Below are 56,024 nucleotides of genomic sequence, written 5' to 3' on the forward strand. Positions count from 1 at the left end.
AGACGGCCGCGCAACCGACGAAGATGGGCGCGACATGGCGGTGTTGCGTTGCGGCGTGACCTTGACGGAAACGATTGTTATTCCCGCTGCGGCTTCAAGCGCCAGAATTATTATCCATTATTGATTCATCAAGCAGCGATCAGTCTCTAGCTGATCGCCATCAATGACGCGGACGGTCACCGAATATTTCCGGCCATAATCAAAAGTGATACCGCATTTGTCTTCGGTGGTTTCGTGCCATACCCGTGTGCGGCCGCTATAGGACGGATCGTTCGAAGACTTTACATCGAAAATGGTGGCCATTCGATCATTCGTATTGAGACCATCCGGCGCAAGCGTCATCTCGGCATCAATGACATATCCATCTAATAGAATGACGCCGGCTTCCGGCGTCGAAGGGCAGGTGCATGTTGGAATTTTACGAATTTCCGGCGGGGCATAAGGGTCAAGCGCCTGTACGGCGGTAAGCAACAATACAATTACATTCATCTTTTACTCGTCGTCTGTTTTTGCGCGCGCGGCCAAATTATCGAGCGCCGGTCCATGCTGGCTGATGTTGAAACCGGCATTTGCGGCATCGGCAATAATGTCTTCACTTGGTCGCCCTTCAAAGGCGGCGAGATAGGAATATAAAATTGCCGAGCGCGTGCCCGAAGCGCAATAGCCTATTGCCTTGCCGCCATTAGTTTCATCTATAGCGCTTTTAAGGGCAGAAATATGGCTGAGCGACAGGCCGCGGCCGTCGATTGGGATATACACGTATTTTATGCCGGCTTTTTCCGCCTCCGCTTGGATATCCGCCGAGGGCGGTTGGCCCGCCATCTCTCCATCCGGGCGATTATTGACGATAAGGGCGAAACCCGCCTCGGCAGCAGACGATACCTCATCAAGAGAAATCTGCGGTGAGACAAAAAACGTGTCGGTCAATCGTTTGAATTTTTCCGGCAATGGGATCTCCTGAAAATATGGATTTGATGCCTATACCGACCCAATGGCCCCATAGGCAAATCCTGGCCATTCACTTATGGTTTTAATTGGCCATTTCAATCTGTCATGAAAAAAGAGGCATAAGCAATGTCAGTTAATCCCGGATCTATTTTCCATCTCGCGATCCCCGTCGATGACCTCGCGGCGGCGGAAGCCTTTTACGGCGATCAATTCGGATGTGAGCGGGGGCGACGGTCCGATCAATGGATCGATTTCAATTTTTTCGGCCATCAATTGGTGACGCATCTGGCCCCGGAAGAATGTGGTCGGGCGGTGACCAATTCCGTCGATGGCAAGAATGTTCCCGTGAAGCATTTTGGTGTTGTGCTCAGCCCCGCCGATTGGAAGGCGCTCGCTGCGCGGCTTGAGGCGGCGGGAACGGAATTTATTATCGAGCCGGGTATTCGGTTTAAAGGCGAGCCCGGAGAGCAAGGGACATTCTTTTTGCTCGACCCGGCCGGGAACGCGCTGGAATTCAAATGTTTCCAGAATATCGATCAACTCTTCGCTGCCTAAGGTGCGTTCGATCTAACGGAGGGCAAGATGCATATTCCCGAGGGATTTTCGCAAATCACGCCCTACATCTTTGCGCAAGACGCTTTGGCTTATATGGACCATTTGGTTCGCGCACTCGGCGGCATGGAAATAGGACGGACACTGAATGATAGCGGTGCCCTTGCGAATGGTCAGATTCGCATCGGCGATGAAACGATAATGGTTAGTGAGGCGGGACGTGGTTTCCCGCCATCGCGTACCGCGTTCTACTTATATGTTGAAGATGCCGATAAGGCCGTGGAGCAAGCCGTCAAAGGCGGTATGGTAAAAATCATGGATGTCGCCGATATGCCGTATGGGGATCGTCAGGGCGGTGTTAAAGATATCGCTGGCAATATCTGGTGGATATCACAACGGCTCACTGCCGCGCCCTATTATTGACGTGGTTACGGCGATGCGCCGGGTTCGTTCCTTCTAGAAATCGTCGTCTTGGTCACCAATTGAGCGAATGGCATGCCACAAGTTCCAAAGCACGAAAACTATCAGTGCGAACAAGATGAGAAACTGCCAAAATGTCATCACCCCCACTATATGGGGAGGCGCAATGGCCCGCGCAATCACATCATTGCACGGGCATACGCTTTAGCCGCTGGTTGCGTTGCCTGGTAAAAGCCTTGCCTATTCAGTGGCTTGAAACACGATATTACCAGACACAACGGTCATCACCGGTTTTGCAGTCAAAATTTCTTCTGCTGGTATCGTCATGATATCCTTTGAGAACGCTGTGAAATCCGCACGTTTCCCCGGTTCGATCGTTCCGATGACATTCTCCTGAAACGATGCATAGGCGGGCCAGAGTGTGAACATTTTCAACGCTTCCTCGCGGGTGACAGCTTGCTCCGGGTGCCAATCGTCATCGCTGTATCCGTCGAGCGATTGCCGCGCGACGGCCGCGTAGAATTCGATCAACGGGTCTCCGCGTTCAACCGGTGCGTCAGAGCCACCGGCGACCACAACGCCTGCATCTATCAGAGACCGCCAGGCATAGGCACCATCAAGCCGGTCCTCGCCGAGGCGGTCCTTTGCAAAAAACATATCGCCAATCGCATGTGATGGCTGCATGGATGCGATTACCCCGATCGACGCAAAGCGAGGAATATCATCTGTATGAAGAATTTGTGCGTGTTCAATGCGCCAACGCAGGTCGCTCTTGTCGGGGTGATCGGCGAAAGTATTTTCGTACCAATCCAGTACGAGGGTGTTGCCGCGATCACCAATCGCATGGGTGTTGACCTGCACGCCGGCATTGATTGCCGTATCAAAAATCGGTGCCGCCTCTTCTAGCTTCATCAACAAAAGGCCGGAGTTATCCGGACGGTCTGAATAGGGCTCGCTAAGCGCGGCACCGCGAGAGCCGAGGGCACCATCGATGTAAAGTTTGATTGCGCGGGTAATGATATGATTGTTCTTGCTGGTGCGCGGCGTTGTCGTAGTCAAATCCTCAAGTCCGCTCACATCGATAGAATTATAAACCCGGATCGCAAATTCGCCCTGATCTGACATTTGCTCAATCAGGCCGACATTTTGCGGATCGACTGACATATTATGAAGGCCCGTCCAGCCATACCCCGCATAGACGTCGGAGGCTTTCGCATAGGCCTCGCGCTTTTGCGCTTCGTCCGGCGTGTCGATCAGGGATTGAACAAGCGCCATCGCGTTATCGATCAAGATGCCGGTCGCCTGCCCATCGGCGTCGCGCTCGATTTTCCCGCCTTCCGGGTCTTCGGTCTGATCCGTAATGTTTGCGGCCTCAAGGGCGGCGGTGTTGGCCACCAGCGCATGACCATCGGCACGGATGAGGATAACCGGAATGTCGCCGCTCACCGGGTCTAGATCATTTCGGTTCGGCATACGGCCTTCGGGCCATCCGGTTTCAATCCAGCCCCGGCCGATAATGCTTTTCGGGTTATCGGCGTTTTCAACCGCCTGCTTCACGGCGGCGGTCAGTGCTGCGGCCGATTCGGTGCCTTCGAGATTTAGCGTGATCTCTCTCAGGCCAATTCCGAGCAAATGAGCATGGGCATCGGTAAATCCCGGAAAGAGCGCCGCGCCGTTTAGGTCAATGATCTCCGGATTGGGCCCTGCACTCTCAATAATGATGTCATGCGTGCCGACCGCAAGGATTTGGCCATTCGATATCGCGACGGCTTCGGCGGTAGGGGCGTTATCGACGCCAGTATAAATCGGCCCGCCCGTGAAGATCGTAATCTGCGAATCCGATGTGATGGGGGCTGATTTTTGGTCCGCATCACATGCAGTCAAAGTAAACCCAAATAGTGTCGCACATAGTGCGCGTAAAAGATGAGAATGCGGGCTCATACGGCCTCCTGATTGTTGGCGGTTCGCGATTTTGATTCGAGTGATACCGGCAATCGCTGAATATGCGAAACATATTAACCCTAGAAGATGTAAGTGCTTGTGGGAATTAACCATTTCGGCTGGGCGATAAAGGCGAAATCTGGGCAAAAAAAGGGCTATGAATTGGTTAAAATTCCCGCTATGCGGGAGTGACTATATTTTGCTTTCGGTACTGTTGCATTGCAGCAGTTTTTTCTGATTCTGCCCTCAAATTACGTTGACATTCTCGCCAACTATTGTGATTTTACGAATGCTGTTAAGTAATTGTTAACAGTGCGACGTCCGGCGTTCCCGGATTCATTTGTTAGTTTGAGTGGGGGAATACCACATGAAAACCCTTCGTTACCTAGCCGTAGCAGCCTTTGCAGCCGGCATGATGGCGGCGCCGGCGAGTGCGACGACTTTTATCTTTAAATCTGGCGGTGCGTTCAGAGATGATCCGACCAATGTCGGAAACATCGTCAACGATTGCGGTACTATCGGTACTGACCTTTGCACAGATAATGATGCAGAAGGTTTTGATTATTCGAAAGACGGCATCGAGTTCACAGCAATTGCTTACACGAACGGCGATCCAACAACGCTGATCCAAGACATCTACCCAGACAACTCAGGTCTCGGTGCGATTTCTGAAGACGATCAGACACAAGACCAAATCCAGTTCAGCGCACAAGAGTCAGTTGAGTTCACATTCACAAACGACGTTTGGCTTTCAAACATCGAATTCAACGCTGGTAATGACACAGATTGCTCGAACCCAGGTTCAGAAGGCCCATGCGGCGACTTCAACCTTTACATCGACAATGTGTTCTTTGCGACGATCACTGCGGTTGACCTCTTGGCAGACACATTCTTCGGTTCTGTGTTCCGCTTCGAGCCAGTTACAGATGGCGCTGGTTTCACAATCGCGCAGTTTGACGTAAGCGACGTTCCAGTTCCTGCAGCGCTTCCGCTGTTGATTTCTGGTCTTGCTGGCCTTGGCTTCGCGTCACGCCGTAAGAAATCTGCTTAATTGATTTAGCGTTCCTCGGAACGTAGATCTGAAAAAGCCGGCCTTTGGGCCGGCTTTTTTGTGTCTAAATTTTTCTGGGCAATTGGATTGACCATGAAGCCAGCGCTTATGCGCCGGCTTTTTGTGCATAGGTCCATGCCAGCGCTGCCAGCATCCGTGCCTGTGTGCCCATATTCTTCGCTTCCGGTGAGGACGCGTTGCCTTGGAGGGCTCGTGCGTAAACGCCTTGGACGATCGAGCCCAGTCGGAACATGTTGTAGGCCAGGCAAAAATTGAGATCGGCAATTTCTCCGCGCCCGGTGCGCTTAGAATAGCGCTCTACCGCATCTTCCATCGACGGCACGCCGAGTTCTTCGAGGTCGCGCCCCATCAAGCCGCCGCGTACTGATGGCGGGAAGTGCCAAAGCATCAGGAAATAGGTGAAATCCGCGAGCGGATGGCCGAGTGTTGAAAGCTCCCAATCCAAGACCGCAATCACTTTTGGTTCGATCGGGTGCATGATCGCATTATCAAACCGAAAATCACCGTGAACGACACTGGTCGCATCATCAGATGGGATGGCCGTGGGAAGCCATTTCATCAGGGCATCCATCTCTTCGATGGTTTCTGTTTCTGCCGCTTGATATTGTTTCGACCAGCGACCGATCTGTCGTTCGAAATAATTGCCGGGCTTGCCGTAATCGCCGAGGCCCGCTGCCTGATAGTCAATATTATGAAGATCGGCCAAAGTATCGACCAGCGCATTGAAAAGCGGTTTGCGCTCTTCCTTTTGAACTTCCGGTAAAGAAGCGTCCCAGAAAATTCGGCCTTCGAGAAAATCCATCACAAAAAATGGTGTGCCGATAACGTCCGCATCTTCGCAAAGGGCATAGGTTCTTGGAACCGGAAAGCCCTGACCGCCGAGTGCGGTCATGACTTTATATTCCCGCTCGACCGCATGGGCGGACGGCAAAAGTTTCCCCGGTGGTTTGCGACGCACGACATATTTCTTCGATGGCGTCGAAACGAGATAAGTCGGGTTCGATTGCCCGCCTTTGAATTTTTTGACGTCGATCGGGCCTTCAAAACCTTCGACATGCTTGGTCATGTATTCAGTAAGGGCGGTCTCGTCGAATTTCAGATGCTCGGGCGTTGCGCCGAGGCCGGAAAAATCAGGGTTCGAATCATCAGCCATTGGGCAGGCTCCTTATTATACAGCGCGAAAATGCTCGATCACCATCAATGCGCCGATAAGAATAAAGCCGGCACCGGCGATCAGTTTAAGGGGAAGGGCACTTACAAAGCGGTCAGCTGCGGCCCCAAGTAATACAGCCGCCGCAGTTGAAAGTGTGAGGGCGGCAGCAGCGGCGAGGAAAACCATCCATTTCGAATGACCACTGTCGCTTGCGAAAAGGACGGTCGCGAGTTGGGTTTTGTCGCCAAGCTCTGCGAGAAAAACGGTAATAAAGATGCTTAGAAATGCAGCCATTGAACTTAACTTTCTGATATGCTGTGAAATCTGAAAAATGCTTTTAACGTGCGCTCAGGTGATTCTGTATGCGGATAATGACCGATGTCATTCAATAGATAGGCCGTAGCCTTTGGTACCTGCTCGCAAAAATAATCATAAAGATGTTTCCCAGAAATGGGGTCTGTTCCGCCATTGATAAGGCAGAGCGGAAGATGTGTGTTTTTCAATGCGCCAACCCATCGCTCGCGATTTGCCTTCCGTTGCGGGATGTATTGTAAAAGCTTGTGAAAGACTTTTCGACCATTTTGCTCAGTTAGAAACGCCCAATGGGCATCTATTTCTGCCGCGCTTGGTTTCGTGTTTGGCCCGAAAATCCCGTTAAACGTATCGCGCAGTTTATCGCGACTGAGCATAGCACCCAAAAGCGGCCCCAGCGGCGACAGGCCCAGTTTCTGAATTGTCAGTGCTCTGTGTTGTTCGGGGAAAAGCCCGCCATTTAAAAAGCACATAGATTTGATGGCAAAGCTGAGCGCGCCTTCATTATGCCGGGCGAGAAGTTCTTGCCCGACACTGTTGCCGTAATCATGCGCGAAAATATGGGCTTCACTTACGCCAAGATGGCTGAGCAGTGCTTCTTGCAGATCGGCCTGGGAGACAATCGAATAATAGGTGCTTGTCGGTTTATCAGAAAGCCCAAAGCCCAGCATGTCCAATGCGGCAAGGTTAAAGTTTGCCGATAAACCGTCCCAGATTCCGGTCCAATCCCATGATGAAGTCGGGTAGCCGTGAATTAAAAGAAGCCACGGCTTTTGTTCTGACGGGTCGGCTGATGTCCAAAAGGCGATACGTGCGCCATTCACGTCGAAACTCTGTGCAAATTTGCGCCAAGTCTCGACATTTTTCATCAGCGTTTCTCCAATGCCCGCCAAGCAATGTCCTTGCGGTAGAACCCTTGCGGCCAATCGATGGCGGCAATGCCCGCATAGGCGCGTTCGACCGCTTCATCGATGGTTGCCCCCGTCGCCGAAATGTTGAGCACGCGCCCCCCATTGGCAACGATTTCACCATCATTAGACTTGGTTCCCGCGTGAAAAACAACGACGCCGGGCAGTTGATTTGCGGTGTCTATACCGCCAATGGGCGAGCCTTTTTCATAGCTTCCCGGATATCCATCCGCTGCCATGACGACGAGCGCTGCCGCGTCGTCGCTCCAGTCGAGGGTCACGCCATCTAATGCGCCGGTTGCTGCCTTATAAAGAAGGGGGAGAATATCACTCCGTAGGCGTCGCATTAAGATCTGACATTCCGGATCGCCAAACCGCGCATTAAACTCAACAAGCCGAGGCTTTTCGTTCTCGATCATTAAGCCCGCATATAACACACCGACATAGGGCGTGCCGCGTTTAGCCATTTCTGCGACAACCGGTTCAATAATCTCGCGCATGGTGCGGTCATAAACGGCCTGTGTGAATACCGGTGCCGGGCTGTAAGCACCCATGCCGCCGGTATTGGGGCCCTTATCACCATCGAACGCGCGTTTGTGATCTTGCGCATCGAGCAGCGGGACTATCGTTTTGCCGTCAGTGATGGCAAAGAAACTGGCTTCTTCGCCATGCATGAATTCTTCGATAACGATGGATGCACTGGCTGCCCCGAATTGCCCGGCGAGCATATCGTCAACGGCCGTTTCGGCGTCTGCCAGCGTTTCTGCAATAACAACGCCTTTGCCTGCCGCCAGCCCATCGGCTTTGATTACATAAGGAGCGGTTTGATCACGCAAGAATGCCTTTGCCGGTTCCGCATCCGTAAATTTGCCATAGGCCGCCGTCGGCGCGCCCGCAGCCTTGGAGACGTCTTTCATGAAACTTTTCGATGCTTCAAGTTGGGCGGCCGCGCGATCAGGACCAAAACATGCTATGCCTTTGTCTCGTAGAAGATCGCCCAAGCCGGCGGCCAATGGCGCTTCGGGTCCAACAACGACGAGGTCAATCTTGCTTTCTGCTGCAAAATCCGCAATCGCCTCAATATCACCATCTGATAGAGGCAAAGTTTCACCAAGATGATTGAGCCCAGGGTTCCCAGGTACCAAATATAACTTTGACAATTCGGGACTTTGCGCGATTTTCCATCCGAGCGCATGCTCCCTGCCGCCGCCACCAACTAACAGGACTTTCACTTGGTCAGTCTCCTTTTTTCTTACCCCGCGTTTAAGCGTCTAATGCGCTGCGATCAATGTCGCGCCGCATGACGAATGACGAGACCAAGCCGGATTCGCCGGTCGGACCCAAAAAAACCTCGCCTAAACCGAAAAAAGGCGTTCTGGGGAGAATTGCGTCCGGATTACCGGGGCGGCAAGCGGCCCGGCGGTTAATGCGTCCGTGGCGGCGTTTTAGCACGCGGGTCATGAATTTCCTGACCGCAAATGACCGGCGGCAACGGCGTTCGGCATTTGTTTTGGCGCTTTCGATCAATTTGATCGTGCTGACCTTGCTTTCGACCTTTGCGCGCGTCCGGATCTGGATACCAAATGCCCCGAGCGACACCATTAGCATTACGCTGGTCGAAACATTGCCTTTTGACCTGCCTTTGCGGGACCCCGAAATTTCACCAGAGCCAGAGCCGGAACCTGAACCAGAGGAACCCGAACCGGAGCCAGAGCCCGAGCCAGAAATAGTTGAGGAGCCGGAAATCGAACCGGAGCCAGAGCCGGAACCGATCCCCGAGCCCGAGGAACCGGAAATCACCGAGCCTGAGCCAGAGCCCGAGCCTGAACCAGAGCCTGAAACCGAATCGGAATTACCGGAGATCAATCTTGATCTTGATCCGCAATTGGCTCCGCCGGCCGATGCGCCGGAACCGCTCATCCCCGAACCTGCGCCAGCCGAAGAAGATGAACTGATCTCGCCGACGCCAGAGCCCGAACCACAGATTGCAGAGGAAGAAGCGCCGGAACCCTTGGTTTCCGAAGACCCGCAATCGGACCCGGAGGTCGGCCTAGATGAAATCCTTGGTGAGGATGAGGCTAGCGGCGATGATGAAGCGATAGACGAAGATCTGGCCGAACTCGAAGCGCCTGAGGAGGTCGTGGAAGAGCAGCCATCGGGTGACGATATGTTCGATGAAGAGCCTGTCTTTGGCCGCCGTACTTTTGTCCGTCCGCAAGTGGCCTTACCGCAGGTCGATTTCGGTGCACCCTTGCCTGAGGGCGAAGGGGCCATTGCGCCGGGTTCATCCGGGGTGGTCGCGATTTTCTGTCCCGAAGAATTTGACGACGAAGACAAAGCCGAAGAATGTGCGGGCCGCAGAGAAATCCGGTCGGGCTGGCGACCCGGTGCCAGCGGTGAGGATTGGAGCCGCGCAACTGAACTCCTGAAGCGGGATCGTGCGGCCGGAAAAACCGGTCCTGATCTCGACAAAGTGGTCGGCCCTGCAACCGCGCGTCAGTTGGAGGCGGATCGTTTGCAACGGGATCTTGAAGATCTGCGACGGCCCAGCGGCGATATTAATGGGCTTGCCGATAGTGCGGATGATAATCTCATGCGCGGGGTCGAGGGTAATCGCGCCGGCACTGGGCCGAAACCATTCGAGCCGTCCTGGACCTTGCCGGATAATCAGGGCGAGCTAAGCGAAAAAGAAATCGAAGAGTTAAAGCGCCAATTGGAAGAAGCTGAGAATAATTAAATTTTGCCTTAGTCCAAAAAAGCGGCTTGCGCATTGTACATTCAATTCCCAATTCGACTGCATTCGGTTGGAGAGTGGAAAATGTTAGAAAAAATTGGATTGGCCGCGCTTGTCGTTCTTATCGCGTCGGAGAGTTTTGCTTTTTCTGAAGCGGTCTTGTGGACCCTTACGGCCCTGATGCATCTCGGAAAGATTGCGATGGAAGGAACCTTCGTCGTGTCCGGCTTGGTCGGTATTGTGTGCGGGTATTGGATCCTGCGGAGCGCAATTGCCAATCGCGAGGAACCGGCACCTTCGGCGTAGTCTACCACGGTATGAAAAGGCGGGGATAAATTTCCCGCCAAATTTTTTTCATTAAATTTTATCCCCCTCGGTCAGCACGGCCCCATACTGCGTGACAATATTTAGTCACGAGGGATTTAAGTGCTGATCGGAAATCTATTCTGGGGACGCATCTGTACCAAATTCACGGCTGAGATAGCCGTGGATCAGCGCGCGCGTATCTGCGGGCGGTTCTGCCATGCCCTGTTTTGTAACCATCCAATCGAGAAGGTAATCCCAGCCTTCGGATGTTTGCTGCTGTTGCATGACAATCTGAAGCGTATGACAGGCGGCGCAATAAGCGGCGGTCTCTTCATGGCCGGGTGTGCGAGGCAGGCCCCAATAATCGTCACTCGGATCAAATTGCGCATTTGCGCTTTGGGTCATGGCTGTTTGATAGGGATTAAGCGCAGCATAGGCCGGCGCATAATTGATCGCCGCATCGGCGGTCTCTGCCATAATGGCAATGGGGTCCGCGCTTTCTTGCGCCAATGCTTCGGCGTCCATTTCTGGCGGCGACATCAGTTTCGTCAGTGTAAATACAATAGCGACCATGCCGATGATGATCGCAATTCGGGTCAGGTGATCACGCATGTCGATTACACCGCAAACATGGCAATACGATGCTGAAGGTTGTTCAGATATCCGCGCGGGTTCCAGCCCGGTTGTGTCGCCGGTTGCATGACGCCCGCGTCATCGGTGGCGCGCGCCCAGATTTCAAAATAGCCCGCTTCCGGCAAGGTCAAATCGGTGCGCCAGTGTTGCCACGCATAACGATTGACCGGCGCATCAAGGCTTACCTGTTGCCAGGTCGCGCCGAAATCAATCGAGACATCCATCGCTTTGACGGACCGATCACCGGCCCAGGCATGTCCGCGCACCTCAAACGGTTCGCCGGGCGCAACGCGAGACGCAGTGACCGGAGCCGTAATCACCGAACGGACCGGCATCGATTCGATGATCTTCATGTCCTCATCGGCAACTTCGACGCCCGGAGCCACCGGGAAACGCGGCACTCGATAGGATTGGCCCGTCATTTTCGGGCCATCATGGACCTGATCGCGCACCCAGATTCGCGTGAGCCATTTTTGCGAACAGGAGCCGGGCCAGCCCGGGGCAATCACCCGCAATGGGTGTCCATTCAAAAGCGGAATATCGCCGCCATTCATCGCAAAAGCGATAATGGTGTGCGGCTCAAGTGCTTTTTCGATGGGGATTCCGCGAGAGATCGGTGTTTTTTCCGGATCACCCGAAAGATGCGGATCGGCACCGTAATGCCCGGTGTAAACGGCTGTCTCTTTAAGACCGGCCCTTGCCAACACATCGGCCAGCCGTACGCCCGTCCATTCCGCGCAGGAAATCGCGCCGAAAGACCATTGATTACCGCGCGCCGCAGGCGTCATGAACCGGCGACCATTGCCGCCGCATTCGATCTGCAATTGCAATGTCACCGGATCAAAATCATTGCGCAAATCGTCAATCGAAAGGTCAAGCGGTGTTTCGACTTCGCCATCAATCACCAATCGCCAATTGGCGATGTCCGCGTCGGAAAAAGTCGGCGTCAGGCCGTTATTCCGCACAAACATGTGTTTGCCACTGGTGACCGCTTCATCAAGGAGTTGCGGCGGCGTCTCCGCATTGAGCGGTCGATCGCTCAAAACGGACAATCCGGGTTTACCATCGATCGATCCGTCCAACGCCTGCGCCACGGCCTCTGGCGAAAGGATCGGTTTCAACCCGTCCGGCAAATGGCGTCCAAAGGGAATAGGCAGACCGAACGCAGCGCTAAAGGCTGCCGCGCCGGTACCGGTCATGATGTCTCGTCGATTAATGGTTCGCATAGAAAAACTGCTCCTAAGTATAGAATTTATATTGAGCAGTTTTTCCGTTCTTGCGAAGCGGCGGCAGCAAAATGTGAGTGCGACTTAAAGCTGCGTCAGCTCCGGGGCCGATTTTTTCGGTCCGGCCCACGCCTGCTTGAACAATCGGTCCGCATATTTCGCGGCGTCTTTATCGCCCTGTGCTCGATAGGTTTCCGCAAGGCCGTAAAGCACCCACGCATTGTTTGGCGATGCCGTAAGCGTTTCAAGGAACAATTGTTCAGCCCGTTCGGTCTGACCGTCCATCAAGACAAGCGCGGCAAGGGTTTGCTTCGACGGATAATACCAATAGGCCGGCTCCATATAGGGAAGGGCTTCTTGGAGCGCGGTCGCATTTTCCATTGCCTCAATCGCAGTCGCCAAATCGCCTTCTGCCAGCGACGCGCGGGCGGTGACGGTCAATTGCGCTATACGCATAATATCAAGAACCGGAACGCCGCCATCAGCAAGCGCTGAGAAATCTGCGTCGCTGATCAATGCGCTGATTGCCTCGGCCTCGGCGCGCGCGTTGTCGACGTCACCACGCTTTGCATAGGCTTCACCGCGCGCATAATGCCACGCGCCTTTCAGGAAGGGCAGTGTATCGCCGGGATCCTCCGCAGACAGAATTTCATCGCTGTCCGAAAATTGAACCATGGCGAAATAGGGCGCAGCTTTGATCGGTTGAATCCAGGGCGCGGCATCGGCCATATCGAGCGGCAGTTTGGCGTTCAGTTTCTCCGCCATAATCATCGCCGCATCGCCATCGCCCGCCATTTGCGCCGCGGTGAGAGCAAAGTGAACATTGTGGGTGAAATACCCATATTCATAAATCCTGCTCGCATCATCGGTGCCAGCAAGATAGGTCTCATCGGCGGCCACTGCGTCGATATTATGATCGAGGGCCTGTTTAAACCGGCCAATGCGGAAATAGGTATGGGAGGGCATATGAATTAAATGCCCGAGGCCTGGCGACAATGCGGCAAGACGGTCAGCATGGTCGGCTGCGCGATATGGGTTCTGCGACGCTTCCGTCATATGGATATAAAGGTGAATGGCCGCCGGATAATCCGGGTTCCGGGCAAGCACGGTTTCAATCAAAGAGATCGTACGCGCGGTTCGCCCCTTTGGTGTGCGGGCATCCGCTTCCCAGTAATCCCATGGCTGCGTATCCATATTGGCTTCGGCGGCGATACTCGCGACGAAATCATCATCGGGATATTTTATCGCAACCGCGTCCATGGCATCGGCAAAGGCGTTGTCTAGTTTTGCGCGATCATCAATTGGTTGCGCTTCATAGCGATAGCCGAGCGCATTAATCAGCTCACGCTCTTTTTCGTCAGCATTCGAGCGAAGCGCCAGCGCTTTGTTGATCGCTTCCCAAGCTGGCGCAACGGCATCGTCACCCATGGGCGCATTAATATTGGGGCCGAGCGCATAAGCCTCACCCCAAAAACACATGGCGCATTCAGGATCGATTTTCTGCGCCTGTTTAAACGCTTTAACCGCAGCGCCATGATTGAAGTTGAACATGTGCGCAAGACCTTGATTGAACCATGCCTGCGCTTCTGGCTTGGAGGTTGTAACCGCGAATTGAATATGTCCGAGATTACTTTGCAGCATGTTTTCGGTGTCTGTAGCGTCGTCACTTTCCGCCGCGTATGCCGTTGCCGCCGATACAAAGAACGCGCGCCGCATGGCAAAGCCGTCGGTGCGTTCACCGCAAATCGATTTTGCAATCATCAGCGGGTGCAAGAAAGGAACTGCGTCTTCGTTCTGTTGCTGGCTGTTAATGGCCGTAATGCCGAAACCGCCGAGTACGAAACTGGCCGCAGCGGCGCTGAGTAGGAATCTGGCTTTCATGACGATCTCCCCCATAAATCTTAAATCGGTCGCATGTGAATGCTGAAATACCCCAAGACGCGCGAAAGACATCGCGCAGAATATTCAACTTATACGAAAAACCGACTACACCAACCACGACCGCAAATTTTGCACACTTATGCCCAAGCGGTTATCTGCGCCGCTGAAATGTGATTTAACACAAAAATGACGGAAAAAAAAATCGGCAATGTTCACGAATATACGGTCTCTGAATTATCAGGGGCGGTAAAACGCACGATCGAAGATACCTTCGGGCTTGTTCGGGTGCGTGGCGAGCTGGGGCGGGTCACCCGCGCGGCATCGGGGCATATGTATCTCGATCTCAAGGATGAAAAATCTGTAATTTCGAGCGTCATGTGGAAGGGCATGGCCGCACGCCTGACGATCAAGCCTGAGCAGGGCATGGAAGTCATCGCCATGGGGCGCATGACCACGTTCCCTGGTCAGTCGCGTTATCAGTTGGTCATCGACTCGCTTGAGCCCGCCGGGGTTGGGGCGCTGATGGCGCTTCTTGAAGAGCGCAAAAAGAAATTTGCCGCTGAAGGGCTTTTCGCCCCGGAGCGCAAACGCCCATTGCCATTCCTGCCAGAAGTGATTGGCGTTGTGACGTCACCCTCGGGGGCTGTGATCCGCGATATTCTGCACCGGCTGCGCGAGCGTTTTCCGCGTCACGTGGTTGTCTGGCCAACATTGGTGCAGGGCCGCGGGGCAGAGGAAAAAATCGCTGAAGCGATCAAGGGGTTCAATGCGCTCGGGCCCGATAGCACTGTTCCGCGCCCGGATGTTTTGATTGTCGCGCGGGGCGGTGGCTCGCTTGAAGACCTTTGGTGCTTTAATGAAGAAATTGTCGTTCGGACGGCGGCGGCCAGTGAAATACCGCTGATCTCTGCGGTGGGGCATGAAACCGATACGACCTTGATCGATTATGTCTCTGACCGGCGCGCGCCAACACCAACCGCTGCGGCAGAGTTTGCAGTGCCGGTTCGTTCGGAATTGTTGAGCGAAGTTTTGAATAAAGAACGACGCTTTGCCGGCGCGGCGACCAGAACGATCGAACAGCGCCGCACCGCGTTGATGTCTGCGGCGCGCGGTTTGGGCCGGCCCGAAGATATTCTTGGGGCCGCAACGCAGCGGCTTGACCGCGCCTCTGATGGGTTGCGTTCCGGACTTCGGGCGCGGCTTGATACTGCGCTGACCCAGGTGGCTCGCATTGGCGGGCGGCTCACGCCCAATCTTTTGGCGGCGGGTTTTGCCAAGCGTGAAAATATCATCGGCCAATATTGGTCGCGTATTTCTGACCGAACAGACCGGGTCATCACCGACCGAAAATCACGCCTTGCCTCATCGGCCCGGGTATTGTCGGCTGTCTCATATCAAAACGTACTTGAACGTGGTTTTGCGCTGGTGCGCGGTGATGACGGGCAATTATTGCGCCGCGCGGCGGATAGTAAGTCCGTCACGGGCGGGCAAATTCAGTTCGTCGACGGGACCCGCGATTTCTTGTTTGACGGCACTTCGGTGCCATCGAAAAGCCCTAAAAAGTCTGTAAAATCAGGGGCAACCAAGACAGCAACAACCGAAAAACAGGCGAACAAGCCGAAACAACAAGGCTTATTTGACTAAAATCTCGCTTTGACTAGCGCCTTTTGGGCGCGATAATGATGCATAGAAACGACAAGAGGCATTTGGCACTTTATGAATAGTTTTGAAACGCTCGGCAGCGGCGAAGAAGCCATCATCGAATATGACGATGGTGATTTTCATATTGTGAAACCGGGCTCTTATGTCGTTTGCGCCGTAACGAGCGCGAAAATTCCGCTCAAGGCATTGCGCTATTGGAGCGTCGACCTGCAAGAGCCTTATGTGGATGCTGCGGCAGCGCTAAAAGGCATGAACGTAAAAGGGGGCGATGATGCGTAATCTGTCTTTCTTTCGCGCGGCAATGTGTGGGGCAAGCCTGCTCGCGGTAGGGCTAAGCGGCGCATTTGCACAAGACGCTAAGCATACGGATGATATTCCGACGAGCGACAATGCGCTTATTGAGGCCGGGAAAAAGGTCAAAAACCTGCAAAACGAAGGCGAAAAAATAGATCTCGCAAAGCGCGCAAAATTCACTGAGGCGATGAACGATGTCGCCGAACGTCAAAAAGTGTTCGCAGGGTCTCCCGATCATTTTACAATTGAAGGGTCGTTCGCGCAGGGTGGATTGCTTTTCGGACAAACGGAGCGCGGCGCGAAAGTCACGCTCGATGGCGACAATGTATTGGTCGATAATGATGGCCGATTTCTGATAGGCTTTGGTCGCGACAGTGCATTGTCTGCGCTGCTCGTTGTGACATTGCCGGATGGAACGGTTGAACGCCGCGCAATTGAAATCGAAGATCGTGAATTTCCGGTAGACCGGATCGACGGCATTGATCAGTCAAAAGTCTCCGGTTTCACCGAGGCGCAACTTGCGAAGATTGCCGTTGATAGAGAGAAAAAGAAGGCCGCAAGAAAGGAATCCCATGAGCTTGCCGATTGGCTGGCCGGATTCGACTGGCCGGTCACGGGCCGCATTAGTGGCGTTTTCGGCTCTCAACGCATTTTGAATGGTGAGCCGAAAAATCCGCATTCGGGCGTCGATGTCGCCGCGCCAACCGGCACCCCCATTCTCGCGCCGGCACCCGGCGTCGTCCGGCTTGCCGAGGACGATATGTATTTCGAGGGGGGGCTCGTGCTTTTGGATCACGGTCACTGGCTCGAATCGGCCTTCCTGCACATGTCGCGGATCGATGTTGAGCCGGGCCAAAGGGTTGAAAAAGGGGACGTAATCGGTGCTGTCGGTGCGACGGGCCGCGTAACGGGTCCGCATCTTCATTGGAGCCTGAAATGGGCAGGAATGCTCGTAGACCCGCAGCTCACCGTGGGGCCAATGCCGCTCAAAGAGCTGTCGAACAGCGCCGGCGAGTAGGGCGATTCTTGTCAATAATTTTGTAATTGACAATCATTATCATTTGCACCATCTTTAGCGACGGCCCAAACGGGGCTTTCTAACGAGATGGTTCGATCACATGTATGTGTGCATTTGTAATGCGTTGAGGGACAAGGAACTCGCTTCAGCGAGTAGCGATGCGCGGAATGTCGCCGAGGTTTTCCGGCGCTGCGGACGTCGCCCGAAATGCGGTAAGTGCCTGCCTGATGTTGCAAAATTGATCGAAGAGTCTCGAGAGCGCCAAAACGGCATTTGCAAACTCGCTGCTGAATAGGCGGTTCTACCGCCACGCTCCCTTTATTTGAAAATTTCTGCGCTATTGCTTCTCGCTTGCAAAGATATCGCTTTGTCTGCGGGAACAATTGAGTATTTTGCGTGTACTTAATTTAAAAGGAGAGTTGATTCCGTGAAAGGTGATCAGAAAGTAATCGAATATCTCAACAAGGCGTTGAGACTGGAACTGACAACGGTCAATCAATATTTCTTGCATGCGCGCATGTTCAAAAATTGGGGCTTTGAACGGCTCGCAAAAGTTGAATATGACGAATCAATCGATGAAATGAAGCATGCGGACAAATTGATTGAACGCATCCTGTTTCTCGAAGGTCTGCCGAATGTTCAGGACCTCGATAAAGTATATATCGGTGAGTCGGTTCGTGAGGCGCTGGAATGTGACTTGCGCGCAGAACAACGAGCACACCCGCTTTATAAAGAAGCGATTGGTTATTTCGAGACCGTGAAAGATTATGTCAGTCGCGAGATTTTGGTTGAGATCCTCGAATCTGAAGAAGAGCATATTGACCATCTCGAAACGCAACTTGAGCTTATGGACCGTGTCGGCGAGCAGAATTACCTGCAGTCGCAAATGTCTGTCGGTGATTAATCATGCGCTTATTGGCAATCATCGCCTTTGCCTGCCTCGGGCTTACTGCCTGTAAGACCGTCTCCGGTGGTGATGAAATCCCTGCGGCGGCGACTGGTGAAATGTGCGGTGGAATCGCGGCTATACCATGTGCAGATGAGAGCGATTTTTGCCGCTATGAAGTTGGCAGTTGCCGGTCGATTGCCGATGCCGCAGGTAAATGCACAAAGAAACCGCAAATTTGTACGATGGAATATCGTCCGGTTTGCGGCTGTGACGGCAACACTTATCCCAATTCGTGCGCTGCTGCTAGCAACGGGACAAGTGTTGCGAGCGAAGGTGCCTGTACGGAATAGTCAGGTGCCTTTTGGCCAGCGCCGGTGGAACCACAGCCACTGGCCTGGCCGTTCTCGGATAAACTTTTCCAACGCTTCGTTCATCGATTTTGTCAAAGTGTAGATGTCATCATCAATCTTGCCAGTTTGATTGATTGGCAGCGGATCATGAAATTCAACTTTGAATCGTGCGCCTCCCAATCGGTCTATGCTTACCGGTACGAGCGGGATGTTATATTTTAGCGCCAAGCGTGCGGCAGCATTCAACGTCATGGCGGGCCGACCTAAAAAGGGTACGGAAATACCGCTATTTAGTTTCTGATCCGTGAGCATGAGCAATGATCGATTGTTGCTCAGCGTTTCTATGATGGCGCGATTACCGCGTTTTCCCTTCGGGATTTGATGGCGGGTCATCACTTTCGCCCGGCGTTTGATTATGTACTCATCCGTTAGAGGATTGTTTGCGGCGCGGTAAACAAGGCTTTGGTCTATGCCAAGCGATTGAAACGCTGTCGGTAAGACTTCCCAATTTGCAAAATGCCCGGAAAAGAAGATGGCGTTGCCGCCATTGTCTGTAAGGGTTCGAAGCTTGTTCTCATTAATGAGTTCAACCCGGCCATTTGCGAGATTGGGTTTTAGTTGTTCGAGATGGCTAAACTCCGCAGCAGTACGGCCAAGGTTTTCCCAGACGTCTTTTGTGGTCGCTTTAATTTTTTCTTCTGACCAATCCGGAAAAGATTTTCGTATATTATCTTCGGCGCGTCGCGACACCGGCCTTATGAGCGGGCCAACAATGCGTAGAAACTTACCGGATACGAATGATGCGGTATCGATGCCCAGGACTTTGAAAAAGCCAGTCAGCAGCAGTACAAAGCCAAGTTCGACCCTGTGGGTAAAGGTGACAGGGCGGTCCGTACGCCGTTGTGGCAGGGGAATCTCAAGGGGCGTTTCGTTCATTATTACGTTGATGGCCGGTTGTCTGCGGTTGAGTGAATTATAGACATTATTCTCTGTCTCAATCCATCTGGATCATCGAGGGCCATAGTGATTTTCAATGTCGCGACATCTTGTCGATATTCCGGCGGTAATCTGACAAAATCCTTCTCGGTCGTCATAAGTTGGGCATCTAACGAAACCGCCTTGCGGCGCAGTATGTCCAATTCAGTTGGTGCGTATTGATGGTGATCGGGGAAGCCTATTGCCTTTTCGACCGTAAATCCATTTTTCGCGAGAAGGTCGAAAAAACCCTGCGGACGACCAATGCCCGCAAAGGCGATCACTTTCATTGGCTCTATGGCCCCAACTGCTTCACGCCAAGCATAATGATCAGCAGGATGAGCAAGTTTGGCGTCGTCTATATTATCGCCAACACCCACAACAATATCCGCGCGCTGTCTGGCATCATTTAGGCTTTCGCGAAATGGTCCCGCCGGAAATAAATGTTCTTGGGAATTTGTGATTTCGTTGTTTACCAGAAGAATGGATACATCTTTATAGATCGTTGGATTTTGAAAGCCGTCATCCATGATGATTGCTTGCGCGCCGTGTTTTGCCGCAAAGGCCGCGCCTGTTGGCCTATTGCGCGATACTATTGTTGGGCCCTTGGCGGCTAACAATAGCGCTTCATCACCGACTTCGTCCGCAGTGTGCTGATCTCGGTCGACCAAGAGTGGCCCATGTGCGGACCCACCATAGCCGCGGCTGAGAAAAAAAACCTCAATACCGTCCTCACGGAGGAGGTCATAAATACGAATGGCGAGCGGCGTTTTACCGACGCCGCCAACAGTCGCATTCCCAATGCAAATAATCGGAATGGATGCGCGCTGCGTTTTCGTCATAGCGCAACGGAAGTGATGGCCTGCGCTATAAAGATAGGCGAGAGGTTTTAGCGTAGTTCGGACAGCCTTCGCGGCGATCGTATCACCATGCCAAAACCACGGCTCCTTCATCATTGAGCTCTTTCCGCGGCGGGTAAATTAGGCACGAGGACAGAGCACACATCGTTCAGAATCCGCTCAGCATTGCTCTCGGCGGAGCTTCGCGCAGCGTCTGTCATGGCGCGGCGGGTTTTGTCGTCAGCAAAGAGCCGCCTTACAGCGGATGCAATTTCGCGCTCGTTACGGACCAAAGCAGCGCCGCCACTAACCCGCATGCTGGCGTAGGTTTCTACGAAGTTGAAGATATGTGGCCCATGAAGAATTGCCGCGCCTAGTCTTGCGGGTTCTAGCGGGTTGTGGCCACCTTTTGCCGTCAGGCTTCCGCCCACGAAGCTGACATCGCAGAGGCGGTAAAACAGGCCCAATTCACCTAGTGTATCAGCGATATAAACATCGGTATCCGGCGCAATGGCCTGTGATTTTGAGCGTTGGGCGTAAGTCAGTTCATTTTCCGTACAGATTTGCGCGACAGTGTCGCCCCTTCCGGGGTGACGCGGCGTGATGATCGTCAGTAGGTCCGGAAAATCTGTGCGTAGTATCGTAGCAGCCGAGAATATCGTTTCCTCTTCACCCGGATGAGTACTCGCCGCGAGCCAGACATGACGCTCACCTATCTCGCGCTTTATTGTCGCCAAGGCAGCTTCATCGCCGGGCAGGGCGGGTGCCGCATATTTCAGATTGCCGAGGGTTTTTACCTCGCGCCCGGATAGCGTGGTTAAGCGGTCTGCATTCTGCTGATCTTGGGCGATGATCGTATCGAATGATGAGAGGATGAATTTAATTGCGTTCGGTTGCCGCTTCCAATCTTCGAATGAGCGCGGCGAGATGCGGCCATTGACCAGCGCCATATAACTCGCCTTTTCGCGGGCTTTTAAGATCAAGTTTGGCCAGAATTCTGATTCGACAAAGATCGCCGCATCTGGTCGCCAATGGTCCACAAAGCTCGAGACATAATCCGGATGGTCGAGTGGAATAAATTGATGAAACGCACCCTCAGGCAAACGTTCCTTCATTAGGTCCGCCGATGTCACTGTGCCAGTGGTCACAAGGAAATTAAAATCCGTGTGCAATGATTTCAGATGCTCAACCAAAGGGATGACCGAAAGTGATTCACCAACGCTCGCCCCATGAATCCAGATCAATGGCCCCTCTGGGCGCGGCGTGCTCGCGATGCCTTTTCGCTCGTCAATACGATTGGGATCTTCTTTTCCAGCTTTTAGCCGGCGTCTCAGCGCGAAGGACGCTATTGGCTCACCGGCGCGACTAATCGAGCGGTAGAGCTTTAATCCCAGAGGTTCTCGCAATTCCGTATTCATGTCTGGCGAAGTCATTCTTTCTCCAGGTCGCTTCGTCCCGCAAGCATGTCGACCTTTTGTGTAACGTCTTTCAAAGCGCGCTCTAAGTTTAGTCGGATATTCTCAAGGTCCTCAGGGCTTGCGGAGGCCGGAACCGTGATCGGCGGCCCTGCGCGGTAATAGCCTTTGGACAAGGGGGCTGCCAATAGGAACCGGTCCCATGTGGACAGGCGCGTTCCACGCGATACGGAATATGCCGCAGGGATGATCGGCGCGCCGCTCATCTGTGCGAGTTTGATTACCCCAGGCTTTACAGTCTCTCGGGGGCCTCTGGGCCCGTCCGGGGTGAAGCCCACGACTGAGCCTTCCTCCAGCGCCGCAATCATCTGTGCAATTGCCGACGCACCATGTTTGTTCTTTGAGGCCTTCTTAGGGTTACTCGCTGAGCCGCGAATAAATTCAATTCCGAACCCGCGCACGCCTTTCGCAATGATTTCGCCATCCCGGTGGGCAGATATTAACATATAGACAGGTAGGTCGGTTTCCTTTCGGATCGCGGCCCCCATGAGCAAGCGGCCGTGCCAGAAAGCGAGGATCACACCTTTATTCTGCGCGACAGCGCTTTCGAAATATTCACGCCCCATAAGCGTCCAGCGCGTCGTTCCATAGACGAGACGGATATAGGCACCGATGGCATAGCTGGCCATGAGGAGGATGAAGGGGCTTTTCGCGAGGCGTTTGAGCATGACAAAAGGGGGTTCCCCAATTTCTCCGATGGGTCAATAGCTTGCGAATAATCGCGGCACTGGCGACAATACCGCAACTGAATGTTTATAGGAGTATATGTGAGCGCGAAATCTGCACCGCAATTTGCGACAAGCTGGTCGCTCGCGCGCCGATTGTGGCAGGGCTATCTTTCGCGGTATTGGCCACGCCTCGCCATGTCACTGGCGTTTATGGCGGTCTATTCGGGTGCAAATGCTGCGATTGCATTTGGTGTGGAATGGATATTCGCCGGGCTTTCGGGAGAAAACGAGACGGATGCTCCCCAACTTTCCCGGATCGCATTATTCGGCCCGGTCGTCATTATTGGGCTCGGATTAGTTTATGCAGCGTCCCTTTATTGCATAAACCGCCTCAACGCCGGTGCCTCACTTTCCGCGCTGCGTGATCTCCAAAATGATATGTTTGCGAAACTCACTGCACTTGATTTCGCGCAAACCCGGAAAGACGCCTCGGGCCAGATTATCTCGCGTTTTACGAACGACATTACTGTTCTTCGTGAAACGTTAAATCGGGTGGCAAGTGGCGTCCGCGACGTGCTTACCTTTCTGGGCCTATGTGCCGCTATGTTGTGGTTTGATGCGATCCTGTTTCTGATCGTAATCGTAATATATGCCGGTGTTGGTTTGTTCGTTGGCCAAATTGGCAAAATGCTGCGATCCGCTTCGCGAAGTGCACAGGAACAGGCCGGTGATGTGACCTCGCTCATTGGTGAAAGCGTCGCTGGCGCGCGTATGGTCAAAACCTTTCAAATCGAACCATTAGAACGTGCCCGCGCGAGTGCGGCGTTCGACGAACGATTGCGTTTGATGAAAAAAATGGCCTACACGCGGGCGATGAACGAGCCCATCATTTTTGTGGCGGGTTCTGTTGCGATTGCTTTGGTCATTGCTGTGGTTGCGATGCGTATCGGTTCGGGGGCGATTGCGTTCTCCGAATTCACCGGATTTATGACAGCGCTGATGTTATTGTCCTCGCCTGCACGCGGTTTAGGTACGCTTCATGCGGTTACACAAGAGGGGTTTGCTGCGTTCGAGCGCGTCCTGTCTTTAATCGATCAAAAACCAACAATTGTCAGTAAGCCGAATGCAACCGAATTGGTTGTCAGTCATGGGGCAATCAAATTCGAGAATGTCGAATTTGATTATGGCGACGGCAAAGGTGCGCTGAAAGGCATTGATCTTGAAATCCCGGCCGGGGCGATGGTTGCTTTTGTCGGTGCGTCGGGGGCAGGGAAGTCGACGTTACTAAATTTGTTACCCCGGCTTTATGACCCTAGCGCTGGACGGATTTCGATTGATGGCACCGACATCAAAGACGTTTCCGTGAGGTCTCTCCGCAAACAAATGGCACTCGTCTCGCAAGATACAATCTTGTTCAATATGCCCGCGATGGAAAATATTGCATTTGGCAAACCGGAAGCGGGCCGGAACGATATTGTTCGTGCAGCGATTGATGCGTCGGCCAATGATTTCATTGCGGCTCTGCCTCATGAATATGACACGCCATTAGGCGAAGGGGGGGCAAATTTGTCAGGCGGTCAAAGGCAGCGAATTGCGCTTGCCCGGGCTTTTCTGAAAGATGCGCCAATCCTATTGCTTGATGAGGCAACATCAGCACTCGATGCGGAATCAGAAGCTAAGGTCAATGATGCTTTAAGGCGTCTGACTAAAGGGCGAACGACGCTCGTCATTGCCCATCGCCTGTCTACCGTAAAAGATGCTGATATGATTGTGGTGCTGGATGAAGGCAAAATTGTCGAAACAGGTACGCATGAATCCTTGACGGAGCAGGGCGGTATCTATGCGAAACAGGCCGCTTTGCAATTCGTTTGAGATTATTCGCGTCTCAAGATGATTTCTGAAAGAAGCGAGCCAATGGGGGTTGGGCGAAATTCTTTTTTTGTCTCGATTGGATCATAATGCGTTTCGACCCAATCAAAGAAACTTTCGATATCACTGAGCGCAATCCCATGCTCTTCGGCAAATGCGATATAATTAGCGAAGGCGAAGTCTATCACGCCTGTTTTGCCGTGTTTGACATGTCCATATTTAAATGTGAGCTGCTCCAAGGCTTTATCAAGCGGCACATCCTCGTGGAAAAAGAGGAACAGAGTCGCCATCAAGCCAGCGCGATCAGCACCGGATTTGCAATGCATGATCGCCGGATATTCGATTTCATCGAACAGCGACTTTGCGTCTCGCAATATTTCTTTTGACGGCGCGTCGCGCGAAAAGACCCGAAAATTGATGAGGGTGAGGCCCAGCTTCGCACAGGCTTCTTCTTCGAGAAATAAAATGCCGTTAGGTTTTGGCCCCCGAAGGTTAATAACCGTCTTTATGCCGCGCTTTTTCCAGTTAGCCAGATTTTGTGGTGACGGTTGATAGGTGCGCCACATCTTTCCTTCAGCGACTTCATGCGTGTTGTCATAGAGTTTACGCAAAAATCCATGATCGCTGAGCATCAACTCCCGCCAGGCGCGTTTGCGTCCGGCGGGGGTTGAAAATTCTTGGCTGGTAAGGGCTGACGCCATTGCGCGGCTTAGAATTTGCCGTCGCCGTCCGGATCCAGAAGCTTGTGCATGTGCACGATGAAATAGCGCATATGCGCATTATCAACCGTGGATTGGGCTTTCGAGCGCCAAGCTTTGGTTGCCGACTCATAGTCGGGGTAGACGCCGACGAGGTCGAGTTTGTCTAGATCGCGAAAGCGAACTTCTTCGAGGTTTTCAAGCTCGCCGCCAAAAACCAAGTGCAGTAATTGTTTGTCCGACATGGATCAACTCCGATAGATGTAAATTAGTCGCCTGCAATTGTCATTGCCGGCAATAAAACGCTAGGCGCGTTGATTGCGCCGCGGAATTCGAGATCATCTGCCGGTATCAATCCGGCAAACATCTCAAGAATGTTTCCTGCAATGGTAATCTCACTAACTGGGTAAGCAATATTTCCGTCCTCGAACCAGAAGCCGGAGCAACCGACGGAATAATCACCAGTATTCGGATTAACTTGCGGGCCAAACATATCAGTTACGAGCAGGCCGTTATTTGCGTCTTTTAACAAACCTTCGAAACTGGAATCTCCGGTTTCGAGATAAAGGTTTGTTGAGCCTGACCCTGGGGCACCGCCAACGCCGCGGGTGGCGCGCCCATTTGTTTCCAGGCCTAATTGCTCGGCTTGCGCTGTGTTCATGTACCAAGCTGTCAGTACACCATTTTTTATAAGGTCAATTCGGGAATTTGTTACGCCTTCACCATCAAATGGCCGCGAACCGGCGCCGCGCCTAATATGCGGATCATCAACGATGTTAATTCCCTCGGCGAATACGCGCTCCCCCATCTTATCTTTGAGAAAGCTGACGCCGCGCGCAATCGCACCGCCATTCACCGCGCCTACAAGGTGCGATAAAAGTGATCGAGATAGGCGATTATCGAAGACGACTGGTGCCGTCTGACTTTTCAGTTTGCGGGGACTAAGACGACGGACCGTCCGTTCACCAGCGTTTTTGCCAATTAATTCCGCCGCCAAAAGATCGGTTATGTGCGTTTTCGAATCGTAATCGTAATCGCGTTCCATCCCATTTTCGTCTTGGGCAAGAACGCTGACTGAAACTGAATGGTTCGAACCGCCGGATTGCCCGAAGAAACCATGGCTGGTCATGAGCCATTTTTGGCCTTCGCTGTAGCTAGCGCCGGCACCGGAGGAATTTACAACGCCTTCGACGGCGAGTGCCGCAGCTTCACACTCAGCGGCGCGTTCTTTCAGGGCTTCTGTGCTGGGTTCCGCATAATCACCCAGATCAAGATCTTTGAACGGCGTAGACGCCAATCGATCTTTCGGTGCAAGACCACAATAAGGATCCTCTGGTGCGGCTTTCGCCATAGCGGTGCACCGTTCCGCTAATTCTTTCAATGATTGCCGAGAATGATCGGTAGTTGAAACCGACGCCTGTTTCTTGCCGACGATCACCCGGAGGCCCAAATCGGACCCTTCAGCGCGTTCTACGTCCTCAAGGTTGCCCATGCGCCATGAGACCCCGTGAGATACGGAATGGTAAAACACTGCGTCTGCCGCTTCGGCTCCGGCTGCGGTGGCGTCGGCGATCAATGTCGCGAGAATATCTTGAGCTGTTTTGCTTTGCATGGCGCGGAGATAAAGGCTTGCGGCCAGCTTCGCAAGTTAGGAACGGTTGCAGGGCGTCAAGTATTTCCGATTTCTAGCCGTGCGCCATCTTCCCATTTCTTAAAGGCCGGAAGCGCGATCATCATGTCGCGATAGGCGCTCGCTTCAGCAGAAAGTGCTACAGGGCCGTAGGTTACCAGCCGGGACACCACCGGTGCGAACATTGCGTCCGCAATAGAAAACGCACCGAATAAGAACGTCCCGCCAGCCGGTTTTCCGTATTTTTTGCGCGCCATGGTCCAAAGGTCATTAATTCTGTCGATGTCTCGCTGAACCCCGCCAGTTGTCAGGTGGTTCATATCGCGGCGCGTCACATTCATCGGCCAAACAGTTCTGAGGGCGGTGAACCCCGAATGCATCTCGGCGGAAATCGCTCTTGCGATGGCGCGCGCGTTGATATCGGCTGGCCATAGCTGTTTTTCTGGGTAGGCGTCGTTGAGGTATTCCGCGATGGCGAGCGAATCCCAGATGACAAGATCACCGTGGCTGAGGCAGGGTACTAAGCCGGACGGCGATTTTTGCTTTAACGCGTCCCGGCTATCGGGCCGATTAAGTTTAATATTTTCTTCTGTAAACGGAATACCAGCATGCTCAAGAATGATCCAAGGTCGCAATGACCATGAGGATAAGTTCTTATCACCGATAATCAGTTTGATCTGAGCCATGTTCTAATTTCCATGCATCATGAAGAAATTCGCAATCCATTTGCCCATTAATTCGCGATCGGTACGGTTGTTATAGCTATCGATCCCGACGCCGAATCGATCAGCGGGAATTCGGTCTTCGCGCAACCTTAACAATGCCGTCCCATATTCGTGCATAAATTCGGGATGTTGCTGAAATGACATCGCTGGACCTTGTGCGTATTCAAGCACCCCCATCGGACAGAAGTCCGATCCACCAAGAATTTTTGCCCCCATAGGGGCTTCGATGACTTGATCCTGATGCGATACTGCACAGGCAATCTGGTTCGATGGCGGCGACATCCATTCGGCAGTTTGCGAAATGCGATAATCATGTACGCCGACGCCCCATCCACGGTCGGATTTTATGACCTTGCCGCCGAAAGCTTGCGCCATCAATTGGTGTCCAAAGCATATGCCGACCTGTGGTTTCGGTGCGGCTGCTGTTCGCTTGATCAGCTCCGCACAGGGCGCGATCCATTCATGTTCCTCGTATACCCCAGCAGGAGACCCCGTAACCAATAAGCCATCAAAATCACTGACTGCGGGGAGTTTTTCGCCCCGTAGAGGGTTAGCCACAGAAAACCGGAAATGTGGCGCAGCCGGCTTTATCAGCCGCTCGAACATCGATGGGTAATCGCCAAACTGGTTGTCCAGAGGGGCCGGCGGTTCACCGGTGACAAGGATACAAATACGCATTTTTCTGCCTTTTTTCTGCACCAAATTCTTGATCCCGTAGCGGGCTTCGCGTCAAGTCAGAAAATATTGCCAAAGATAAGGATGCTGCCATGAGCGAACATATTTCCGTGAAGCAGGACGGGGCGGTCATGCGCTTGGGGTTCAATCGACCCGAGAAACGCAATGCCATTACTGCCGAAATGTACGGTGCGCTGGCGGATGGAATGACGCGGGCTGAGCAGGACCCCGCGACCCGTGTGGTCCTATTCGAATCAACCGGCGATATTTTTACGGCTGGCAACGACATTGCTGACTTTATGGCCGGCAATTCCAGCCCAAGCGATAGCCATGACCTGCCGCCGGTCGTGCGGTTTTTGCATGCATTGGCGACGGCTGAAAAGCCATTGGTCGCGGCGGTTCAAGGGGGCGCGGTTGGTGTTGGTGTTACCATGCTGTTCCATTGCGATTTGGTTTTTGCCGCTGAAAACGCCACGTTTCATATGCCGTTTGTTGATCTCGGCCTGGTGCCCGAAGCCGCGTCTAGCCTGCTGATACCGATGCATATCGGACATCAAAGGGCCGCCGAATTATTGATTTCAGGGAAAAAGATTAGCGCAGCGCGAGCGTACGAACTCGGCTTTGTCAATAAATGCGTGCCGGGTGGGGAACTCGCTTCATTGGCCGAAGGCGAAGCAACCATCATTGCGGAAAAAGCGCCAATGGCGGTTCGGCTGACAAAAAAATTGATGAAGGGCGACCGTACTCCCGTTTTAGAGCGAATGAAGGAAGAGGGCGTGCACTTTTCCAGCCAGCTTCAATCCGCAGAGTTTCGCGAGGCAGGTATGGCCTTCATGCAAAAACGAAAGCCCGATTTCTCGAAGCTTGGCTGATTTATTCAGCGGGGTGTGTTTTATCGATGGTATTTTTAATCACCGGCGGGAAACGGTGGCGGTAGCGCCGCAAAGCGCCATCAAGATTTGGCCATTTCCCACGCATGTGCCGAATGAGCCGCTGGACTGCGGGCACATAGGGTGCGAGCAAAGCACAGCCAAGCGTTATCATGATTAGCCCAAACGGGAGCGGCAGGGGCAATACAATAAAGCCCGCTATAATTAGCGTGGTGCCAAAGAATTGATGAATGATCGGCAACATGCCGAAATACGCTCCCGCAAAATTGGAAGGCGGAAAAGCTAACCGCCTTGGTTAAACTATGCGCCGCTACACCCATCGTAAAGAGTAATGGCGAAATTTCGGTTAAATGAACCCGTTCACTTTAAGGCCAATTCCCATATAGGAAGCCTGCCGCGCTTTAGCGACGCATGGGAAATTGAAAAATCGCAAGGTAGTTTCGAAATATGTCCTATCAATCGCTCCGAGACTTTATTGAGAAACTGGAACAGACCGGAGAGCTGATCCGTGTCGCTGAACCGGTGTCGGTCAATCTTGAAATGACCGAAATCCAAACGCGGCTCCTCGCAGAACAGGGACCGGCTGTTTTGTTCGAGCGGCCCATTTTGGAAGATGGCTCTGAATCGGCGATTCCTGTGCTGGTCAATTTGTTCGGGACCGTTAAGCGCGTGGCTATGGGGGTCACTCTTGAAGGTAAAGAGCGAACGACGGGTGAGGAGCTGCGTGAAGTCGGTGAGCTTTTGGCATTCCTCCGTCAGCCGGAACCACCCGGAGGGCTAAAGGATGCGATGGCGATGTTGCCACTCGCCAAGACGGTCATGGCAATGAAACCATCGAGCCGTGATTGGGGTGCCCCGTGCCAGGAGGTTGTGAAAACGGGCGATGAAATCAATCTTGATGAGTTGCCAATTCAATTATGCTGGCCTGGCGAACCGGCACCGCTAATTACGTGGCCATTGGTTGTCACCAAAGGACCCTCAGGAAAGCGCGAAGACGATTACAATCTTGGTATTTACCGCATGCAGAAATTGGGTCCAAACAAGACCATTATGCGGTGGTTAAAACATCGCGGCGGTGCGCAACACCACCAACGATGGGCAAAGACAAAGACTGAACCGCTACCGGCGGCGGTTGTCATCGGTGCGGATCCGGGAACGATTTTAGCTGCGGTTACGCCGGTGCCCGATACTTTGTCCGAATATCATTTTGCCGGATTATTGCGCGGTAAGAAAGTCGATTTGGTCGATTGCAAAACGCAGCCATTAAAAATACCGGCGACCGCTGAAATCGTTCTAGAAGGATATGTATCGCTAGATGAATATGCGGATGAAGGTCCGTATGGTGATCATACGGGGTATTATAATTCAGTAGAGCAATTTCCGACCTTCACGATTACCGCAATAACGCATCGCAAAGATCCAATTTATCTTTCGACCTTTACCGGTCGCCCGCCGGATGAGCCGAGTGTTTTGGGTGAAGCACTCAACGAGGTGTTTATTCCGCTTTTACAACAACAATTCCCAGAGATTACGGATTTCTGGCTGCCGCCAGAAGGGTGCTCCTACCGCATCGCCGTAATCTCTATGAAGAAAGCGTATCCCGGTCACGCAAAGCGGGTGATGATGGGGGCATGGTCATTTCTGCGCCAGTTCATGTACACGAAATGGATTATTGTCGTAGATGACGACATCAACGCACGGGACTGGAAAGATGTGATGTGGGCGATTTCCACAAAGATGGACCCTGCACGCGACATTACCGTTATCGAAAATACACCTATAGATTATCTCGATTTCGCAAGTCCTGAACCGAGCCTTGGCTCCAAAATTGGTCTGGATGCGACCAATAAACTTGAGCCAGAAACCAAACGTGAATGGGGCGAGGAAATTAGGATGTCTGATGCGGTCATTGACCGTGTAGACGCGCTCTGGGCAAAATTAAATTTGCCAGGTTCGGGGAAGTCAATTTGGAAATAGTCTGAGGAGTAATCGCGGTTATAATGACTTTTCAATCAAATCGAGAAACGCCTCAGGTGTGTTGACTTTCTCGACGTCTTTTGCCGCTAGCGTAATTCCCCAGCCATCGGCCATCGCTTGATATCTTGGTCGGCGCCAATCAATCAGGCGGGCAAAGCCCCAACGGATGAAGTGATCTGGATCGACTTCTGTTTCCGTACATCCCGTTTCTTTCAGGTAATCAGCCCAAACCTCGCGTAAAAAGGTTTCGTTATAATACATTGGTTTCGGACTTTTATCGAAACGCGCTTTCAGAGCTTCTGCGTGGCTATCGTCTCCAGCAATATAGACGAGCAGGCAAGACTCGCTCAGTGTACGTAATACTGGGTCATTTTTATCTGTTGGGTCCACGACCTCACAAATTGACCCGCCTGTGTCGCAAATAAATTTGTCGTAGCCGTAGATACTACGTGCCTTTTCGACAAATAGCGGTGTGTCCATCAACGCCCGAATTTCTGCATCTTTGTGTTCGCGTTGACGGCGAATATATTCGTCAAATGGAATGCCGCCCTTTTTAGGATCTCCGGGCTTTCCCAAATAGGTCGAAAGCGGGTCAAGGTTATCAAACGTGATGTTCGACGAGATGAAAATTGAATCAGACAGAAGTAACTCACGCAATAGTGGAACCTTCGTCGCTTCTCGTTTGAAGTTGTCGACGATTGCCTCGTCCATGTAACGCGTGCCTATGCGGTAATCGATGGAGTAATGGAACCAGCGATCCTGACTACGAAGCATTGAGGCAATCCGGGTTTTACCAACGCCTGACATGCCCATCACGGCAATTGGATTACCTCTTACATACGCTCTCATGGATTAGTGTCCTGTGGAAACTCTACCCGTTGCTTTTATGAAATTGTGTAAGCTTGTCAATTCGCTAGGTTATTTCGCCGAGCATCGCAGCGGCGCAATCGTACCGCATTGGTAAAACAAAAGCTTATGCGATCTGTTCGAGTGGATATTTGGGCGGCGCGCCGGGCAGTAATCGCAATACCGCCCAATAAATTCATGAACGAACCTCGCTTAGCAGGCGAAGAACTCGGTTATTGGTCCGAGATGCCATGCTGCGCAATCCAATGGCTGTGTCAGTGAAGACTATAAAAATTCGGAAGAATTAGAGCGTTTTGTGATAGTATAACCATTAGGACTTTGGTTCTATCCCCGGCGCGGAAACAAGACTTCCTCTGCGAATGCGTCGATTCTGTTCCGCTAGGGGATCAATGACAAATATTAAGGGCACTGTGACGAGAAACCGATTGGCACATTTTAGTGCTGTGGTTTTCTACGTTTTATCCCATTTTGTCGTTGTCGCACACGCGGGTGAATTGCACGACGCCCATAGCCCTGCTGACCATTGCGCGATTTGTTGTGTCGCTTTTTCAGACGATGACGTTGATACGCCCCCCTCTTTTATACTGACAGATGCAACTCGGTCATCTCCGCAAATTGACCGTATTCGAAACCATTCAGTATACACCCAAATAAACACAAACGGCATCAAAGTGCGAGCTCCTCCGCGAAGCTAACTTTGTATTGAAATTTGGCCTTTTGTACTCGCTGAAAATTGTGCGGAAAATCCGCGATCGCGAGATAAGTCTATAATCAGCGGATTAGAATTTATGAATCGAACCGGTAGAGACATTCGTTATGCTACATTTTTGCCTACACAGAAGTTCATGAGGTTTTATGTATGAAAAAGAGTGGGCTAGTTAGTTCATAGGAATAAACTTCCTTAATATTGGAAATATGTTACCATAAGGCCATGTCGGCCGATCAGAATATCTTGGTGAACCGCTCCGGCGTTTTAACGCGGGTGCTTCATCTCGTTGTATTTTGTGCGACCTTGCTAATGTTCGCAGGGGCGGCCCATGCGGCTGTTCACAAACATGATCAGCGACCGGATTTTGACGGCGAATGTATTGTTTGTACCGTCGCGGCATCACATGTCGTAAAAATCTCGCCCGATGATTATTCCATTCGTGAACCTGAGAATCTGCTCAATCCGATTAATTGGGTCGAATACAGGTTTGTTGTCGGTAGTTTTAATGGCAAGCGAAGCTACGCTCGTGGGCCTCCACATCTATTCATTCAGTCAAATTAAGACATGCGCCGGAAAGGCGCGAATGAATAGGAGAGTGGAATGGGTGTCCGAGTAGAAGCCCCGGTTAAAGCTGCGGGGCAGTCGAGTCACGTTTCTATATATGATGAGTTCATACATGAAACGTTGAAGCCAAATGAATTCCTTGTTTATGAGGCTTTACAAAAGTCAAAATCGCCTTTGAAGGCATATGATATTCTCGAGGAACTGCACGAAAAAGGGTTACGTGCACCAATGACGATTTATCGTGCGTTGGACGCATTAATCGGTAAGGGATGCGTGAAAAAGATCGCAAGTCTCAATGCCTATATTGCGATTACGCCGGAAGTTGCGTCGGAAGCGAGAGCATTTTTGATTTGCCGAAAATGCGCTCAGGTCAAAGAAGTAATTCTCGACGGAGAGAAGCTAACAGCATTGTTTTCCCCGATGACCGTTGACGGTGACAACCTCACCGTTGAGGTATTCGCTGAATGTTTTCAGGTCTGTCGAGACACATAAAAGGGCGATCGAATAATCATGTACTTTTGGTGCGGCTTCTTTGACCGCACCAAAAGTAAACCTTGATTTAGGCAAAATAACTCCGGCTTGTGGCCACAGTTTGCTGGCCAGACTGAATACCGAGAAGCAACATCTGGCACCGCGAATCAGTAGCGAACTTTAAGCGTAAGTGGTTGATTTTGATGGTGAGCCCAGAAGGATTCGAACCTTCGACCTACTGATTAAAAGTCAGTTGCTCTACCGGCTGAGCTATGGGCCCACGACAATTAGGTGTATTCGGTTTTATCACACCTATTTCAAAGAAATGCCGCCCACGATCCCGTGAAGCGGCAACCGCCTTGGAAGGCGCGGAACATAGGGGCGAGCCTTCGCGGGGTCAACCGATTCGACGTCAGATTTTGCGCTTTTTTACACTAAATCTTCGTTCGTATCTGCTTTGAACTTTTTCACAAACGCATCAAATTCGCCGGCGCGGATTGCAGCCCGCATTTCCGCCATAAGGTCTTGATAATATTGCAAATTGTGCCAAGTCAAAAGCATAGGTGCCAGATATTCCCCGGCGCGGAAAAGGTGGTGGATATACGCTTTGGAATAATCGCGGCTGGCCGGACAATCGCTTTCTGGGTCTAGCGGGGTCGGGTCGTCTGCGTATTTGGCATTTTTGATATTGATTGCGCCGGATTTCGTCCAAGCTTGGCCGTGGCGACCCGACCGCGTCGGCGCGACACAGTCAAACATATCGATCCCGCGTGCGACCGCGCCCACAATATCAGTGGGCTTACCGACGCCCATTAAGTATCGCGGCTTGGCCTTTGGCATATGGGGGGTCGTAAATTCGAGCACACGGAACATTTCTTCGCGTCCTTCACCAACGGCGAGGCCGCCGACAGAATATCCCGGGAAATCTATCTCCATAAGCCGTTGTAGGCTCTCTCGTCGAAGGTCCTCGTAATTCGCGCCCTGAACAATGCCAAACAGCGCCTGGCCGGGTTCGGACATCTCCTCGAACGCGCGTTTCGATCGTTCCGCCCAGCGCGCAGAAAGCAGCATGGATGCCCGCGCATCGTCATGTTCGATTGGAATGGCCGGGCATTCATCTAACTGCATCTGGATGTCAGATCCCAGAAGACATTGGATTTCGATCGATCGCTCGGGGGTCAACATGTGTTTCGACCCGTCGATATGCGATTGGAAGGCAACGCCGTCTTCGGTCAATTTTCTCAATTTCGAGAGCGACATCACCTGAAATCCGCCGGAGTCGGTCAGGATCGGGCGAGGCCAATTCATGAATTTATGAAGACCACCAAGTTTCGCTACGCGTTCGGCCGTTGGCCGCAACATCAAATGGTAGGTATTGCCCAGAACAATATCGGCACCCGTTGCGCGGACGTGTTCCGGCAACATCGCTTTGACCGTTGCAGCGGTACCAACAGGCATGAAGGCTGGGGTTCTGATCTCGCCCTTCGGCGTTGAAATGTGCCCCGTACGTGCTGCACCGTCAGTTGCCGCGAGGGAAAAGGAAAAACTATCGGTCAATGTAGACGTCCACCATTCGGTACTGTTCTCTCCGGTCCGATGAGTACTATAGCGCCATTTTCATCTGAAAAGCCCAGAACCAGAACTTCGGACATGAAATCGGCAATCTGGCGTGGCGGGAAATTGACGACGGCAGCTACCTGCCGTCCAATCAGGTCGTCCGGGCTGTAATGAACAGTGATTTGCGCTGAGGTCTTTTTGACCCCAATTTCTTCGCCAAAATCGATCCAGAGCTTCCAAGCTGGCTTGCGCGCCTTTTCGAATGGTTCGACTTTCTGCACAGTGCCAACACGTATATCGACTTTCAAAAAATCATCGATGGAAATTTCACTCATTGTTCTCGCTCCAAAAGACAGGCATCGCCATATGAGTAAAAGCGATACTCGTTTTCGATAGCGTGTTTATAGGCGTGCTTCATCTTTTCAATACCTGCGAATGCACAAACCAGCATAAATAGTGTCGAGCGAGGTAAATGAAAATTCGTAAGCAGAATATCTGCAGTTCTGAATTTATAACCGGGTGTAATAAAAATATCGGTCTCGTCTGCAAATGGCTTAACAGTGCCGTCCTCGTTTGCGGCACTTTCCAAAAGTCGAAGGGAGGTTGTCCCTACTGCAATAATTCGGCCGCCACGTGCCTTGCAATCATTTATGGTCTGCGCTTGCTTTGGGGTGATTTCTCCCCATTCGCTGTGCATTTTATGACTGTCGGTGTCGTCAACGCTTACTGGTAGGAATGTTCCGGCACCAACATGTAGGGTAATGGATAACAACGTCGCGCCGCACGCTTTTAGATTTTCTAGGAGCTCAGGTGTAAAATGAAGCCCCGCCGTCGGAGCGGCGACAGAGCCCGGCTCGCTGGCGAAAACGGTTTGATAACTTGATTTATCTTCGTCACCCGCGGCTCTTTTGCGGGCAATATATGGCGGAAGTGGCATAACGCCGACATTCTCAATTGCCTGCTCAAACGGAACGCCGCGCGTATCAAACTGTAATACCGCTTCTGCCTGGTTGCGTTCGATGACTTCGGCACTAAGCGAGCCGCCGAATTCAATTACATCGCCGGCTTTTACTCGTTTTGCGGGGCGTACAAATGCGCGCCAACAATTATTGCCGATATCCCGATGCAGTGTCGCTTCAATTGAAACCGGTTCGCCATCGGCGCGCGACGGGCGCTTTCCGAATAACTGTGCTGGAATTACCTTGGTGTCATTTGATACAAGAATATCGCCAGGGCGTATAATTTCCGTAAGATCGCGAATTGTTTGGTCCGCAATACCATCTGTTTTTACGTGCAACATTCGCGCACTATCGCGCGGCGACGCGGGAACAATAGCAATTCGCTCTTGCGGTAATTCGAAATCAAAAAGGTCTACGCGCATGCGGCGCGTCCTATCTTCAGGCTACGGCACATGTCAAATTGAATAGGTATCGTAATTAAACTTCTGATCCATCGTCTCTGATGGCGATGAATCCTGACATGCCCCTACTGGTTTGGCAGGAACACCCGCAACTGTGCAATGCGGTTCGACGTCTTTAAGAACGACGCTACCTGCGGCGATTTTTGCACCTTCGCCAATCTCAATATTGCCTAAAACTTTCGCGCCAACGCTGATTAATGCGCCGCGACGTATTTTGGGATGTCTGTCCCCTTCATCCTTGCCGGTGCCGCCCAAGGTAACGTTCTGAAGTATAGAAACATCATCTTCGATCTCGGCGGTTTCACCAATAACGATGCCCGTTGCGTGGTCAATAAATACGCCTTTGCCAAACTTTGTGGCCGGATGAATATCTACGGCAAAAAGTTCTGACATGCGACTTTGAAGATAAAGTGAAAGCGCCTGTCGATCGTGATGCCATAGCCAGTTAGCAACACGTTGTGCCTGTAACGCGAGATAGCCCTTAAAATAAAGGAAGGGCTGCATAAACTCGTGGCAAGCAGGGTCGCGATTAAATACAGCGCGCAAATCATGCAGACCGGCTTCGACGATTGCGGGCTCGTTTTTATAAGCCTCGGCGCAGACTTCGCGCCACAACATCGCGTTCATTTCAGGATCAGAGAGCTTTTGCGCAAGTCGATAGGACAGGGCAACGTCGAAGCGCTCATGGTTAAGAATGGTCGCGTGAAGAAAGCTCGCGAGCACAGGTTCGGATGCTGCGGCAGACGCAGCCTCGATACGCATTTTGGCCCAGGTTTGGTCCTGCGAAAGAGCGACTACGTTTGATTGATCTGCGGATGGATTTGCCATGATCTGAGTTTCCTACTTTCGCTCGGAGACATCAAGTATATGGGGCGAGATAGGCGCTGGGACTTCGCCGCGCAAGGCCTTAATATAGGCGGTAAGTGTCATCACGATTGTGAGATTGTCAGAAATCTCCCCGCCGAGCACCATATTCAGTAGGGTTTTAAATGGTACTCTCTGAATTGTTAGATCTTCTGATGGTTCAGGTGCGGCCGGGCCCGGCTCCAGGTCCCACGCGAGGTAACAAATCGCCTGTTCATCGGTGACCGAGTTCGACACGTCAAATTTGGTTAATTCCAGCCATGAATTTGCGCGCAAGCCGGTTTCTTCTGCTAATTCGCGTTTTGCCGCTTCAAGCGGTGGCAGGTCCTTATTGCCGCCGCCTTCGGGTAGTTCCCAACTATATTTATCCGACGGAAAACGGTGTTGTCCCACAAGTGTGACATACCCATCGGAATCAATCGGTAAGACGCCAATCGCAAGGTTTTGAAACCGAACGACGCCATAGGTGCCGGGAGATCCGTCCGGTTGCAAAACATCATGACGAACGAGGCTAATCCATGGATTTGAGAAAATCTCATCTGTGGATGTAATTTCCCATGGCCCGATTTTTTTATTTTGAGGTTTCGTCGAGGTCATTTTGATATTTTGGCCGCGTCTCTTACAGGCACATCGGCGGCGCATATGTCGATGTGATTGGGGCGAAAATAGAAAAAATCCTCCGGCCGGTTTCTGCGCGCTTCGGTATAATCTGCAAACAGATTACTATCAGTACGCAAATATTGTAGCGAAGGTTTGTCTTCATCAGGGAGATCGGCTGCGACACGCATGGAAACGATTAAATCGCCGAGATCGCCATCAACTGTTTCGGCAGGTGCGACCCGCCGTAGCGCCTGCAAATGTTCCATTCCATCTACAACCCTTCCGAATACGCTTAGATTGCGGTCCAAATACCGTTGTGGTTGCAACGTAATATAAAACTCGGTTCCGCCTGTGTCCTTGGCGGTGTCGCGCGCCATCGCCATCGCACCGGTGCAGTGAAGGTGCCAAACTTTATTTTCAGCCCGGTCTCGACCTGCTGGCAAATAACCAATGAATCCTACTTCATCGGCATATCCGTCAGAGTCTTTGAGCAATGAAATGCCAACATTGGGGGGCGTTGTTTCGTCAAACTCAGCAGCCAAAGATTTTTTAGCGTTTTTCAATTCTCTCGTTTCGAAAAGGTCACCACCTTGCGCGACAAATCCATCAATTACCCTGTAAAAAGAAAGACCATCGTAAAATCCCTCTCGGGCCAATGTCTTGATTTGTTCTGTGTGGTTTTGGGCAAGGGCGTGCGAAAGCGCGACCACGACCTTACCTCGCAACAATTCGATGACGATGAGGTTTTCAGGATCAAAATCCTTCCACGCTCCATCGGGGGCGGACGCAAGGATTTCACTACTGGATTTTTTTTCTTCTTTGGAGTCGGCAAAAGCCTGGCCAAATTGAATGGCTAAAGAAATTCCTATGCAGATGAATAAAGTGCGGCGCATGATCCCCTCCCTGTGATTAACCTCGACCACGATAGGGCGCTACACCCGGTTCGGGAAGCCATAGCCCTTTGGGCGGTGTGCCGGTTTGATAAAAGACATCAATCGGTATGCCGCCGCGCGGGTACCAATAACCGGCAATTCTGAGCCATTTTGGTTTGATGGCGTCGACAATACGCTTGCCAATCGCGATGGTGCAATCCTCGTGGAACGCACCATGATTTCGGAAGGATGTCAGAAAAAGTTTTAATGACTTCGATTCGACAATAAGTTTAGCTGGCGCATAGTCGATCACGAGATGCGCGAAATCGGGCTGTCCTGTGACGGGGCAGAGCGACGTGAATTCAGGAGCCGTAAACCGGGCCAGATAGAGATCCGACGGATGCGGGTTCGGCGCGGTCTCAAGGGTGGCCTCATCCGGGGAATTCGCCGCGACAGATTGGCTCCCAAGTTGGGAAAGGCCTTCGGTGGCGCTCACCGCTTTCGCTTTTTTCGAGGTTGGCTTGGCGCGCGAAGGCGCAGTTTTTCTGGATTTTGTTGTCATGATGGCTTTCCAATTTTCTCCCTCCATACTGGAGTTAGCCTAATCGCGCAAAGCGGGGAGATTTTGCTAATCTTCCCCATAGACAAGCGCAGTAATCTTGGCCTATAAGCCCGGCTCCGCCGGTTGATAATCCAATTCGCCGGAATTATGCCCAGGTAGCTCAGTTGGTAGAGCAGCGGATTGAAAATCCGCGTGTCGGTGGTTCAAATCCGCCCCTGGGCACCACCTCCCAAATCTAGCATCTTTTTTCTGTTCAAGTCGGTAATTTTCGCGACCGCAGGGTTTTGCGCGACAGGACGGCGTACCCTCCGACAAAGGCAATCGCGCATGCGATTTGGGCGGCGATTTGGTGATCGCTTAATAAAAGAGCCAGAAACCCTGCGCCGGTAAGGGCACCGGCTATACCGGCGATTTCGAGATAGGTCGGATTGAAAATCCAATAGCCAAAAAAACGATAGACCAATATCAGCCTGATCGAGGCCAAGACGAGCATAGCGAAAAGAAAGCCAATCGCTGCACCCATCGCGCCAAAATAATGGCCGAATAGGGCTACCAGCGCTGTTTCGATTATAACGGTGACGAGGATTGAGCGCGGGGGCCAGCGCGGATGTCGAAAAACAATTGGGAGCTCGGTCAACGCGACGGTGCCGTCGATCAGTTCAGCCAATAGCAGTAAGACAAGTACGCTCGCGCCTACGGCAAAACCCTGCCCAAACCATGACATAATCTGGTCGCCAAATAGGAAAACGAAGCTGAGCATACCGAGTTGGACAGTGAAAACAAAAAGGCAAAGCCGACTTAAATGAACACCAATTTTTTCGTCAGATTGTGATTGCGCTATGATCGGCGCAAGCATTGGCTCGAACATATAGCGCATTTTTTCAACGACAGTCGCAAGTTGTCTCCCCAGATAATAGACGCCCGATGCCGCTGGCCCTGCGACAATACCAAGTATGATGATGTCGATACGCCGCAGTGCAAATATTCCGGTTTCATTGATCGCGATCGGAAATGTTCGCCGTCCTAGTTGCAATGTATTTCTTATGCTGATGGCTTTGCGCGGTAATCCATACATTTTTACGACGACGACAAATGCAAGAAGCGCCGCTAGTAACAGGGAAAGCACATAACCTAAAATAAGAGCATCAATCAGCGATATGGTAATAATACCGTCAAATGTCGGGCTCGTTGAAACAAAGTAACCAGCTAGGGCCAGCAGCAAAAATCCCCAAGGTTTGATGATAGCTTTGGCGATCGTATCCCATGCGACAGTTCGGAAATGCCGCGTCGCGGTGAGTGCGACATCGCTCATTGCGATGAGCGGAACCCCGAATGCAGCATAGCGAGGTGCCGCGTGGCTGGGAAATATATTGCCCCAAATGAGCCAAAGGGCCGTGCCTATGCTGATTGAAATAACGGCCGAAAGGGTAAGCGCGGTATATAACGTATGGCGTAACGTTGCGGATGAATTGCCCGCTTTTGCGAGTTCGCCGAGGAGCGTCTTATTCAAGCCGAATGCCGCAAATGCCGCGGCTAATTCAATAATTGCGACGGTTTCTCCTAGGCGACCGAAGACATTCACGCCGTACATTTTCGCAACGAAGACGATCAACATCACCCGCGCGACCATACGAACGCCTGATCCGCTTAATATTTGTAATGCGCCGCGCGCTAGGTCGCGTCGATCACGGATCATTTCGCTTTGTTCGTGTGGAGACATTGCTCGGCTCAATTATGACTTCTCGTCTCTTCTCGCAGTATACTTACCGTCCTCGATAATGCTTTTCACCGTTTCCAGATCGGAGAGTTTGTCAACGTCAACAGCAGCATTCGCATGAGATAGCATGACTGGCCTAACGGAACAGTTCAGTCTTTTTGAAACACGCCGAAATGCTGTCACCGGAGTAAATAGGTGCAATGCGAACCCAATCAGGTTGAGTACACCAAATTGTGAAATCATCTTCCAGGGACGTTTTCGATTCTGTTCAATCCGTTGAAAGAAGGAGACTGCATTTCGGCCCTCGCTGCCATTGATTGCAAAGAGATTAGCTCCAGATATCTCTGCGCCCTTAAAGCGTAAATAGGTTCTTCTCATGCCGGGATGGGCAGCTTCGATCACAGCTTTGTCAACGAAGGCAATATTGATCCCTGAATGGGTCTCGGCTTCATTTAAAAAGTCGTCGACCATTTCGGCCGTCAAAAGTGCATGGTCAGAGGTTGTGACTAAAAAGCGGTGGGCTGATGGCTGCGTTTCCATAGCGGTCAAAACACTGTCGCTAATGGTGCTTTGTGCCGCTGTTGAGGAATAGGTTTTGTCGCTGAATGCGTCGGATAAGCCTGAAATGTTTTCTAATGGGCCTAAATCTTCCGCATGGACGATGACGATATCGTTTATTTGCGCGCTCTGCGACAGGGCCCTCACCACGCGCGTAAGCATGGGAATACCGTCGATCTCGACCAGAGCTTTGTAGGTTTGGCCATGGGCGGCGGCAACAGGATCAATGCCGGGGCGTTTGCCGGCAAGAACAATTGCGGTATATCCTCGGGTGTTTCGGGGTGCCGCAGGAATTACGGTGGCCGCAGATGGCATTTTTTGAATTCTCCAGATCGACTATTTCGGTAACCAAACTATGGCGAAGTTTTCAAGAAGCGAGTATTTTACGTAAGTTTCAACGAGGGCGTGTAGATCGTTCTAAAACACAGGGAATAGACATAGGCGTATTTCGTCGAGTTCCCTATAAGTTTAATGCGATGACGGGATTGAACAAATTCAGGTCTACAGAGCGCGTCCAACTACCTGACGACGGTCCCGCGCTATACAACGCAAAACGAAGTATTGGATTTCTTTTCCTGCATGAGCAACCGCATCAGATCCCGCACCTTGCGCCGGTTCTTGAATCCCTTGTTGCCCTGCAGGAATATGATGAGATTTATGCCTATGTCATGGGGCAGAAGAATGTCGATCTCTTCCGGGCGCTCGTATCCAAGGAAGTTCTCGATCAAATTACATTGATCACGCTCGATGCGCCGGCGATTGCCAAGGGGTTGGAGACATTGATCGGAAAAGCTGCGCCGCTGCAACGAATTGGGGCGCTCTATTCCATTCGAAAACAGCTTGAACGCCATGACGTGATTGCATCTCCGGAAATGACTTGCCTGATACTCAAATCACATTTCGGCCTGAAGAACGCGAAAATGGTTTGGACGCAACATGGCTGTGGTGACCGCGCTGCCGGGTTCAAGAAAAGCATCAAAAAGTTTGACCATGTATTTGTGCCGGGCAGCAATCAGCGCAACCGGATGCTGAGTGAGGGGGTGATTTCCGAAGGAAATTATACCGTCGTCGGCTATCCGAAATTTGATATTGTCGATCAAAGCGGTGACAAAGATAACCGATTTTTTGACAATGATAATCCGACCTTTGTCTTCAATCCACATTTCGACCCCAGTCTTTCGTCTTGGTACAAACACGGGGAGAAAGTCTTGGAGGTTTTTTCAGAACGTAAAGATTTCAATTTGATCTTTGCGCCGCATATTATGCTTTTCACGCGAAAGCTTCATATGACTGCGGATCTCCGTTCTGTCGCGTGGAGAAAACCCCTCAATAAACGGTTCGCGGAATGCCCGAATATTCACATTGATACGGGATCGGTGAATTGCATTAATATGAGCTATTTGCGTGCGGCAGACGGGTATATTGGAGACGTGTCCAGCCAGTTATATGAGTTTCTCTATAAGCCCGGCATGTGCATTTTTGTGAATAGTCATAATGTTAGTTGGGAAGACGATCCTAACTATGCGAACTGGAAATTGGGGCATGTCGTGACGGATCCAAAGGAGATACATGCGCTCCTTGATCGGTACGAAGAGGTTAAAAACGACAGGATGGACCGTCAGGCCGTGTCGTTTAAAAACACGTTTGAAGAGCCATATCTGGGCGCATCTGAACGTGCGGCATTGGCACTTAGTAAAATTCGATAATTTATCGCTCTACCAGTTAAGGACCGGATAGCCCAACGCATCTGTTTTGCGTCGCGTTTTCATATGCGGCGATATAACGAAAGGTGCTTCGACCTCTTTGAACAACGCAATATCGGAATGATGATCGCTGTAGAACGTCCAATGTTGTGACGAGCGGTCTGTTTGAATCATCTCCGCTAATTGTGTGGCTACCATTTCCAATTTGTTTTCGCCGTAGCAATTGCCGCCAATAACTTGTGGCGGCCCTTTTGAAATCTGGCTGAAGTTGGTTTTCGTTGTGATGCTTTTATCAAAGCCAAGACGTTCGGCGAAAATATCCGCATAAAAATCGACGCTTGCGGTTGCCAATACAGTGTAGTCACCTTCATCCTGGTGGCGTTTAATTGCATCGATGGCTTTGGGGCGAATGCCGCCAAGAAGTGTTTGATCAACAAACCGCTCAGAGTAGTCACGAATTTCTTCGGTCGTAAATTCAGATAGAGCAGTCGTCATCATTTTGTTCTTTAGCGCCACCCGATCAAGCTCGCCGCGAGTATAGGCGAGAAGCGGTCCCGTAAATTTTGGAGCAAGCGCCAGTTTCGATCCTGTGGACCTTCTTGTGCTTAGGAGAAATGGTGTGAACGTACCAATTTTTGTGATGGTACGGTCTAGGTCAAAAATTGCGACGCGCTTTGTCATTTCTTCTCTGATTTCTTTCTGGTTCTCTATTAAACCCGCTCGCGGGTCTTTAGGAATTTGACGTTTGGATTCTTTTCTTCCGCATATCCAGCTTCCCATTGGGAGCGAGCAAGAAAGACTGGAGATCCATAGCGGTCATGGGCAATAGCGTTTCTGTTTAAACGTACAAATGCATCGATATCACTCTCAGTACCGCTCAACCAGCGCACGGCATCATACCCGCAAACTTCGAGCGATGCGGCCACGTCATATTCAGCTTTCAACCGTTCACGAATGACGTCGAGTTGAAGAGATCCAACGACACCCACATAAAAATCTGATCCAAGGGAAGGGGTGAATATCTGGCTCGCGCCTTCTTCGGCGAGCGCGATCATTGCGCGCTTCATCTGCTTTGATTTCATCGGATCATCGAGGCGAACACGGCGGATAATTTCTGGGGCGAAATCGGGCAAGCCTAAAAATTGGAGACCATCGCGTTCTGTCAATGTGTCACCAACGCCCAAGGCACCATGATTTGGAATGCCGACAATATCGCCAGCAACAGCTTCTTCGACCAATTGCCGATCTTGCGCCAAAAAGAAAATAGGATTGGCAACGGCTAGGGCTTTATTCGTACGCGTAACTTTGAGCTTCATTTTGCGTTGAAACTTACCCGAACACATACGCACGAATGCGATACGGTCCCGATGGTTTGGGTCCATATTCGCCTGAACCTTGAAAACAAAGCCCGAAACGAATTCCGCATCCGGATCGACTGATGTCTCTTCATTTTGCGCCAAACGGGCTTTCTGTTTACCGGGGGGCGGCGCATAACGCCCAACATCTCTAAGGAGCTCCGCCACGGTAAACTGCCGCAACGCAGAACCGAAATAGACCGGTGTAAGGGTTCCGTCGCGAAATGCCTGAAGATCAAATGGCGCATAGCCTTCTGCGGCTAATTCCATCTCGCCGCGAACTTCATCCATTATGTCTGCGCCGATTAGATCATTCAGTTTCGGATCGTCCGGTGACGATACATCAACAGATCGTTCAAAGCCGAGCGCCTGATCCTCTGCGGGTAAGAGCACGCGATTATGCTCCATATCATAGCAGCCACGGAAACGACCGCCGGTGCCGATGGGCCAGACTTTGGGCGTGACGTCGAGTGCCAGTTGATCGGAGATTTCTTCAATCAAGTCGAAAGGGTCGCGGCCTTCTCTATCGACCTTATTGATAAAGGTAATAATCGGAATATCCCGTAATCGGCAGACCTCAAATAATTTCCGCGTTTGAGGCTCAATCCCCTTTGCGGCGTCGACAACCATGATCGCGGAATCAACAGCCGTTAACGTGCGATAGGTGTCTTCGGAGAAATCCTCGTGCCCCGGCGTATCCAGCAGGTTGAAGACATTCCCTTCAAATTCGAAGGTCATCGCAGATGTTGTGACTGAAATTCCGCGCTTTTGCTCGATCGACATCCAGTCCGAATGTGCTCGCCGGCGCTCACCTTTGGCTTTTACCTCGCCCGCAAGGCGGATCGCGCTCGACGCAAGCAAGAGTTTCTCGGTCAGCGTTGTTTTACCGGCGTCCGGGTGGGAGATAATGGCAAAGGTACGGCGATTTTGGTATTCGTCGGTCATGAAACTCACAGAAATAGCGTGGGCACTCTATAAACATAATGCCCCCAATTAAAAATCGGGGGCATCGGACAGGTGCTTTATCGCCAAAATGGAGATTAGTCACGCTAATTCCAGAGTGGTCAGGAAATGGCTTTAAAAGGCGAGGGGCCTTGATCCGTCAGTTTGGAGAGGACCGATAAAAACCTAGAGGCTTCATATTCCTTGCTTTTTGTCGTGCTCACTTTGAAATAATCAGCAGTAATATCCGATTTCGTCGCAGTAATAACAACAAACCCGTGATCGTGAACATTCGCATAGGCAACATCAGCATTATGAGCAACCACGCCCTTTTTTGCGATATCGAAGATCGCCGGGTCATCGCTCAAGGATTCGTAGCCGCCGGGTGAGGTGATGCTGCCGGTGCCGATTTCGATGGCGACCTGTTTCTCGTCCTTGGCACTATGCAGATTGTTCGCCCAAAACATATGGCTATCGCCCGAAAGAACGACGAGATTCGCATCAGTCGATTTCACTGTATCGAATAGTCGTTCTCGGGCGGCCGGGTAGCCATCCCACGAATCAAGGCTAACGGGGAGACCAAGTTTCGAGCGCTCCAGCCACATAGCGGTATATCCGCCTTTGGCCATCGAGGCGTCGAGCATGTTTTTCGGCATTAATTCCGTAAAATCTGGTGTATTCATCCGTGCCATGACGGTTTGATTGCCGAGGATTTGCCAAGCGATTCCGCGGTCTTTCGACGATGATAGCTCACCTTTAAGCCAAGCCTCTTGTGCGGTGCCCATCATGGTACGTGACGGATCATTCAAAATTTCGCTTCGAAATTTCTCGACGTCCGGCGTGCCATTATTCATCGGCAGATCGCGGCTATAGCTAAGGGGTTCATCGCGGCCCGTCAGACGGGTTTCGATAACATGGAGCGAAGCGATATCGCCAAAATCGTAAGTCCGGTTTAGCCGTTCGGCGGCGACACCAACGACAGGATCGCGCATCGGCATCCATTCGAAGTAGGCCTGTAGCGCCGCGTCTCGTCGGTCTTGCCACGACCCTTCGGCTTCTTCGTGGTGATTAGATGAACCATCCATCCAGCTATTATTGGCCGTTTCATGATCATCCCAAATCGTAATAAACGGCGCTGTAGCGTGGGCCGCTTGCAGATCCGGGTCGGCGCGATATTGCGCGAAACGTTCACGGTAATCTGCAAGCGTAATAATTTCATGTGCCGGTTCATGGATGCGACCGAGCGCGATGCCTGTCTTTGAATCATATCCGTCAGCGGCATATTCATAGATATAGTCGCCAACATGGATGATGGCGTCTAAATCGGAAAACTTTGAAATCTCGCGATAGGCATTAAAAAAACCAGATGGATAATTTGCACAGGACGCAAGCGCGAATTTGATTTCGTTAGCGCTGCGGCGAGGCAAGGTCCGTGTACGGCCAATTGCTGAGGTGTTATCGCTACTCGCAAAGCGATAGAAGTACGTGGTCGCTGGCTTTAGATCCGTGACGTCGACTTTTATTGTAAAGTCGCGTTGTGACGATGTTTGCACCATGCCGCGGCGGACGACGTCATTGAATGTTTCGTCATGCGCAATTTCGAAGCTGACATTTGCGATTTCGGATACTGTTGTCGGTACCGCGCGGGTCCAAATAACAACCGCAGATTGGGTGGGGTCACCTGAAGCGACGCCATAATTAAATTCAGCAGCGGTCGTTTCCGCCGATTTCGGAAGCGGCCCACAGCTCCCCAATATTGTGAATCCCGCGCCAGCTGAGAACTGTTTCAATGCCTGACGACGCGTGAGTAACTTATTCTTTGCGCGGTTTGCTGTCATTTTTGAGCTCTTTTCAAATATAGATCAGGCGGAAGTCTAGATCGAAAAGAGGCGCAATCAACGTTGATTGCGCCCCAATACTTGTCTGAATTAGAAGTCGTATGACAAATTCACGCGGAAAATACGAGGAAGACCGGGCATAACGGCAACTTCTTTGTAAACTTCCGCTGAAGGGGTGAAATATCGTTTGTCGAAGAGGTTATCGACATTCACCGAGAGGGTGAATTGTTCAAACTCCACGAAGGCCGCAACCTTCGCCAGAGTGTAAGATGGCAGAACGATATCGTTTTCGAAAATCCCGCCAGTCTCCGAGACATAGCTGCCGCCGGCTGTGATACCGGCTTTCGCGTTGCCGCCAAAGAATGTGAACGGGTTGGTTGTGTAAGTGCCGTAAAGGCTCGCAACGATTTCCGGGATCGTTGTCAGCGTGTAACCATCGGCTAGGTACGGCAAATAGCCCGCATTGTTGATCGCGAAAGTACCGCCATAACCGAGAACGGGATCAACGCCGAATTGGTCCGGGCGAACCTGAAGATATTCGCCGCGACCTGCGCCGGGCGCATCCACTTTTGTTTCCTGCTTGGTGAAGGAAGAGGTGAAGCTGAGATTGTCGGTCGCGAGCCAATGAATTTCAGTTTCAAACCCTTCGGCGGTTGTACCGCTGATATTGCCGAGCATATCGGTCTGACGGCGATATTGCTCGTAATAGGCGAGGCTGCCAAAGAGGTTGCCATCAAGAATTGAGAATTTGATCCCGGCTTCTTTGAGCTTCGAAGGAGAAATATAGAGGCCGGAACCAATTGTGCCTTCGCTTACGCCGCCAGTTTGGGAGGATTCGAGCGAACGCGGCTCGGCGTAGGTAATGTAAGGGGTGACGCCGAACGGCGTTTCGTAACGGCCTGAGATCGACCATGTCACTGCGCCGCTTTCATCTTCGACGAGGGTGTCTGCGACGCCAAAAACGGTCTCACCCGTATTGATCGCTTGCAGGTCGAAATAGTCATACCGGAGGCCAGCAAGAATGCTGAAGCGTTCGAACAGCTTGATATCTGTCATGCCGAAAACCGACGACGAATTCCATTTCATATCACGACGTGAATCCCATGCTGGTTCACCGTCGACCATGTTTGGCGCGAGGATGCGATCACCGCCTGTTGCGCCGAATGAAAGATCGCGACGGTCGAAGGCGAGATATCCAGACAGGAAGGATTCATACTGTTTCGCGTCGTGGCGGCGATGCGCAATACCAACAACAGAGTCCGCTCTGAGATTGTCTCCGAGCGAGGCATCGAACGCGTAGCTAATCCGACCCTCTAAGGCTGTTGCCTCATAGTCGGCGGCAAAGCCGAAGCTGTTGAAGCGTTCGTTTTCCATATCATCAATGAAAAACTGGAACGACAATTTGCTGTCATCGCTAAAGACACGTTCAAGGGCTGCGTAACCTGTGATTGTATCTGTGTTATTGTAGTCGCCTTCGTCTGCAAAAATTTGGCTACCGTCGAGCGTCGTTGTCCCGACGCCTTCATCAAGCGCAAATTCTGGCAGAGCATAGCCATAATATTCAGCAATCTGACGAATATTGGAGAGGCCGTAGAATGAACCGATCGCCGCGTCGATTTCGCCATAGCTCAGATAGCCATCGCCATCGAGGTCAGTGATGTCTGTATCGCGGCCGGTAACATAGGTTCCGTTATCAACGAGATCTTGCGTAACCCGATTCCAGCCCGGTGTCTGAATGCGGCCAGATTCGGTGAAATACATCACATTGAATTCGACGCTCCATTGGTCGGAAATATCGCCGACATAAGTGCCCTGAAGGTTTGTGTGTTTCGGGTGAATGTTTTGGTAATAGGAATCTGAATCTTCATGCTCACCAAAGAAATGGAAGCCGCCATTGCCGGCGGGAATTGAGATTTCGCCGGAAAATACGGTTTTGTCATATGAGCCAGCGGTTAGATTCAATGAACCGGAAAGTTCATCGACATATTTCGAGTTTTCGCCGCGTGCGGTTTTGGGAACGAAGTTGAGAAGGCCGCCAACTTTGCCAGGTCCGTAAATCGGTGATGACGGTCCGCGCAAAACCTCGACATAGGATGCAGCGCTGAGGTTTGAAGAATAGTTGCCGCGATTTTCAATACGTTTGAAGCCTTGGAAATAGGTATCCGCGAGCGTTCCGCGAACATTCAAATTTCCAGGTACGCCAAAGAAACTTGCAGTAAAGGTTCCGGGAACGGCTGCCAACAGATCGTCCACATCCTGCATGCCGTAACGATCAATAGTGATCTCGCTTACCCGGCTCGCTGCGCGCGGTGTTTCGAGCAAAGAAAGAGAAAGGCCAGTGAGCGAGTCCGTTGCGCCTTTTTGCAAAAGGTTTAGGGGGTCCAGCCTTGTTCCGGTAACGATAATTTCGTCACTTTGCATCGTCACCTGTTCAATCGCAATTGAGCCATCTGAAAGCGTGCGATAGGTGAGATTTGTACCGCGAAGCAATTCGGACAGCGCTTCGCGAACAGACATTGTCCCCGAAACAGTTGGTGCGCGCAGGTCTGATAAATGCGCAATATTTGCGGTAATCGCGATGTCTGCTTGATCGGCCAGATCGGTAATCGCTGCATCAAGCGACTGCGCTGGAATACGAATATCCGCTTGGCTATCTAGGCTTCCCTGAGCGAGTGCAGCTCCCGAAAATACGAAAGTGGCAACCGATCCCAGAAGAAACTTACGAGTTCTGGAATTCAATATTGTCATTGTAACATCCTGTTTTATCGCGCGCGCGCGTAATCAATACTAAAAGACACAAATGTGCCCCCGCGGATGTCCTTGTGCCGTGAATGTGACAGCACCTTACAAGTTTTATGAAGTCATCATTACAGGAATGAAATCGTGCAGAATTACGCAAGTATTTGGTGATGCGTAAATTCTTGAAGAATTTCCGGCGTTATACCAGATTTGCGTTTATCGCCTCGGTGCTTTTGCCAGTTCTTCGGCAACTTTCTGACTTTCAGATGCGCGTGGTTTCGAAAACCCTGCGAGTAATAAGAATGCTACCGGTGTCAGGAAAAGCGTGAAGAAGGTTGCAAAGCCCAAACCGCCGACAACAACCCATCCAAGGGCGGCACGGGATTCAGCGCCGGCTCCGCTCCCCAAGATAAGCGGGAAACCGCCAAGAAAGGTAGAGATCGCCGTCATCAACACGGGGCGGAAACGCGTAATAGCTGCGCGCTCAATGGCATCTCGAACGCTCGCGCCATCGTCACGTAATTGGTTTGCAAATTCGACAATCAGAATCCCGTTCTTGGCCATGATCCCAATCAGAAGAACCAAGCCGATTTGACTGTAGAAATTGACCGAACCGCCGGATATGCCAATCGCATAAATCGCCGCCGCGAGGCCAAATGGTGCCGTCGCCATAAGAATAAATGCGCTGACAAAACTTTCAAATTGTGCGGCCAGGACCAGCAACACAATTAGCGCGGCCACACCGATGACGATGATATAGTTTTGATTGGAACTCTCCAGGACACGCGCCTCGCCAAGCAAGGTTACAGAGAGATTGCCCGTTAATTCCTCCGCGGCGACACGGCGCATTTCTGCGGCGGCATCACCGAGACGCACCCCGTCAGCAAGCGTCGCGGTGACCGGAACGGCTCTGCGGCGTTGTTCGCGCGACAGGTTCGAAGCAACCGCCGTTTCGCTAACGGAGGCGACAGATGAAAGCGGAACCGACACGCCGCTACTTGAGCGCAAGAATATATTTTCGAGGTCGGTTGGGTCGTTGACCGGCTCACCGCCCGTGTTCGCTAATACTTCAATAATGTCATCGCCGACAAAAATATCCGCCGCGCGATATTCATCAGCCATGGTTTGAATGGTCGTGGTGATGCTGTTTATCGGAATTTCGAGCGCGGCAGCGGCTTCGCGATCAATCCGGATAGAGATTTGCGGTTGGGAAACCTGAAAATCGAGACGCACATCATCGAAAATCGGATTTGTGTTGAGTATTGTTGCAAGGTTTTCCGCGGCATCGGCGGCGAGGTCGTAATCATCACCAATGACGGCAAATTTCAGCCCCTGACCCGCACCGCGAATGCCGAGCGAGCTTCCGCTGCGGATGAAGACGCTGGCACCGGGGATATCCCTTGTCAGGTCGCGGATAACATTCTCCATATCCGCTTGGCTTTTCTCGCGTTCGCTCCATTCGGGTAACCTGGCGATGACGAAGGACCGTGTACCGCCACCAATGCCATTAATGGACTGCGTACTGGTCACGTCGCCGCTTTCGACCAAAGATACAAGACGGTTCTCGATTTCGAGAACTTTTCGATCGAGATATTCGAAACTTGCGCCTTGTTGCGCGGACACCATCATGAATACGCGGCCACGGTCTTCTTGAGGGGTAAGTTCAACGGGTAGCGTTTTAAGGGTGATGAATGCGCCTGATGCAAATAAAAGACAGACGCCGATAACGGCCAAAGGCCGCGCCAAAAGTTGACGAACAATAACGCTGTATAGTTTTGTCAGGCGACTGGTGTCGGTTGTGGGCGTTACTGACTCTCGTGATTTGCCGGAACCGCTCAGTTTGATGGTCAAAACCGGGCAGAGCGTGAGCGCGACGGTCGAAGAAACAACGACCGCAAAGGCGAGGGTGAAACCGAATTCGGAAAATAGTTGTCCTGCTTCGCCGGGTAAGAATGAAATCGGAATGAACACGGCCGCGAGCGTCGCGGTCGTGGATAAGACGGCAAAGATGATCTCTTTGGTGCCGAGAATAGCGGCGGCGCGCGCACCGGCACCCTTACTGCGCCAACGTTGGATGTTTTCGGTGACAACAATAGCATCATCCACCACGAGCCCTGTCGCCATGACGAGCGCGAGCAATGTAATCAGATTGATGGAAAAACCCGCTAACCAAAGAAGTGCGATTGTTCCCAGCAAAGACACCGGGATCGTAATTGCCGGAATAACCGTCGCGCGCAACGACCGCAGGAATGAAAAGATCACACAGACAACGATCAGCGTTGAAAGGAAGAGGTTTCTGACGACCTCGTTGACAGATTCCTGGATGAAGACAGCGTCATCAACGATCACACTGACCTCAACGTTACTTGGCAATTCACGCGACAATTCATCAACCGCAGCGTGAACGCCCTTGGACACAAGCAATGTATTCGATTGGGCTTGGCGAATAATCGCGATGCCGATACCGGGGAGGCGATTAACACGCGCGCTCGTCGTTAAATCCTCGAAACCCCATTCGACGACCGCAATATCGGAAATGCGCGTATTATCATCGAGTTTTAGCGCGCCAATTTGTTCGGGTAGTACCGCTTCTGACTCCGTACGGATAAGCAATTGCTGGCTTTCACTCCGCAATTGTCCGCTCGGCGCGCTTTGTGAGGCCGTTTCAAGAACCTGCATAACGTCATTGATCGTATATCCGCGCGCCGCAAGCGATACTGGCATGATCCGAACACGAATAACCCGATTTTTGACGCCATAATCATCCGCTTGTGCAACGCCTTCGACCGCTTGCAGGCGCGGGAGGATAACGTCGTCAACCACGTCAGCGAGATCACCCGGATCCATTTTGTCGGCGGAGACCATAATGCGCATCATAGGCGAAGAGTCCGAGTCGGCCTTCACCACGCGCGGTTCATCAATGTCGTCCGGTAGGTCGCGACTAATCCCAGAAACCGCATTTTTGATATCGGTCGCAGCGATGTTGATGTCGGTTGACGCTGAAAACTCTGCGACGACCCGGCTGCGCGCATAGCTTGATGAAGATGAGATGGTCTGTACGCCATCGACTTTTGCAACGGCGCTTTCAATGATCGCAGTCACTTGTGCGTCCATCGCTTCTGGGGTCGCGCCGGGATAAGAGGTGTCGATGGTTACGACGGGCCGGTCCACATCGGGGAGTTCGCGAATTTCAATACCCTGCATTGCGGCAAAACCCGCAATCGCGACAAGAAGACTGACCACCGCCGCCAAGACGGGGCGCTGAATGAAAATTCCGACAAATCCAGCCGTTTGTGATGAGCCTTGCTGCATTATTGTGCTGCTTTCTGATGGTTCGCCGTCGTTATGAGGCATATTCCAGTTAACATATTAAGTCAGCCCTAATCGGTGTGGATATCTATCCACGCAAAAATCGCGCTTTTTTATACCGGGATTGTCCACGCGATGGTGCAACGATAGGTTGAGCGCTCCCGCTTGATTCCGGGTGGGCAATAATGAGCGAAACCACGGGGCGGTATTCAGATGACAACAAGGAAATATGATGCGGTTATCATCGGCGGCGGGCATAATGGCCTCGTATGTGCGTACTATCTTGCGCGCGCAGGTTTGTCGGTCCGGGTCTGTGAACGCCGCCATATTGTTGGCGGGGCAGCGGTAACGGAAGAGTTCCATCCGGGATTTCGCAACTCCGTCGCTAGTTATACGGTTAGCTTGCTCAATCCCGTCGTTATTTCTGAAATGAATTTGGCATCAAATGGCCTAAAAATGGTGCCGCGGCCAATTTCCAACTTTTTGCCCCTAGAAAATGGCGGTTATCTCAAGGTCGGCGGTAGTCTGGCAAAGACGCAGGCCGAAATCGCCAAATTTTCTGATCGCGACGCGCAAATGCTCCCGCAATATTATGAACGCCTTGAAGCGGTGGCCAATGTCTTGCGCGATATCGCGACAAAGACGCCGCCCAACACCCGCGCCGGTATCACCGCCGCAATCAAGGCCGGAAGCCAGTTATGGCCGGTTTTGCGGGGCGGAGAAGGCTTGCACCAGGATGTGCTCGACCTCTTTACCAAAAGCGCGAGGTCATTTCTTGATGCTTGGTTTGATTCAGATCCAATCAAAGCGGCATTCGGGTTTGACGCGGTGGTCGGCAATTATGCGAGCCCCGACACCCCCGGGTCGGCCTATGTGTTGTTGCACCATGTCTTCGGCGAGGTGAATGGCGTGAAAGGCGCGTGGGGCCACGCCATCGGGGGCATGGGCGCAATTACCGAAGCCATGCGCAAAGCCTGTCTCGACGTCGGCGTGGAAATTTCGACCGACGCGCCTGTCAGTAATGTTGATGTAAAAGACGGGCTCGCAACAGGGGTGATTTTGGAAAATGGTGAGCGGATTTCCGCGGATCGCGTGATCTCTAACGTCAATCCGAAATTGCTCTATGAACGGCTTGTCCCTGAAGACACGTTGGAGCCGGAGTTCAAGCGACGCATGGCCGGTTGGCGATGCGCCTCGGGGACCCTGCGCATGAATGTGGCACTGTCTGAGTTGCCGGATTTTTCATGCTTACCCGGAAAAACAATGGGGGAGCATCACCAGTCAGGAATTATCATAGCGCCGAGCCTTGATTATATGGACCGGGCTTTTACCGATGCGAAGACACATGGATGGTCGCAGCAGCCCATCGTTGAAATGCTCATCCCGTCAACGCTAGACGACAGTCTGGCACCAGCGGGACAGCATGTTGCGAGCCTTTTCTGCCAACAATTTGCGCCCGAATTGCCGGATGGAAAAGCGTGGTCAGACCACCGTGAGGAGGTCGCAGATTTGGTGGTTGATACGGTTACGGAATATGCGCCGAATTTCAAAAAATCAGTCTTGGGCCGAATGGTTCTCACCCCGCAAGACCTAGAGGGCAAATTCGGGTTGATCGGCGGCGATATCATGCATGGTTCAATGACGCTTGACCAAATGTGGGCTGCGAGACCAGCACTCGGCTATGGTGACTATCGCGGCGCATTGCGCCGCCTATATCATTGCGGCTCGGGTGCACATCCGGGCGGGGGCGTGACCGGATTACCCGGACGCAATGCTGCCCGTGAGATCTTAAAGGATCTTGGTAAAAACATCGCGCGCCTCAAGCACGGAAACTAATCGGTCCTTGGCGCATTCAGGAATTGGTGTAATGGCGATACCAGTCGACGAACGATTTTAACCCCTCGCTAATTGGCGTTTTTGGGTTAAATCCGTAATCTGCACTAAGCCGGGAAACATCAGCATAGGTTTGTTTCACGTCACCGGGTTGCATCGGCTTCATGTCGATCTTTGCTTTACAACCCGTTGCCTCCTCCAGCGTCGCAATCATTTCAAGCAACGGCACGGGCGTATGATTGCCAATATTGTAGACCCGGTGTGGACGTTCGTCTTTCGAAAAAACGGGCGCTTTTTCAGCAATGGCTTGTATGCAGGCCGTTACGTCATCAATAAAGGTGAAGTCGCGTCGCATATCGCCATTATTGAAGACAGGTAGTGGCTCGCCGCGCAGGAGTTTATCCGTAAACGTCCAATAGGCCATATCCGGCCGACCCCACGGGCCATAAACGGTAAAAAAGCGAAGGCCAATCTGCTTGAGCCCGTATAAATGAGCATAAGTCGAACTCATAAGTTCGTCGCTTTTTTTGGTGGCCGCATAAAGCGATACGGGATTGTCCACTCGGTCATCTTCGCTGAAGGGGACTTTTTCATTTCCGCCGTATACGGAGCTAGAGGAGGCATAAATTAGGTGTGAAAAGCTAGGCAAATGCCGACAGGCCTCAAGCACGGAAAGGTGGCCCAATAGGTTTGACCGGGCATAGGCAAATGGGTTTTCGATTGAATACCGAACGCCCGCCTGTGCTGCGAGATGGATCACAACGTCTGGGCGTTGTTGCTGAACGAAATCAGACAAGGCATCCGCATCTGCAATATCTAATGAT

The 56,024-nt window shown here is 51.9% G+C and carries 55 protein-coding genes and 2 tRNA genes (2 of these 57 cut by a window edge); 20 read left to right on the forward strand and 37 right to left on the reverse strand.

What is annotated here, in order from left to right:
* Positions 1 to 124, forward strand: partial view of a hypothetical protein gene (locus ABFZ83_RS14550; RefSeq protein WP_411817276.1) — the 3' end only. The gene continues 227 nt to the left of window position 1, outside the view; only the last 124 of its 351 coding nucleotides appear in the window; its start codon lies off the left edge, out of view; its stop codon occupies positions 122 to 124.
* Here the strand turns inward: ABFZ83_RS14550 and ABFZ83_RS14555 are convergent.
* Both ABFZ83_RS14555 and ABFZ83_RS14560 read right to left on the reverse strand, forming a co-directional pair.
* Positions 118 to 489 (reverse strand): hypothetical protein, encoded by a 372-nt coding sequence (locus ABFZ83_RS14555; protein ID WP_411817277.1) that lies wholly within the window; start codon positions 487 to 489, stop codon positions 118 to 120. The genes ABFZ83_RS14550 and ABFZ83_RS14555 overlap by 7 nt on opposite strands.
* Before the next feature lie 3 nt (positions 490 to 492).
* A complete protein-coding gene (locus ABFZ83_RS14560) occupies positions 493 to 948 on the reverse strand; it encodes a TIGR01244 family sulfur transferase (RefSeq protein WP_411817278.1) in 456 nt (151 codons plus the stop codon).
* Between the two features lie 126 nt (positions 949 to 1,074).
* Here ABFZ83_RS14560 and ABFZ83_RS14565 point away from each other — a divergent pair, with 126 nt between their 5' ends.
* Positions 1,075 to 1,503, forward strand: a complete 429-nt coding sequence (locus ABFZ83_RS14565; protein ID WP_411817279.1) for a VOC family protein — start codon at positions 1,075 to 1,077, stop codon at positions 1,501 to 1,503.
* Between the two features lie 27 nt (positions 1,504 to 1,530).
* Positions 1,531 to 1,923, forward strand: a complete 393-nt coding sequence (locus ABFZ83_RS14570) for a VOC family protein (protein WP_411817280.1) — start codon at positions 1,531 to 1,533, stop codon at positions 1,921 to 1,923.
* Positions 1,924 to 2,160: 237 nt separating this feature from the next.
* On the opposite strand, the gene ABFZ83_RS14575 is transcribed toward ABFZ83_RS14570, so the two are convergent.
* Positions 2,161 to 3,861, reverse strand: coding sequence for an amidohydrolase (locus tag ABFZ83_RS14575; RefSeq protein WP_411817281.1), 1,701 nt, complete (start codon positions 3,859 to 3,861; stop codon positions 2,161 to 2,163).
* Between the two features lie 367 nt (positions 3,862 to 4,228).
* On the opposite strand from ABFZ83_RS14575, the gene ABFZ83_RS14580 reads away from it, so the two are divergent.
* Complete coding sequence (locus tag ABFZ83_RS14580) at positions 4,229 to 4,912, forward strand: VPLPA-CTERM sorting domain-containing protein (RefSeq protein WP_411817282.1); 684 nt, start codon at positions 4,229 to 4,231, stop codon at positions 4,910 to 4,912.
* A 106-nt stretch (positions 4,913 to 5,018) separates the two neighbouring features.
* On the opposite strand, the gene ABFZ83_RS14585 is transcribed toward ABFZ83_RS14580, so the two are convergent.
* The 4 genes from ABFZ83_RS14585 to purD are packed head-to-tail and all read right to left on the reverse strand — an operon-like array spanning position 5,019 to position 8,538.
* The gene (locus ABFZ83_RS14585) at positions 5,019 to 6,086 is read right to left on the reverse strand and encodes a phosphotransferase family protein (protein ID WP_411817283.1); all 1,068 of its coding nucleotides are present in this window, start codon (positions 6,084 to 6,086) and stop codon (positions 5,019 to 5,021) included.
* 15 nt (positions 6,087 to 6,101) lie between these two features.
* Positions 6,102 to 6,380 (reverse strand): TMEM165/GDT1 family protein, encoded by a 279-nt coding sequence (locus tag ABFZ83_RS14590; RefSeq protein WP_411817284.1) that lies wholly within the window; start codon positions 6,378 to 6,380, stop codon positions 6,102 to 6,104.
* A 5-nt stretch (positions 6,381 to 6,385) separates the two neighbouring features.
* The gene (locus tag ABFZ83_RS14595; protein WP_411817285.1) at positions 6,386 to 7,267 is read right to left on the reverse strand and encodes an alpha/beta fold hydrolase; all 882 of its coding nucleotides are present in this window, start codon (positions 7,265 to 7,267) and stop codon (positions 6,386 to 6,388) included.
* A complete protein-coding gene (gene purD / locus ABFZ83_RS14600; RefSeq protein WP_411817286.1) occupies positions 7,267 to 8,538 on the reverse strand; it encodes a phosphoribosylamine--glycine ligase in 1,272 nt (423 codons plus the stop codon). Before purD ends, ABFZ83_RS14595 begins: the two co-directional genes overlap by 1 nt.
* A 68-nt stretch (positions 8,539 to 8,606) precedes the next feature.
* Between purD and ABFZ83_RS14605 the strand changes: the two genes are divergently transcribed.
* Together ABFZ83_RS14605 and ABFZ83_RS14610 are read left to right on the forward strand one after the other, a co-directional pair.
* Entirely contained in the window at positions 8,607 to 10,043 is a 1,437-nt protein-coding gene (locus ABFZ83_RS14605) for a hypothetical protein (protein ID WP_411817287.1), read from the forward strand.
* 81 nt (positions 10,044 to 10,124) lie between these two features.
* Positions 10,125 to 10,346: a hypothetical protein gene (locus ABFZ83_RS14610; protein ID WP_411817288.1), complete on the forward strand. Its 222-nt coding sequence runs from the start codon at positions 10,125 to 10,127 to the stop codon at positions 10,344 to 10,346.
* A 135-nt stretch (positions 10,347 to 10,481) separates the two neighbouring features.
* On the opposite strand, the gene ABFZ83_RS14615 is transcribed toward ABFZ83_RS14610, so the two are convergent.
* The 3 genes from ABFZ83_RS14615 to ABFZ83_RS14625 form a co-directional block, all read right to left on the reverse strand.
* Positions 10,482 to 10,958 carry a hypothetical protein gene (locus tag ABFZ83_RS14615; RefSeq protein ID WP_411817289.1) on the reverse strand — a complete coding sequence of 159 codons (477 nt, stop codon included), beginning with the start codon at positions 10,956 to 10,958 and terminating at the stop codon, positions 10,482 to 10,484.
* A 5-nt stretch (positions 10,959 to 10,963) separates the two neighbouring features.
* On the reverse strand, positions 10,964 to 12,205 hold the full coding sequence (locus ABFZ83_RS14620; protein WP_411817290.1) for a sulfite oxidase: 1,242 nt from the start codon (positions 12,203 to 12,205) through the stop codon (positions 10,964 to 10,966).
* Positions 12,206 to 12,289: 84 nt separating this feature from the next.
* Entirely contained in the window at positions 12,290 to 14,086 is a 1,797-nt protein-coding gene (locus ABFZ83_RS14625; protein ID WP_411817291.1) for a tetratricopeptide repeat protein, read from the reverse strand.
* Positions 14,087 to 14,272: 186 nt separating this feature from the next.
* Here ABFZ83_RS14625 and xseA point away from each other — a divergent pair, with 186 nt between their 5' ends.
* The 6 genes from xseA (at position 14,273) to ABFZ83_RS14655 (ending at position 18,299) form a co-directional block, all read left to right on the forward strand.
* Positions 14,273 to 15,730 (forward strand): exodeoxyribonuclease VII large subunit, encoded by a 1,458-nt coding sequence (xseA, locus tag ABFZ83_RS14630; protein WP_411817292.1) that lies wholly within the window; start codon positions 14,273 to 14,275, stop codon positions 15,728 to 15,730.
* Positions 15,731 to 15,802: 72 nt separating this feature from the next.
* A complete protein-coding gene (locus tag ABFZ83_RS14635; protein WP_411817293.1) occupies positions 15,803 to 16,027 on the forward strand; it encodes a DUF2093 domain-containing protein in 225 nt (74 codons plus the stop codon).
* Positions 16,017 to 17,060: a M23 family metallopeptidase gene (locus tag ABFZ83_RS14640; RefSeq protein WP_411817294.1), complete on the forward strand. Its 1,044-nt coding sequence runs from the start codon at positions 16,017 to 16,019 to the stop codon at positions 17,058 to 17,060. The genes ABFZ83_RS14635 and ABFZ83_RS14640 overlap by 11 nt, the downstream gene beginning before the upstream one ends.
* 100 nt (positions 17,061 to 17,160) lie before the next feature.
* Positions 17,161 to 17,355 (forward strand): bacterioferritin-associated ferredoxin, encoded by a 195-nt coding sequence (locus ABFZ83_RS14645; protein ID WP_411817295.1) that lies wholly within the window; start codon positions 17,161 to 17,163, stop codon positions 17,353 to 17,355.
* Between the two features lie 132 nt (positions 17,356 to 17,487).
* Entirely contained in the window at positions 17,488 to 17,964 is a 477-nt protein-coding gene (gene bfr, locus ABFZ83_RS14650; protein ID WP_411817296.1) for a bacterioferritin, read from the forward strand.
* Positions 17,965 to 17,966: 2 nt separating this feature from the next.
* Positions 17,967 to 18,299, forward strand: a complete 333-nt coding sequence (locus tag ABFZ83_RS14655) for a Kazal-type serine protease inhibitor family protein (protein ID WP_411817297.1) — start codon at positions 17,967 to 17,969, stop codon at positions 18,297 to 18,299.
* On the opposite strand, the gene ABFZ83_RS14660 is transcribed toward ABFZ83_RS14655, so the two are convergent.
* Genes ABFZ83_RS14660 through ABFZ83_RS14675 form a run of 4 tightly spaced genes read right to left on the reverse strand, consistent with a single transcriptional unit; the run spans position 18,300 to position 22,256 of the window.
* On the reverse strand, positions 18,300 to 19,235 hold the full coding sequence (locus ABFZ83_RS14660) for a lysophospholipid acyltransferase family protein (RefSeq protein ID WP_411817298.1): 936 nt from the start codon (positions 19,233 to 19,235) through the stop codon (positions 18,300 to 18,302).
* A gap of 2 nt (positions 19,236 to 19,237) precedes the next feature.
* The gene (lpxK, locus tag ABFZ83_RS14665; protein WP_411817299.1) at positions 19,238 to 20,230 is read right to left on the reverse strand and encodes a tetraacyldisaccharide 4'-kinase; all 993 of its coding nucleotides are present in this window, start codon (positions 20,228 to 20,230) and stop codon (positions 19,238 to 19,240) included.
* Positions 20,227 to 21,546 carry a 3-deoxy-D-manno-octulosonic acid transferase gene (locus tag ABFZ83_RS14670; RefSeq protein WP_411817300.1) on the reverse strand — a complete coding sequence of 440 codons (1,320 nt, stop codon included), beginning with the start codon at positions 21,544 to 21,546 and terminating at the stop codon, positions 20,227 to 20,229. Before ABFZ83_RS14670 ends, lpxK begins: the two co-directional genes overlap by 4 nt.
* Positions 21,543 to 22,256 (reverse strand): lysophospholipid acyltransferase family protein, encoded by a 714-nt coding sequence (locus ABFZ83_RS14675; RefSeq protein ID WP_411817301.1) that lies wholly within the window; start codon positions 22,254 to 22,256, stop codon positions 21,543 to 21,545. The genes ABFZ83_RS14670 and ABFZ83_RS14675 overlap by 4 nt, the downstream gene beginning before the upstream one ends.
* A 99-nt stretch (positions 22,257 to 22,355) precedes the next feature.
* On the opposite strand from ABFZ83_RS14675, the gene ABFZ83_RS14680 reads away from it, so the two are divergent.
* A complete protein-coding gene (locus ABFZ83_RS14680; protein WP_411817302.1) occupies positions 22,356 to 24,128 on the forward strand; it encodes an ABC transporter ATP-binding protein in 1,773 nt (590 codons plus the stop codon).
* A gap of 2 nt (positions 24,129 to 24,130) precedes the next feature.
* On the opposite strand, the gene ABFZ83_RS14685 is transcribed toward ABFZ83_RS14680, so the two are convergent.
* Genes ABFZ83_RS14685 through ABFZ83_RS14705 form a run of 5 tightly spaced genes read right to left on the reverse strand, consistent with a single transcriptional unit; the run spans position 24,131 to position 27,856 of the window.
* Positions 24,131 to 24,826, reverse strand: a complete 696-nt coding sequence (locus ABFZ83_RS14685; protein ID WP_411817303.1) for a fused DSP-PTPase phosphatase/NAD kinase-like protein — start codon at positions 24,824 to 24,826, stop codon at positions 24,131 to 24,133.
* 8 nt (positions 24,827 to 24,834) lie between these two features.
* Complete coding sequence (locus ABFZ83_RS14690) at positions 24,835 to 25,068, reverse strand: DUF4170 domain-containing protein (protein WP_411817304.1); 234 nt, start codon at positions 25,066 to 25,068, stop codon at positions 24,835 to 24,837.
* Positions 25,069 to 25,091: 23 nt separating this feature from the next.
* The gene (locus ABFZ83_RS14695; RefSeq protein WP_411817305.1) at positions 25,092 to 26,435 is read right to left on the reverse strand and encodes a TldD/PmbA family protein; all 1,344 of its coding nucleotides are present in this window, start codon (positions 26,433 to 26,435) and stop codon (positions 25,092 to 25,094) included.
* A gap of 56 nt (positions 26,436 to 26,491) precedes the next feature.
* Positions 26,492 to 27,139 (reverse strand): glutathione S-transferase family protein, encoded by a 648-nt coding sequence (locus ABFZ83_RS14700; RefSeq protein WP_411817306.1) that lies wholly within the window; start codon positions 27,137 to 27,139, stop codon positions 26,492 to 26,494.
* Positions 27,140 to 27,142: 3 nt separating this feature from the next.
* Positions 27,143 to 27,856 carry a glutamine amidotransferase-related protein gene (locus tag ABFZ83_RS14705; protein ID WP_411817307.1) on the reverse strand — a complete coding sequence of 238 codons (714 nt, stop codon included), beginning with the start codon at positions 27,854 to 27,856 and terminating at the stop codon, positions 27,143 to 27,145.
* Between the two features lie 89 nt (positions 27,857 to 27,945).
* On the opposite strand from ABFZ83_RS14705, the gene ABFZ83_RS14710 reads away from it, so the two are divergent.
* Positions 27,946 to 28,725, forward strand: coding sequence for an enoyl-CoA hydratase (locus ABFZ83_RS14710; RefSeq protein ID WP_411817308.1), 780 nt, complete (start codon positions 27,946 to 27,948; stop codon positions 28,723 to 28,725).
* Between the two features lies 1 nt (position 28,726).
* Here ABFZ83_RS14710 and ABFZ83_RS14715 read toward each other — a convergent pair whose 3' ends face one another.
* A complete protein-coding gene (locus tag ABFZ83_RS14715) occupies positions 28,727 to 28,987 on the reverse strand; it encodes a PGPGW domain-containing protein (protein WP_411817309.1) in 261 nt (86 codons plus the stop codon).
* A gap of 203 nt (positions 28,988 to 29,190) precedes the next feature.
* Between ABFZ83_RS14715 and ABFZ83_RS14720 the strand changes: the two genes are divergently transcribed.
* Positions 29,191 to 30,720, forward strand: a complete 1,530-nt coding sequence (locus ABFZ83_RS14720; protein WP_411817310.1) for a UbiD family decarboxylase — start codon at positions 29,191 to 29,193, stop codon at positions 30,718 to 30,720.
* A gap of 18 nt (positions 30,721 to 30,738) precedes the next feature.
* Here ABFZ83_RS14720 and ABFZ83_RS14725 read toward each other — a convergent pair whose 3' ends face one another.
* Positions 30,739 to 31,569 (reverse strand): ATPase, encoded by an 831-nt coding sequence (locus ABFZ83_RS14725; RefSeq protein WP_411817311.1) that lies wholly within the window; start codon positions 31,567 to 31,569, stop codon positions 30,739 to 30,741.
* 949 nt (positions 31,570 to 32,518) lie between these two features.
* Between ABFZ83_RS14725 and ABFZ83_RS14730 the strand changes: the two genes are divergently transcribed.
* Both ABFZ83_RS14730 and ABFZ83_RS14735 read left to right on the forward strand, forming a co-directional pair.
* Positions 32,519 to 32,857: a hypothetical protein gene (locus ABFZ83_RS14730; protein WP_411817312.1), complete on the forward strand. Its 339-nt coding sequence runs from the start codon at positions 32,519 to 32,521 to the stop codon at positions 32,855 to 32,857.
* Positions 32,858 to 32,896: 39 nt separating this feature from the next.
* Positions 32,897 to 33,352, forward strand: a complete 456-nt coding sequence (locus ABFZ83_RS14735) for a hypothetical protein (protein WP_411817313.1) — start codon at positions 32,897 to 32,899, stop codon at positions 33,350 to 33,352.
* A 183-nt stretch (positions 33,353 to 33,535) separates the two neighbouring features.
* On the opposite strand, the gene ABFZ83_RS14740 is transcribed toward ABFZ83_RS14735, so the two are convergent.
* The 8 genes from ABFZ83_RS14740 to queF all read right to left on the reverse strand — a co-directional run bounded on the left by ABFZ83_RS14740 (position 33,536) and on the right by queF (position 39,206).
* Positions 33,536 to 33,611, reverse strand: a tRNA-Lys gene (locus ABFZ83_RS14740).
* Positions 33,612 to 33,760: 149 nt separating this feature from the next.
* A complete protein-coding gene (gene tgt, locus ABFZ83_RS14745) occupies positions 33,761 to 34,888 on the reverse strand; it encodes a tRNA guanosine(34) transglycosylase Tgt (protein WP_411817314.1) in 1,128 nt (375 codons plus the stop codon).
* Complete coding sequence (locus ABFZ83_RS14750; protein WP_411817315.1) at positions 34,885 to 35,223, reverse strand: tRNA-binding protein; 339 nt, start codon at positions 35,221 to 35,223, stop codon at positions 34,885 to 34,887. Before ABFZ83_RS14750 ends, tgt begins: the two co-directional genes overlap by 4 nt.
* Entirely contained in the window at positions 35,220 to 36,269 is a 1,050-nt protein-coding gene (queA, locus tag ABFZ83_RS14755; RefSeq protein ID WP_411817316.1) for a tRNA preQ1(34) S-adenosylmethionine ribosyltransferase-isomerase QueA, read from the reverse strand. The genes ABFZ83_RS14750 and queA overlap by 4 nt, the downstream gene beginning before the upstream one ends.
* Positions 36,270 to 36,302: 33 nt before the next feature.
* The gene (gene cysE, locus ABFZ83_RS14760) at positions 36,303 to 37,136 is read right to left on the reverse strand and encodes a serine O-acetyltransferase (RefSeq protein ID WP_411817317.1); all 834 of its coding nucleotides are present in this window, start codon (positions 37,134 to 37,136) and stop codon (positions 36,303 to 36,305) included.
* 12 nt (positions 37,137 to 37,148) lie between these two features.
* Entirely contained in the window at positions 37,149 to 37,769 is a 621-nt protein-coding gene (locus ABFZ83_RS14765) for an NUDIX domain-containing protein (RefSeq protein WP_411817318.1), read from the reverse strand.
* Positions 37,766 to 38,665 carry a peptidylprolyl isomerase gene (locus tag ABFZ83_RS14770; RefSeq protein WP_411817319.1) on the reverse strand — a complete coding sequence of 300 codons (900 nt, stop codon included), beginning with the start codon at positions 38,663 to 38,665 and terminating at the stop codon, positions 37,766 to 37,768. The genes ABFZ83_RS14765 and ABFZ83_RS14770 overlap by 4 nt, the downstream gene beginning before the upstream one ends.
* A 16-nt stretch (positions 38,666 to 38,681) precedes the next feature.
* Positions 38,682 to 39,206, reverse strand: coding sequence for a preQ(1) synthase (queF, locus tag ABFZ83_RS14775; RefSeq protein WP_411817320.1), 525 nt, complete (start codon positions 39,204 to 39,206; stop codon positions 38,682 to 38,684).
* Positions 39,207 to 39,355: 149 nt separating this feature from the next.
* On the opposite strand from queF, the gene ABFZ83_RS14780 reads away from it, so the two are divergent.
* Positions 39,356 to 39,431: transfer RNA gene (locus tag ABFZ83_RS14780), tRNA-Phe, on the forward strand.
* Positions 39,432 to 39,459: 28 nt separating this feature from the next.
* On the opposite strand, the gene ABFZ83_RS14785 is transcribed toward ABFZ83_RS14780, so the two are convergent.
* Positions 39,460 to 40,926, reverse strand: coding sequence for a lipopolysaccharide biosynthesis protein (locus ABFZ83_RS14785; protein WP_411817321.1), 1,467 nt, complete (start codon positions 40,924 to 40,926; stop codon positions 39,460 to 39,462).
* 12 nt (positions 40,927 to 40,938) lie between these two features.
* Positions 40,939 to 41,796 carry a nucleotidyltransferase family protein gene (locus ABFZ83_RS14790; RefSeq protein ID WP_411817322.1) on the reverse strand — a complete coding sequence of 286 codons (858 nt, stop codon included), beginning with the start codon at positions 41,794 to 41,796 and terminating at the stop codon, positions 40,939 to 40,941.
* Positions 41,797 to 41,957: 161 nt separating this feature from the next.
* Between ABFZ83_RS14790 and ABFZ83_RS14795 the strand changes: the two genes are divergently transcribed.
* Entirely contained in the window at positions 41,958 to 43,187 is a 1,230-nt protein-coding gene (locus tag ABFZ83_RS14795; RefSeq protein WP_411817323.1) for a hypothetical protein, read from the forward strand.
* 9 nt (positions 43,188 to 43,196) lie between these two features.
* Here ABFZ83_RS14795 and ABFZ83_RS14800 read toward each other — a convergent pair whose 3' ends face one another.
* The 5 genes from ABFZ83_RS14800 to ABFZ83_RS14820 all read right to left on the reverse strand — a co-directional run bounded on the left by ABFZ83_RS14800 (position 43,197) and on the right by ABFZ83_RS14820 (position 53,370).
* Positions 43,197 to 43,865: an HAD family hydrolase gene (locus tag ABFZ83_RS14800; RefSeq protein WP_411817324.1), complete on the reverse strand. Its 669-nt coding sequence runs from the start codon at positions 43,863 to 43,865 to the stop codon at positions 43,197 to 43,199.
* Between the two features lie 29 nt (positions 43,866 to 43,894).
* On the reverse strand, positions 43,895 to 45,484 hold the full coding sequence (locus ABFZ83_RS14805) for a peptide chain release factor 3 (protein WP_411817325.1): 1,590 nt from the start codon (positions 45,482 to 45,484) through the stop codon (positions 43,895 to 43,897).
* Between the two features lie 119 nt (positions 45,485 to 45,603).
* Complete coding sequence (locus ABFZ83_RS14810; RefSeq protein WP_411817326.1) at positions 45,604 to 47,319, reverse strand: alkaline phosphatase D family protein; 1,716 nt, start codon at positions 47,317 to 47,319, stop codon at positions 45,604 to 45,606.
* A gap of 90 nt (positions 47,320 to 47,409) precedes the next feature.
* The gene (locus ABFZ83_RS14815; RefSeq protein WP_411817327.1) at positions 47,410 to 50,067 is read right to left on the reverse strand and encodes a TonB-dependent siderophore receptor; all 2,658 of its coding nucleotides are present in this window, start codon (positions 50,065 to 50,067) and stop codon (positions 47,410 to 47,412) included.
* Between the two features lie 207 nt (positions 50,068 to 50,274).
* Positions 50,275 to 53,370: an efflux RND transporter permease subunit gene (locus ABFZ83_RS14820; protein ID WP_411817328.1), complete on the reverse strand. Its 3,096-nt coding sequence runs from the start codon at positions 53,368 to 53,370 to the stop codon at positions 50,275 to 50,277.
* Positions 53,371 to 53,580: 210 nt separating this feature from the next.
* On the opposite strand from ABFZ83_RS14820, the gene ABFZ83_RS14825 reads away from it, so the two are divergent.
* The gene (locus ABFZ83_RS14825) at positions 53,581 to 55,203 is read left to right on the forward strand and encodes a phytoene desaturase family protein (protein WP_411817329.1); all 1,623 of its coding nucleotides are present in this window, start codon (positions 53,581 to 53,583) and stop codon (positions 55,201 to 55,203) included.
* 16 nt (positions 55,204 to 55,219) lie between these two features.
* Here ABFZ83_RS14825 and ABFZ83_RS14830 read toward each other — a convergent pair whose 3' ends face one another.
* Positions 55,220 to 56,024, reverse strand: partial view of an NAD-dependent epimerase/dehydratase family protein gene (locus ABFZ83_RS14830; RefSeq protein ID WP_411817330.1) — the 3' portion only. It continues 167 nt past the right edge of the window; 805 of the gene's 972 nt are visible here — the last part of the coding sequence; its start codon lies off the right edge, out of view; its stop codon occupies positions 55,220 to 55,222.

Origin of the sequence: Hyphococcus formosus, from assembly GCF_046736345.1 — a bacterium.
Taxonomy (GTDB): Bacteria; Pseudomonadota; Alphaproteobacteria; order Caulobacterales; family Parvularculaceae; genus Hyphococcus; species Hyphococcus formosus.

What these genes read in the sequence shown, in the direction of transcription:
- ABFZ83_RS14555 (WP_411817277.1), bottom strand. Translation starts at nt 489, where the DNA reads ATGAATGTAATTGTATTGTTGCTTACCGCCGTACAGGCGCTTGACCCT.
- ABFZ83_RS14565 (WP_411817279.1), top strand. Translation starts at nt 1,075, where the DNA reads ATGTCAGTTAATCCCGGATCTATTTTCCATCTCGCGATCCCCGTCGAT.
- ABFZ83_RS14570 (WP_411817280.1), top strand. Translation starts at nt 1,531, where the DNA reads ATGCATATTCCCGAGGGATTTTCGCAAATCACGCCCTACATCTTTGCG.
- ABFZ83_RS14575 (WP_411817281.1), bottom strand. Translation starts at nt 3,861, where the DNA reads ATGAGCCCGCATTCTCATCTTTTACGCGCACTATGTGCGACACTATTT.
- ABFZ83_RS14580 (WP_411817282.1), top strand. Translation starts at nt 4,229, where the DNA reads ATGAAAACCCTTCGTTACCTAGCCGTAGCAGCCTTTGCAGCCGGCATG.
- ABFZ83_RS14585 (WP_411817283.1), bottom strand. Translation starts at nt 6,086, where the DNA reads ATGGCTGATGATTCGAACCCTGATTTTTCCGGCCTCGGCGCAACGCCC.
- ABFZ83_RS14590 (WP_411817284.1), bottom strand. Translation starts at nt 6,380, where the DNA reads ATGGCTGCATTTCTAAGCATCTTTATTACCGTTTTTCTCGCAGAGCTT.
- ABFZ83_RS14595 (WP_411817285.1), bottom strand. Translation starts at nt 7,267, where the DNA reads ATGAAAAATGTCGAGACTTGGCGCAAATTTGCACAGAGTTTCGACGTG.
- ABFZ83_RS14605 (WP_411817287.1), top strand. Translation starts at nt 8,607, where the DNA reads ATGACGAATGACGAGACCAAGCCGGATTCGCCGGTCGGACCCAAAAAA.
- ABFZ83_RS14610 (WP_411817288.1), top strand. Translation starts at nt 10,125, where the DNA reads ATGTTAGAAAAAATTGGATTGGCCGCGCTTGTCGTTCTTATCGCGTCG.
- ABFZ83_RS14615 (WP_411817289.1), bottom strand. Translation starts at nt 10,958, where the DNA reads ATGCGTGATCACCTGACCCGAATTGCGATCATCATCGGCATGGTCGCT.
- ABFZ83_RS14620 (WP_411817290.1), bottom strand. Translation starts at nt 12,205, where the DNA reads ATGCGAACCATTAATCGACGAGACATCATGACCGGTACCGGCGCGGCA.
- ABFZ83_RS14625 (WP_411817291.1), bottom strand. Translation starts at nt 14,086, where the DNA reads ATGAAAGCCAGATTCCTACTCAGCGCCGCTGCGGCCAGTTTCGTACTC.
- xseA (WP_411817292.1), top strand. Translation starts at nt 14,273, where the DNA reads ATGACGGAAAAAAAAATCGGCAATGTTCACGAATATACGGTCTCTGAA.
- ABFZ83_RS14635 (WP_411817293.1), top strand. Translation starts at nt 15,803, where the DNA reads ATGAATAGTTTTGAAACGCTCGGCAGCGGCGAAGAAGCCATCATCGAA.
- ABFZ83_RS14640 (WP_411817294.1), top strand. Translation starts at nt 16,017, where the DNA reads ATGATGCGTAATCTGTCTTTCTTTCGCGCGGCAATGTGTGGGGCAAGC.
- ABFZ83_RS14645 (WP_411817295.1), top strand. Translation starts at nt 17,161, where the DNA reads ATGTATGTGTGCATTTGTAATGCGTTGAGGGACAAGGAACTCGCTTCA.
- ABFZ83_RS14655 (WP_411817297.1), top strand. Translation starts at nt 17,967, where the DNA reads ATGCGCTTATTGGCAATCATCGCCTTTGCCTGCCTCGGGCTTACTGCC.
- ABFZ83_RS14660 (WP_411817298.1), bottom strand. Translation starts at nt 19,235, where the DNA reads ATGAACGAAACGCCCCTTGAGATTCCCCTGCCACAACGGCGTACGGAC.
- lpxK (WP_411817299.1), bottom strand. Translation starts at nt 20,230, where the DNA reads ATGATGAAGGAGCCGTGGTTTTGGCATGGTGATACGATCGCCGCGAAG.
- ABFZ83_RS14670 (WP_411817300.1), bottom strand. Translation starts at nt 21,546, where the DNA reads ATGACTTCGCCAGACATGAATACGGAATTGCGAGAACCTCTGGGATTA.
- ABFZ83_RS14675 (WP_411817301.1), bottom strand. Translation starts at nt 22,256, where the DNA reads ATGCTCAAACGCCTCGCGAAAAGCCCCTTCATCCTCCTCATGGCCAGC.
- ABFZ83_RS14685 (WP_411817303.1), bottom strand. Translation starts at nt 24,826, where the DNA reads ATGGCGTCAGCCCTTACCAGCCAAGAATTTTCAACCCCCGCCGGACGC.
- ABFZ83_RS14690 (WP_411817304.1), bottom strand. Translation starts at nt 25,068, where the DNA reads ATGTCGGACAAACAATTACTGCACTTGGTTTTTGGCGGCGAGCTTGAA.
- ABFZ83_RS14695 (WP_411817305.1), bottom strand. Translation starts at nt 26,435, where the DNA reads ATGCAAAGCAAAACAGCTCAAGATATTCTCGCGACATTGATCGCCGAC.
- ABFZ83_RS14700 (WP_411817306.1), bottom strand. Translation starts at nt 27,139, where the DNA reads ATGGCTCAGATCAAACTGATTATCGGTGATAAGAACTTATCCTCATGG.
- ABFZ83_RS14705 (WP_411817307.1), bottom strand. Translation starts at nt 27,856, where the DNA reads ATGCGTATTTGTATCCTTGTCACCGGTGAACCGCCGGCCCCTCTGGAC.
- ABFZ83_RS14710 (WP_411817308.1), top strand. Translation starts at nt 27,946, where the DNA reads ATGAGCGAACATATTTCCGTGAAGCAGGACGGGGCGGTCATGCGCTTG.
- ABFZ83_RS14715 (WP_411817309.1), bottom strand. Translation starts at nt 28,987, where the DNA reads ATGTTGCCGATCATTCATCAATTCTTTGGCACCACGCTAATTATAGCG.
- ABFZ83_RS14720 (WP_411817310.1), top strand. Translation starts at nt 29,191, where the DNA reads ATGTCCTATCAATCGCTCCGAGACTTTATTGAGAAACTGGAACAGACC.
- ABFZ83_RS14725 (WP_411817311.1), bottom strand. Translation starts at nt 31,569, where the DNA reads ATGAGAGCGTATGTAAGAGGTAATCCAATTGCCGTGATGGGCATGTCA.
- ABFZ83_RS14730 (WP_411817312.1), top strand. Translation starts at nt 32,519, where the DNA reads ATGTCGGCCGATCAGAATATCTTGGTGAACCGCTCCGGCGTTTTAACG.
- ABFZ83_RS14735 (WP_411817313.1), top strand. Translation starts at nt 32,897, where the DNA reads ATGGGTGTCCGAGTAGAAGCCCCGGTTAAAGCTGCGGGGCAGTCGAGT.
- ABFZ83_RS14750 (WP_411817315.1), bottom strand. Translation starts at nt 35,223, where the DNA reads ATGAGTGAAATTTCCATCGATGATTTTTTGAAAGTCGATATACGTGTT.
- queA (WP_411817316.1), bottom strand. Translation starts at nt 36,269, where the DNA reads ATGCGCGTAGACCTTTTTGATTTCGAATTACCGCAAGAGCGAATTGCT.
- cysE (WP_411817317.1), bottom strand. Translation starts at nt 37,136, where the DNA reads ATGGCAAATCCATCCGCAGATCAATCAAACGTAGTCGCTCTTTCGCAG.
- ABFZ83_RS14765 (WP_411817318.1), bottom strand. Translation starts at nt 37,769, where the DNA reads ATGACCTCGACGAAACCTCAAAATAAAAAAATCGGGCCATGGGAAATT.
- ABFZ83_RS14770 (WP_411817319.1), bottom strand. Translation starts at nt 38,665, where the DNA reads ATGCGCCGCACTTTATTCATCTGCATAGGAATTTCTTTAGCCATTCAA.
- queF (WP_411817320.1), bottom strand. Translation starts at nt 39,206, where the DNA reads ATGACAACAAAATCCAGAAAAACTGCGCCTTCGCGCGCCAAGCCAACC.
- ABFZ83_RS14785 (WP_411817321.1), bottom strand. Translation starts at nt 40,926, where the DNA reads ATGTCTCCACACGAACAAAGCGAAATGATCCGTGATCGACGCGACCTA.
- ABFZ83_RS14790 (WP_411817322.1), bottom strand. Translation starts at nt 41,796, where the DNA reads ATGCCATCTGCGGCCACCGTAATTCCTGCGGCACCCCGAAACACCCGA.
- ABFZ83_RS14795 (WP_411817323.1), top strand. Translation starts at nt 41,958, where the DNA reads ATGACGGGATTGAACAAATTCAGGTCTACAGAGCGCGTCCAACTACCT.
- ABFZ83_RS14800 (WP_411817324.1), bottom strand. Translation starts at nt 43,865, where the DNA reads ATGACAAAGCGCGTCGCAATTTTTGACCTAGACCGTACCATCACAAAA.
- ABFZ83_RS14805 (WP_411817325.1), bottom strand. Translation starts at nt 45,484, where the DNA reads ATGACCGACGAATACCAAAATCGCCGTACCTTTGCCATTATCTCCCAC.
- ABFZ83_RS14810 (WP_411817326.1), bottom strand. Translation starts at nt 47,319, where the DNA reads ATGACAGCAAACCGCGCAAAGAATAAGTTACTCACGCGTCGTCAGGCA.
- ABFZ83_RS14815 (WP_411817327.1), bottom strand. Translation starts at nt 50,067, where the DNA reads ATGACAATATTGAATTCCAGAACTCGTAAGTTTCTTCTGGGATCGGTT.
- ABFZ83_RS14820 (WP_411817328.1), bottom strand. Translation starts at nt 53,370, where the DNA reads ATGCAGCAAGGCTCATCACAAACGGCTGGATTTGTCGGAATTTTCATT.
- ABFZ83_RS14825 (WP_411817329.1), top strand. Translation starts at nt 53,581, where the DNA reads ATGACAACAAGGAAATATGATGCGGTTATCATCGGCGGCGGGCATAAT.